This window comes from Micromonospora sp. NPDC002296 (assembly GCF_040296145.1).
In the GTDB taxonomy this organism is placed as follows: Bacteria; Actinomycetota; Actinomycetes; order Mycobacteriales; family Micromonosporaceae; genus Micromonospora.
The window spans coordinates 115343-164476 of record NZ_JBEOWQ010000012.1 but is presented as its reverse complement, the minus strand read 5'-3'; the positions used below and the strand labels follow the sequence as shown (position 1 = coordinate 164476).

Annotated in this window: 31 protein-coding genes and 2 riboswitches; of the genes, 12 read left to right on the top strand and 19 right to left on the bottom strand. The window is 73.1% G+C overall.

Annotation, left to right across the window (positions count from 1 at the left end):
- The 10 genes from ABT023_RS13090 to ABT023_RS13045 all read right to left on the bottom strand — a co-directional run.
- Window positions 1-5879, bottom strand: a 5879-nt coding sequence (locus ABT023_RS13090; protein WP_350884832.1) for a beta-ketoacyl synthase N-terminal-like domain-containing protein, incomplete at its 3' end; no start/stop codon positions are given.
- Between the two features lie 114 nt (window positions 5880-5993).
- Window positions 5994-7148 (bottom strand): nitric oxide synthase oxygenase, encoded by a 1155-nt coding sequence (locus tag ABT023_RS13085; protein WP_350884830.1) that lies wholly within the window; start codon window positions 7146-7148, stop codon window positions 5994-5996.
- A 77-nt stretch (window positions 7149-7225) separates the two neighbouring features.
- On the bottom strand, window positions 7226-8446 hold the full coding sequence (locus ABT023_RS13080) for a cytochrome P450 family protein (RefSeq protein WP_350884829.1): 1221 nt from the start codon (window positions 8444-8446) through the stop codon (window positions 7226-7228).
- 85 nt (window positions 8447-8531) lie between these two features.
- On the bottom strand, window positions 8532-10076 hold the full coding sequence (locus ABT023_RS13075) for a LuxR C-terminal-related transcriptional regulator (protein WP_350884828.1): 1545 nt from the start codon (window positions 10074-10076) through the stop codon (window positions 8532-8534).
- A 537-nt stretch (window positions 10077-10613) separates the two neighbouring features.
- Window positions 10614-12290, bottom strand: a complete 1677-nt coding sequence (locus ABT023_RS13070) for a bifunctional 3-(3-hydroxy-phenyl)propionate/3-hydroxycinnamic acid hydroxylase (RefSeq protein ID WP_350884826.1) — start codon at window positions 12288-12290, stop codon at window positions 10614-10616.
- Between the two features lie 133 nt (window positions 12291-12423).
- On the bottom strand, window positions 12424-15741 hold the full coding sequence (locus ABT023_RS13065; protein WP_350884824.1) for an ATP-binding protein: 3318 nt from the start codon (window positions 15739-15741) through the stop codon (window positions 12424-12426).
- A 50-nt stretch (window positions 15742-15791) separates the two neighbouring features.
- Window positions 15792-17837 (bottom strand): histidine kinase, encoded by a 2046-nt coding sequence (locus ABT023_RS13060; RefSeq protein ID WP_350884822.1) that lies wholly within the window; start codon window positions 17835-17837, stop codon window positions 15792-15794.
- A gap of 142 nt (window positions 17838-17979) precedes the next feature.
- Complete coding sequence (locus ABT023_RS13055) at window positions 17980-18939, bottom strand: vWA domain-containing protein (RefSeq protein WP_350884820.1); 960 nt, start codon at window positions 18937-18939, stop codon at window positions 17980-17982.
- A complete protein-coding gene (locus ABT023_RS13050) occupies window positions 18866-22441 on the bottom strand; it encodes a hypothetical protein (protein ID WP_350884818.1) in 3576 nt (1191 codons plus the stop codon). The genes ABT023_RS13055 and ABT023_RS13050 overlap by 74 nt, the downstream gene beginning before the upstream one ends.
- 5 nt (window positions 22442-22446) lie before the next feature.
- Window positions 22447-23304 (bottom strand): DUF4132 domain-containing protein, encoded by an 858-nt coding sequence (locus tag ABT023_RS13045; protein ID WP_350884816.1) that lies wholly within the window; start codon window positions 23302-23304, stop codon window positions 22447-22449.
- Between the two features lie 436 nt (window positions 23305-23740).
- On the opposite strand from ABT023_RS13045, the gene ABT023_RS13040 reads away from it, so the two are divergent.
- From ABT023_RS13040 to ABT023_RS13030, 3 genes are read left to right on the top strand one after another with little or no spacing between them, the layout of a single operon-like run.
- On the top strand, window positions 23741-24364 hold the full coding sequence (locus tag ABT023_RS13040; protein WP_350884814.1) for a F0F1 ATP synthase subunit B family protein: 624 nt from the start codon (window positions 23741-23743) through the stop codon (window positions 24362-24364).
- The gene (locus ABT023_RS13035; RefSeq protein WP_350884812.1) at window positions 24361-24768 is read left to right on the top strand and encodes a phage holin family protein; all 408 of its coding nucleotides are present in this window, start codon (window positions 24361-24363) and stop codon (window positions 24766-24768) included. Before ABT023_RS13040 ends, ABT023_RS13035 begins: the two co-directional genes overlap by 4 nt.
- A 23-nt stretch (window positions 24769-24791) precedes the next feature.
- Window positions 24792-25403 (top strand): DUF3618 domain-containing protein, encoded by a 612-nt coding sequence (locus tag ABT023_RS13030; protein ID WP_350884810.1) that lies wholly within the window; start codon window positions 24792-24794, stop codon window positions 25401-25403.
- A 21-nt stretch (window positions 25404-25424) separates the two neighbouring features.
- On the opposite strand, the gene ABT023_RS13025 is transcribed toward ABT023_RS13030, so the two are convergent.
- Window positions 25425-27296 (bottom strand): protein kinase domain-containing protein, encoded by a 1872-nt coding sequence (locus tag ABT023_RS13025; RefSeq protein WP_350884808.1) that lies wholly within the window; start codon window positions 27294-27296, stop codon window positions 25425-25427.
- A gap of 396 nt (window positions 27297-27692) precedes the next feature.
- Between ABT023_RS13025 and ABT023_RS13020 the strand changes: the two genes are divergently transcribed.
- Entirely contained in the window at window positions 27693-28415 is a 723-nt protein-coding gene (locus tag ABT023_RS13020; protein ID WP_350884805.1) for a hypothetical protein, read from the top strand.
- Here the strand turns inward: ABT023_RS13020 and ABT023_RS13015 are convergent.
- Window positions 28402-31989, bottom strand: coding sequence for a protein kinase domain-containing protein (locus ABT023_RS13015; RefSeq protein ID WP_350884803.1), 3588 nt, complete (start codon window positions 31987-31989; stop codon window positions 28402-28404). The genes ABT023_RS13020 and ABT023_RS13015 overlap by 14 nt on opposite strands.
- A 110-nt stretch (window positions 31990-32099) precedes the next feature.
- On the opposite strand from ABT023_RS13015, the gene ABT023_RS13010 reads away from it, so the two are divergent.
- From ABT023_RS13010 to ABT023_RS12995, 4 genes are all read left to right on the top strand, one after another.
- On the top strand, window positions 32100-32780 hold the full coding sequence (locus ABT023_RS13010) for a DUF7019 family protein (protein ID WP_350884800.1): 681 nt from the start codon (window positions 32100-32102) through the stop codon (window positions 32778-32780).
- 105 nt (window positions 32781-32885) lie between these two features.
- Window positions 32886-34142, top strand: a complete 1257-nt coding sequence (locus ABT023_RS13005; protein WP_350884798.1) for a protein kinase domain-containing protein — start codon at window positions 32886-32888, stop codon at window positions 34140-34142.
- A gap of 38 nt (window positions 34143-34180) precedes the next feature.
- Window positions 34181-35029, top strand: a complete 849-nt coding sequence (locus ABT023_RS13000) for a hypothetical protein (RefSeq protein ID WP_350884796.1) — start codon at window positions 34181-34183, stop codon at window positions 35027-35029.
- Window positions 35030-35274: 245 nt separating this feature from the next.
- The gene (locus ABT023_RS12995; RefSeq protein WP_350884856.1) at window positions 35275-35646 is read left to right on the top strand and encodes an ArsR/SmtB family transcription factor; all 372 of its coding nucleotides are present in this window, start codon (window positions 35275-35277) and stop codon (window positions 35644-35646) included.
- Between the two features lie 8 nt (window positions 35647-35654).
- On the opposite strand, the gene ABT023_RS12990 is transcribed toward ABT023_RS12995, so the two are convergent.
- On the bottom strand, window positions 35655-36581 hold the full coding sequence (locus ABT023_RS12990) for a LysR family transcriptional regulator (protein ID WP_350884794.1): 927 nt from the start codon (window positions 36579-36581) through the stop codon (window positions 35655-35657).
- Between the two features lie 70 nt (window positions 36582-36651).
- Between ABT023_RS12990 and ABT023_RS12985 the strand changes: the two genes are divergently transcribed.
- Window positions 36652-37692 carry a YeiH family protein gene (locus ABT023_RS12985; RefSeq protein ID WP_350884792.1) on the top strand — a complete coding sequence of 347 codons (1041 nt, stop codon included), beginning with the start codon at window positions 36652-36654 and terminating at the stop codon, window positions 37690-37692.
- A 189-nt stretch (window positions 37693-37881) separates the two neighbouring features.
- Here the strand turns inward: ABT023_RS12985 and ABT023_RS12980 are convergent, their stop codons facing one another.
- From ABT023_RS12980 to ABT023_RS12965, 4 genes are all read right to left on the bottom strand, one after another.
- Window positions 37882-38412 (bottom strand): pyridoxamine 5'-phosphate oxidase family protein, encoded by a 531-nt coding sequence (locus tag ABT023_RS12980; protein ID WP_350884790.1) that lies wholly within the window; start codon window positions 38410-38412, stop codon window positions 37882-37884.
- A gap of 101 nt (window positions 38413-38513) precedes the next feature.
- A complete protein-coding gene (cobF, locus tag ABT023_RS12975; protein WP_350884788.1) occupies window positions 38514-39281 on the bottom strand; it encodes a precorrin-6A synthase (deacetylating) in 768 nt (255 codons plus the stop codon).
- Complete coding sequence (cobN, locus tag ABT023_RS12970) at window positions 39278-42877, bottom strand: cobaltochelatase subunit CobN (RefSeq protein WP_350884786.1); 3600 nt, start codon at window positions 42875-42877, stop codon at window positions 39278-39280. Before cobN ends, cobF begins: the two co-directional genes overlap by 4 nt.
- Window positions 42874-43527, bottom strand: coding sequence for a (2Fe-2S) ferredoxin domain-containing protein (locus ABT023_RS12965; RefSeq protein WP_350884784.1), 654 nt, complete (start codon window positions 43525-43527; stop codon window positions 42874-42876). Before ABT023_RS12965 ends, cobN begins: the two co-directional genes overlap by 4 nt.
- Window positions 43528-43662: 135 nt before the next feature.
- A riboswitch (cobalamin riboswitch) is annotated at window positions 43663-43843 on the bottom strand.
- Window positions 43844-43888: 45 nt separating this feature from the next.
- On the opposite strand from ABT023_RS12965, the gene ABT023_RS12960 reads away from it, so the two are divergent.
- Genes ABT023_RS12960 through ABT023_RS12950 form a run of 3 tightly spaced genes read left to right on the top strand, consistent with a single transcriptional unit; the run spans window position 43889 to window position 46925 of the window.
- On the top strand, window positions 43889-44764 hold the full coding sequence (locus ABT023_RS12960; RefSeq protein WP_350884782.1) for a ferredoxin-like domain-containing protein: 876 nt from the start codon (window positions 43889-43891) through the stop codon (window positions 44762-44764).
- On the top strand, window positions 44761-45426 hold the full coding sequence (locus ABT023_RS12955) for a precorrin-8X methylmutase (protein WP_350884780.1): 666 nt from the start codon (window positions 44761-44763) through the stop codon (window positions 45424-45426). The genes ABT023_RS12960 and ABT023_RS12955 overlap by 4 nt, the downstream gene beginning before the upstream one ends.
- On the top strand, window positions 45423-46925 hold the full coding sequence (locus ABT023_RS12950) for a precorrin-2 C(20)-methyltransferase (RefSeq protein WP_350884778.1): 1503 nt from the start codon (window positions 45423-45425) through the stop codon (window positions 46923-46925). The genes ABT023_RS12955 and ABT023_RS12950 overlap by 4 nt, the downstream gene beginning before the upstream one ends.
- On the opposite strand, the gene cobM is transcribed toward ABT023_RS12950, so the two are convergent.
- Both cobM and cbiE read right to left on the bottom strand, forming a co-directional pair.
- Window positions 46926-47681: a precorrin-4 C(11)-methyltransferase gene (gene cobM / locus ABT023_RS12945; RefSeq protein ID WP_350884776.1), complete on the bottom strand. Its 756-nt coding sequence runs from the start codon at window positions 47679-47681 to the stop codon at window positions 46926-46928.
- The gene (gene cbiE, locus ABT023_RS12940; RefSeq protein ID WP_350884774.1) at window positions 47678-48886 is read right to left on the bottom strand and encodes a precorrin-6y C5,15-methyltransferase (decarboxylating) subunit CbiE; all 1209 of its coding nucleotides are present in this window, start codon (window positions 48884-48886) and stop codon (window positions 47678-47680) included. Before cbiE ends, cobM begins: the two co-directional genes overlap by 4 nt.
- A 66-nt stretch (window positions 48887-48952) precedes the next feature.
- A riboswitch (cobalamin riboswitch) is annotated at window positions 48953-49097 on the top strand.
- Window positions 49098-49134 lie beyond the last annotated feature (37 nt).

Below are 49134 nucleotides of genomic sequence, written 5' to 3'. Positions count from 1 at the left end.
ACCGGCGTGGCGAACCGGCCGTCCCGATCCCGCAGCTGCGCCTCCCCGAGGGCCACCGCCTCCGTCACCCGGGCGGTACCGGCGCAGGCGGCGTCGAGGAGCTGGAACCGCCCGGGGTGCTCGGTCTGCGCCGACCGCAGCAGCCCCCACACGGCCGCGTGCCCGGGGTCGGACAGCTCGCCGTCACCGCCGGTGGTCAGCACGACCAGACGGGACCCGGCGAACCGCTCCTCGCTCAGCCAGGCGCGGACGACCCCCAGCACGCGGGTGGCCGCGACGGTCGGATCCTCCCCTGCCGGGCAGGTCAGCACGGCCACCGCGGGCGCCTCGGAGGGCAGCTCCGCGCCGAGCCCGACCGGCTCACCGACGGGCCGGTCGCCGGTCGGCGCGGGGACCTCGGTCCAGGTCAGGGAGAACAGTCCGACGGAGCCGGTGACCAGCTCCGGCGCCACCGGGCGCAGGGCGAGGTGGTCCACCGTGATCACCGGCCTCCCGTCCCCGTCCCAGGCGGACAGGCTCACCGCGCCGTCCTCGTCGGCGGGGGTGAGCCGCACCCGCAGGGTGGTCGCGGCGTTGCCGGACAGCCGCACGCCCGACCAGGAGAAGGGCAGCCGGCAGACCCCGTCGTCGTCGGGACGCAACCAGATCCCGTGCAGTGCGGCGTCCAGCAACGCCGGGTGCACGCCGAACGCACCGGGCTCGCCGGTGGGCAGGACGACGTCGAGCCACAGTTCCTCGCCCACCGCCCAGGCGGCCCGCAGCCCTCGGAAGACGGGCCCGTAGTCCAGACCGATCGAGCGCAGCCGCTCGTAGTGCCCGGTCACCGGCACGGCGGCGGTGTCCGGTGGCGGCCACTCGACGAGCGGGTCGGGACCCTCTGCGGTGTCCGGTTCGACGAGGGCGCCGGCGTGCCGCGTCCACCCGGCGCCGTCCTCGTCGGGCCGGGCGTGGACGGTGATCGCGCGGCGGCCCCGGGCGTCCGGCTCGTCCACGAGCACCTGGATGCGCAGCGCCCCCTCGGCGGGCAGCACGACCGGAGCGTCGAGGACCAGCTCGGTCACCGCGGGGCAGCCGAGCAGGCGGCCGGCCCACAGCACCAGGTCCAGGCACGCGGTCCCCGGCAGGACCACGGTGTCGAGCACGGCGTGGTCGGCCAGCCAGGGCGCACTCGCGACGGACAGGCTTCCGGTCAGCAGCACCCCGCCCGTGTCGGCGTTCTCCACCTCGGCACCGAGGAACGGGTGCGCGGCGGCCCGCAGGCCCACCGCCGCGAGGTCACCCGCGCCCGCCGGGGCGGTCAGCCAGTGCGACTCCCGTTGGAACGGGTAGGTCGGCAACGACACCACCCGGCCGCGGACGGCCGTGGACCAGTCGACCGGCAGGCCGTGCGCGTCGGCCTTGGCCAGCGAGCGCAGGAAACGCTCCGCCCCGCCGTCCTCACGGGTCAGCGACTCCACGAGGACCACCGGCTCAGCCAGTTCGTCGGCGCGCTCCGCGATCCCGGGCAGCAGCACCGGGTGTGGGCTGACCTCGATGAACGTGCGGTGGCCCGCCTCGATGAGCGCGGTGACCGCCTCGTCGAAGCGCACCACCTCGCGCAGGTTGCGATACCAGTAGGCCGCGTCGAGATCGGCGCCCCGGACCTCCGCGACCTCGGTGGTGGACATCAGTGGGACGGCGGGGGCGCCGGGGCGGACCTCGGCGAGGTCGGCGAGCAGCCGCCCCCGCAACTCGGCGACCTGGGCGGAGTGCGACGCGTAGTCGACTGCGATGACCTTCGCCCGCGCGCCGTCGGCGACGCACCGGTCCACGAGTTCGGCCACCGCCAGGGGCTCACCGGAGACGGTGGTGGCGTTCGGCCCGTTGTGCGCGGCGATCGACACCCGGCCGTCCCAGGCGGCCAGCAGGGGACGCACCCGGTCGGCGGGCAGGGCGATCGAGGCCATCGCGCCCCGGCCGGCCAGCGCCACCAGAGCCCGGGACCGGCGGGCGACCACCAGCGCGGCGTCGTCCAGGGTCAGGGCCCCGGCGACGCAGGCGGCGGCGATCTCGCCTTGGCTGTGCCCGACCGCGGCGGCGGGCTCCACCCCGTGCGCCCGCCACAGCTCCGCCAGCGCGACCATGGTCGCGAACAGCACCGGCTGCACCACGTCGACCCGGTCCAGGCCCGGCTGGTCCGCGGCGCCGCGCAGCACCCCGGTCAGGCTCCAGTCCACGTGCGGAGCCAACGCCCGCTCACACCTGGCCATCGACTCGGCAAAGCTGGGCGAGGAGTCGAGCAACTCGCAGGCCATGCCGGCCCACTGCGACCCCTGGCCGCCGAACACGAAGACCGGACGGTGCGTACCGGAGGCGTCGCCCAGCACCACGGCGGGGTCGGCGCTGCCGTCCGCGACGGCGGTCAGGCCGCGCAGCAGGTCGGCTCGGGTCGCGCCGGTGACGGCGGCCCGGCGGGGGAACCGGGTGCGGATGGTGAGCAGCGAGTACGCGACGTCGGCCGGGCTCCAGTCGGTCCGGGACAGCTGCTCGCGCAGCCGACCGGCCTGGGCGCACCGCGCCCGCTCGGAGCGGCCGGACAGGGCGAGCACCACCGGCCCGTGGCTCGGCGTCGGCTCAGGCTCGTCGGCCGGCGGCGCCTGCTCCAGGACGACGTGGGCGTTCGTGCCGCTGATGCCGAAGGACGAAACGCCGGCCCGGCGCGGCCGGGCGGTCTCCGGCCACGGCACGGCCTCGGTCAGCAGCGCCACCGCACCGGACGACCAGTCGACGTGCGGCGAGGGCTCCTCGGCGTGCAGGGTCGCGGGCAACTCGCCGTGCTGGAGGGCGAGCACCATCTTGATCAACCCGGCCAGCCCCGCGGCGGCCTGGGTGTGTCCGATGTTGGACTTCACCGAGCCCAGCAGCAACGGCCGGGACGCGGGCCGGTCGGCCCCGTAGGCGGCCAGCAGCGCGGTCGCCTCGATCGGGTCACCGAGCGCGGTGCCGGTGCCGTGTGCCTCAACGGCGTCGACCTCGTCCGGGCGCAGTCCGGCGTCGGCGAGCGCGTCGGCGATCACGCGGCGCTGGGCCAGGCCGCTCGGCGCGGTGAGGCCGTTGCTGGCGCCGTCGGAGTTCAGCGCCGAGCCGCGCACCACGGCCAGCACCCGGTGGCCGTTGCGGCGGGCGTCGGACAGCCGTTCCAGCACCACGACGCCCGCGCCCTCGGCCCACCCGGTGCCGTCCGCGGCCGCGGAGAACGCCCGGCAGCGGCCGTCGGCGGACAGCCCGCCCTGCCGGGCGAACTCGGCGAACATCCCGGGCAGCGGCATCACGGTGACCCCGCCGGCGATGGCCAGCGTGCTCTCGCCCGCTCGCAGTGACCGGCAGGCCAGGTGCAGGGCGGCCAGCGAGGACGAGCAGGCGGTGTCCACGGTGATCGCGGGCCCGCCCAGGCCGAGCACGTAGGCGACCCGGCCGGACAGCACACTCGGAGTGCCGCCGGTGAGCAGGAAGCCCCCTGCGGCTTCGGACTGTTCGTGCAGCCGGGCCGCGTAGTCCTGGGCGGTCGCGCCCGCGAACACGGCGGTCCGGGTACCGCGCAACGATCCGGGCACGATGCCGGCCCGCTCCACGGCCTCCCACACCACTTCGAGGAACAGCCGCTGCTGCGGGTCCATGGCGGCGGCCTCCCGGGGGGAGATGCCGAAGAACTCCGCGTCGAACCGGTCGATGCCGTCGAGGAACCCGCCGGGACGCAGGCCGGTCACGTCCATCCGTTGCCAGCCCCGCTGCGCGGGCGGGTCGGTGATGGCGTCGACCCGGTCGGCCACCAGCCGCCACAGGTCGTCCGGCGTCTCGACCCCGCCGGGGTACCGGCACCCCATGCCGATGATCACCACCGGGTCGGTGTCCGGGTGCTCCCCGGTCGAGGCGGTGGTCCGCGGGAGGTCAGCCCGCGCCCGCCCCGTCAGGTGCTCGGCGAGGGCGGCGGGCGTGGGGTGGTCGTAGAGCAGGGACACCGACAGGTCTGCGCCGGTGTGCTCCTCGACCAGGTCCCGCAGCTCCAGGCCCATCACCGAGTCGAAGCCCTGATCGCGGAACGGGACGCCGGGCACCACCGTCGCGCCCAGGACCCGGGTGGCCAGGTCGAGCACCGCGCCCAGCGGCGCGCTGCCACCGGCGGGTGCCCCGCTCTGCCCGGCCACCGGCGCGGGCACCGTCTCGACCTCGGACGGCCAGTACCGCCTGCGCCGGAACGGGTAGGTGGGAAGCGGTACCCGCCTGGCGTCCTGGTCGGCGAACACCTCCGTCCAGTCCACCGACTCACCGGCCAGGAACCGATCGACCCGCTCCCGGAACCGTGCGGGATCGGCGGCCCCGGGCAGCTCGTCGAGACGGGTGAGCAACTCGGCCCGGTCACCGGCGACCACCACCGCCCGACAGGGGTGCGCGGTGCGGGCGGTGGCGAGCGTGAACGCGACGTCCACCCCGCGTACCTGCGGCCGGGCCGCCAGGTGGGCGCGCAGGTCGCGGGCCACCTGGGCGAGCGCGGCGGGGGTCCGGGCGGACAGCACGTACGGCAGGGGCTCGGTGACCTGGGGGTCGTGCGGGGGCTCGACCCGGTCGTGGGCGGCGAGCACGACGTGGCAGTTGGTGCCGCCCATGCCGAACGAGCTGACCCCGGCCACCAGCGGCGCGTCCGGACGCGGCCACGCCGAGGGTCCGGTCTGGACCCGCAGCCCCCACTCGGCGAGCGGCACGTCGTCGGCGGACGCGGTGAAGTGCAGGCTGGGCGGCAGCTCGCGGTGCCGCAGCGCCAGCGCGGTCTTGATCAGCCCGGCCACCCCGGCGGCGCCCTCCAGGTGGCCGATGTTCGTCTTCACCGAGCCCACGGCCACGGGCCCGGTCGGGCGGCCGGCGAACACCTCGCCGAGCGCGTGGGCCTCGGTCGCGTCACCCCCCGGGGTCCCGGTGCCGTGCAGCTCCACGTACTGCACGTCCGCGGGGGTCACCCCGGCCGCCCGGTGGGCGGACCGGACCAGCTCGACCTGGGCCCGCCGGTCGGGGGCGACCATCTTCTCGCCCGCGCCGTCGTGATTGACCGCGCTGGCCCGGATCACGCAGTACACCCGGTCACCGTCGGCCAGCGCCGCGGTGAGCGGCTTGAGCACGACCAGCCCGCCGCCCTCACCCCGGACGAACCCGTCGGCCTCCCGGTCGAGAACCCGGCAACGGCCCCGCGCCGACAGCACACCCATCCGCGCCGCGGCGAGCTGCGTGTCCGGCACCAGGGCCAGGTTCGTTCCGCCCGCCAGGGCCAGCGTGCACTCCCCCGCCCGCAGGCTCGCGCACGCCAGGTGGACCGACACCAGCGAGGACGACTGTCCGGTGTCGACGAGCAGGCTCGGTCCGCGTACACCGAGATGGTGTGACACCCGATTGGCGATCACGCCGCGCTGCAGCCCGGTCATCGCGTGATAGGAGAGGGACTGGGACTCGTGCCGGGAGACCAGCAGCGCGTAGTCGTCGGAGAGAGACCCCACGAACACGCCGACCGGTTGGGAGCGCAGCTCGCCGGGCACGATCCCGGCGTCCTCCACCGCCTCCCAGGCCAGCTCCAGCGCCAGGCGCTGCTGCGGGTCCATGGCCACCGCCTCGCGCGCGGAAATGCCGAAGAAGTCCGCGTCGAACTCGGCGACCGAGTCGAGAAAACCACCCTCCCCGGGCAGCCCCGGCCCGGTCGGCACAGGGGCGGTACGCCTGCGCGCCGACGGCGCGGCGACGCTGTCCACCCCGGCGGTCAGGTTCTCCCACAACCGCCCGGGACCGTCGGCTCCGGGCACGCGACAGGCCATACCGATGACCGCGATCGGGTCGGCGTCCACGGTCTCCCGGGTCATCCGACGCCACCTCCTGTCCGTTGTCTGCCCTGCACTGCGGGCTGGTACGGGCGCGCCCCATCGGCGCGGCGGTGGGCTCGCGGCCCGTCCCCGCGCTGCGCGATACCTGGCTACTCAGGTTCGGTCCGGGCCCCCCTCGACCGGGCATTCCCGGCGCAGGTAGTTCGGGCGCAGGTCCGCGTCGTCGTAGTAACGGTGGAAGACAAGGGTGGCCGACCCGGACACCGGCGGCACGATCCACGACCAGTCCGTCGGGCAGGTCCGGCCCGCCTCTTCCTCACGCTCAAGGTGGGTGATGAACCGGTTCGACTCGGTGTGATGGTCGGTGATCTTCACGCCCGCGCGGTCGAAGGAGTGCAGCACGGCCACGTTCAGCTCGACGAGGGCGCGGTCCCGCCAGAGCGTGGCGTTCGAGCTGGTGTCCAGCGCCATCTTGGCCGCGACCACCGGCAGCAGGTCGTAGCGGTCGGTGTCGCCGAGGTTCCGCGCGCCGATCTCGGTACCCATGTACCAGCCGTTGAACGGTGCGGCCGGATAGCGGATGCCACCGATCTCCAGGTTCATGGCCGAGATCACGGGCACCGCGTGCCAGCGCAGCCCCAGCCCGGCGAACCACGGGTAGCGGGGGTGGGACAGCTCTACCTCCAGCACCGCCTCCGGCGGCAGCTCGAACAGCTCGATCCCGTCCCGCGCGGTCTCGATGACCAGCGGGAGAACGTCGAACCGGGTCCCGGCGCCTCGCCAGCCGCGGCGCAGCGCCAGCTCGGTGACGCCGACGTTCCGGGGGTCGCCGAGTACCGTGCCGTCCGGCTGGGGGTACCCCGCGTACCGGATGAGCTGCTCGTTGTGAATGTGGGGGCCGGGGGCGTCGGGCCGGTCCGGGGCGAACACCGTGATCGTGGGCCGGATCCGCCCGCCGCCGCCCGCCTCCACCAGGTGCTTGACCGACTCGGTGCCGATGCCGGCCGCGTCCGAGATGTCCCGCCGGTCGCGCACCCACAGGCTCCGCCAGTACAGCCTGCCGATGCACCGGTTGCTGTTGCGCCAGGCCACCCGCGCACCGAAGGCCAACTCGTCGACGGTGTGCGTGTAGGTCCCGGTACCCGCGACCTCCGCGCGGATCTCCGCCATCCGGGCGGCGGGGCCGCCCTGCCCGTTGCCCTCGCCGTAGAACAGCTCGATGAACTGCTCCGCCTCGCGGAGCATCCACGCGCTGTCCGGGCCGGCCGGCGTCGCCGGCCCGGACGTGGGCGAAGCTGCGACGTCCATCGAACGGTCGGCTGCACGGCGAAGAAGACTTGCGCTGAGCAAAATTCTCCCTTGTCCCAGGTCCGATCGCCGTGTGGTCAGTACAACCGGATCGGCAGCGCCGTCAGGCCGCGCACCAGCAGGCTGTTGCGCCAGCGCAGGGTGCTCGGCTGCCCGGCCAGGCTCAGGTCCGGGAAGCGGGCCAGCAGCCTGCTCAGCGCCACCTCGATCTCGACCCGGGACAGCGGCGCGCCAAGGCAGTAGTGGATGCCGTGGCCGAAGGCGAGGCTGCCGCCCAGTGGCCGGGTGAAGTCCAGGCGGGTCGGCTCGGGGAACTTCTCGCCGTCCCGGTTCGCCGAGATGAGCGAGACCAACACGAACTGGCCCTTGGGGATCATGGTCTCCCCGACTCGCACCTCCGTGGCGGTGGAGCGCAGCGTCGCCACGTTGACCGGGCCGTCGAACCGCAGCAACTCGTCGACCGCGTTGGGCATCAGCGACGGGTCGGCCTTGAGCTCGGCCAGCTTGTCCGGATTCTCCAGCAGCGCCAGGACTGCGTTGCCGACCATGCTGGCGGTGGTCTCGTAGCCCGCCACGAACATCAGCGCGCAGGTCGACACCAGCTCGCGGTCGCTGAGCCGGTCACCGTGCTCACGCGCGTTGATCAGCGCGGTGATCAGGTCGTCCGCCGGGTCGGCACGCTTGGCCTCGACGACACCGATCAGGTACTGGTCGACCGCCCGCACCGCCTCGTTCATCCGGGCCGGGTCGTTGGTGGTGAAGATGGTCTCGGTCCACTGGCGGAACGCGTCCTCGTCGGCGGGCGGAATGCCCAGGAGCCTGCAGGTCACCGCCATCGACATCGGGAAGGACAGCGTGCGCAGCAGGTCGACCTCACGCTGTGCGGCGATCTTGTCGAGCAGGCCGTCGACGATCTGCGCGATCTCCGGGCGCAGCGCCTCGACCCGCCTGCGGGTGAACGCCTTCGCGGACAGCTCGCGCAGCCGCGTGTGGTCCGGCGGGTCGGCGAAGAGCATGTGCTTGGTCAGGATGTCGGTGTAGCCCTCGTGCGCCGAGATCCCGGTGCTCTGCTGCGCGAAGATCTCCGGAACGCCGGCGAAGTCCTTGGTGAACCGCGCGTCCGACAGGGCCTCCTTGGCCTCCTCGTACCGGGTGATCACCCAGACGTCGATGCCGTCCGGGGTCCGCATCGGGTGGACCGGACCGGCCTCGCGGAGACGGCCGTAGACCGCGTAGGGATCCTGGAAGAACGACATGTCGAGCACGTCGCGGCGTTGACCGGCAACGGTCATACCCATGAAACTCTCCTGCCCTGGGGCTCTCCTGCCGCCGATGATGTTTTGCGAGCCTAAAAGCCCCGCTATTCGCCTGCCATAGCGGAAACTAGTTATTCCCGCGCCTGACCTGCCCCGATACCAACTCCGTCGCCTCAGCGAGCGTGACCAATCTGGCCACGGCGGCGCGCGACGGCACGCGCAGTTTGCGAAGTATCTGCCCGACGTGCACCTGAACGGTGTTGGTCTTGATGTTCAACGCGCCAGCAATCTGCTGATTCGAACTACCCTGGGCGATCAGCCGCGCCACCTGCATCTCGCGCGGTGACAGGCACTCGATCGCGGCCTGGTCGTGCTCGGTCGCCCGGTCGGCGGCTGAGCGCGTGGTCATTCGCAGCAACCGGATCTCGTCCGCGGCGATGGTCGCCGCGCAGCCCCGGTACAGCTCCTCCGAGCGGGCCAGCGCCGCGGTCGACTCCGCCAGCCGGTTGAGCCGGCCCTGCGCCATCCCCACCATCCGGTACGCGGCAGCCAACCCGAGGTGAGCATCCACCCGCTCGAACGCCGTCCGCGCCAGGTCCGCCGCGCGCTGCGCCCCGCCCGGGTCGGGTTTGAGCAGCGCCTCCGCGTGCGCGAGCTGGGCGTAGCCCATGGCTCGATCCAGGTCACAGGCCCAGGTGGTGCGCATCGCCAACTCGCTCCACCGCACGGCCTCGGCGTGGTGCCCGAGCGCCGCATCGGCGGAGGCCAGCCCCGCGTACACCCGGGTCCGCGCGCCCACCGGCACCAGCGGCAACAGCTTGCCACCCGCGGCCTCCAGCACCAGATCGCGCCCGTCCTGCGGCTCCCCGGTCCGAATCATCGTCAACCCGATCAGCATCAGCGCCGCACGGGCGAACCGGGTGAGAGAGCCGGCCGCGGCCCGCGCCCGGACGGCCATCTCGTGGGTACGCCGGGTGTCCCCCGCCTCCAGCGCGATCTCACCGAGCGCGATCAGCGCCAGCTCGCGCTGGATCCCGTTGTCCCGCAGCTCGGCGATCTCCCGGGCGCGCTCGGTGTGCCGCTCGGCGTCGGCCAGCCTCCCGAGCTCACGCAGCGTGGCACCGAGAAGAACCTGGAGCAGGACCCAGTGCTCCTCGGAGCCGAGCGCCTCGGCGACGCGCAGCCCGCGACGCTGGTGCGCCTCCGCCTCGGGCAGCCGCTGAAGCTGCGTCTCCACCCAGCTCAGGTCGACCAGGACGGGCAGCAGGGGGCCGAGGTCGGCGGCGTCGAGACCGTCCAGGTAGGCCGCCACCCGGTCGGCGTGGATCCGCGCCAGGCGCAGGTCGCCTGTCCAGCAGCAGGCGACCCCCAGCGCCATGCCCGCCGCGGCCGTGCCGATCGGATCACCCCACGCCGCGGCGCATTCGTAGGCCTGGACGGCGTAGCGCTTCTGCGTCACATAATCGTGTTTGTCCAGGTAGCATCTGCCCGCCTCGAGCAGCAGGGGAAGCGCGGAAGGGTCGTCGGTGCCGATCCTGGCCAGTTCACCGTTGAGCTCGGCGAGCCGGTGGTCGGGCCCACCGAGCTGCGCACGCAGCACCGTCTCGAAGTCGGGGTGTTGGATGTCTTCCCGGTTCAGCAATCGCGCCGTGGAGAGAAACACCTGAAACACGAACGCACCTCTTCAGTCGGCTATTTGATTGTGGGATGCCAGTTGCGGTGGCAGTCCAGGCAGGGATCGCCGCATGACGAGGCGACCTCGGTGGCGGTCATGCCGCCGGGGTGCGTACCCACATTTCCGCGTCGAGCGGTGAGTGAGGCCGTCGCCCGGATTGCGCCAGCCGGGTGGCTCGATCAGTTCGGCACCGCACCGCTCTGCCGGGGCGGCGGGCGGCGGTGAGAGGTCCGCCTGTGCCGCTGCCCCGCAGCTCATCCGATACCCGTGACGCCCCGCCCAGCTGCTCAGAATCGACGCAAAGCTCCACCCCGGACCGACCTCCCCCAGAAATCCATATAAGTCTATAGGATTGTTGGGGCGGATGAAGCGGGCCGGGGATTAACGGTTGATGCTGTCGGCGCTGCCGAAAGCGGACAGTCCGGGTACGTCGATCTTAACCGAGTCGGGTTGGTGATGGGCGGTGGCGAGGGCCGATTGTGGCCGTGGTGGCCGACGATTGACGAGAAAACTGCACCTGGGCCGGCCGGTCCGTCAGCCTCCGGTGAGTCCGGCCCCTCTCGCCGAGACGGACGGCCGGGTCGACGTCCGCGGCGTGCCGAGCGCCGCCGCCAGCGCGCGGCCCGCCCGGCCGGTCTCACCGGCCGCTACGACGCCGTACACGAACCGGTCCGGCCGCAGCACCACCGCCTCGACGCGATGCCGGCGCAGCCAGGCACTGATCGTCCCGTCCACATCGACCAGGTCGACACGCTCCGCCCCGCCGTACCCGCGAACCGGCGGCAGACCCTCCGGCGCGGTGCCCGCCTGGTGCACGACGGCGAAGCGCACCGCCGGCTCCCGCCACTCCCCCCGCGACGGCTCGGCGGCTCCGCCGAACCCGAGCACGGCGAAGCCGACGCCGAGCGCCTCGTCGAGGAGGTGCGGCGCGGGCACGGCCGCCGTCGCGACCCGAGGCTGGGGGAACATCGTCCCGACACCGCCCGCGCACCGACCGCCCGCCATCAGCCCGGTCGGACAGACCGGCAACGGCCTGAACTCCAGGTGCCGAACGAAGCGACGTATCCGGGGAACGGTCTGAAGGACCCCCAGCGCGTTGTCGCGCAACCACGCCGCCGACCGGCTCCGCACCTGGAGGACCCGGCCCAGCCGTGCGCTCGTCCGCGCCATCGCCGCGGTGTGGGTACGCCGCTCGATCTCGTACGTCTCCAACAGCGTCGGGTCGGCGTCACCGGCGAGGACCAGGGCGAGCTTCCAGCTGAGGTTCGCCGCGTCCCGCAGCCCGCCGCAGAGTCCTTGGCCCATGAACGGGGGAGTCCGGTGGGCGGCGTCCCCGAGCAGGAAGACCCGGCCGACGCGCCACTGCCGTGCGACGAAGTGGTGGTAGGTGTTGACCACCGCGCCGGTGACGGCGAAGCGCAGCGGGTCGACGTACGGCTCCACGAGCGCGCCGATGGTCTCCGGCCGCCGCATCTCGTCGGCGGTCTCCCCGGGGCGCAGCATGAACTCCATCCGATAGCTCCCCTCCGCCCCGGGTGACGCGAAGGCTGGACGCCGCCAGTCGCAGACGAACGTCGTCCGGTCGACGCGGATTCCGTCGGGCGCCACCTCCCCCGAGATTTCGAGCCAGGGCTCCGCGTAGCGGGAGCCCACCACGCCGATGCCGGTCGCGGCGCGGGTGGTGCTGCGGGCACCGTCGCAGCCGAGCACGTAGCGGGCCCGCACCGTCCGGCTATCGAGGGTGATCATGTCGCGCAGGACCAGGGTCACCCCGTCGGTGTCCTGCCGCAACGCCACGAGTTCGACGCCGAGACGGAGGACGACGTGGTCGAAGCGGCCCAGGCCGGCGCGGAGGGCCCGCTCCAGCGGCCGTTGGTCGACGACGCTGAGCGGAGGGTGGCCGAGTCCGAAGTCCACCTCCGCCAGCACGACGGTTGCGAAGGCCCGTCCCTCGCCGTTGACGTACTCGGCGACCGGGACCGTATGCAGGTCGCGACTCACCTGCTCGATGAGGCCGGCCTGCTGGTAGATGCGCAGGGCCTCGTCGTCGCAGCAGAGCGCGCGCGGTCGGTCTTGCGGCGACGGGTTCCGCTCGACGACCAGGGTGCGGACCCCGCGGGCACCGAGCAGGTTGGCGGTCAGCGCGCCGACGGGTCCGCAACCGATCACCGCGACGTCGACGTCGTAGACCTTCTCCTCAGCCGGGGGCATGGGGCGTCTCCTTCCGACAGGAACCCCGCAACGGCCGCCGTCGCTCCTGCCCGTCCACGACACCAGGCGGGCGTAGACGTCCTGTGGAGACCGTGTGGAGGTCGCCCGCCGCCCCGGGCCTTCCCGGTCCGGGTCAGCCGGCCCGGTGGCGATCCGTGCCGTCCGGCCCGCCCGGTGTCGTCCGGCGCGAGGGTGCCGGTGGCGCCGCCTCGGGGAAGCTTGTCAGCAGCAGCCCGGCGCCCTGCTCGACGGCAAGCCGGACGCCGGCACGCAGTTCCACCGGGTCGTGGCGGGCGGCGCCGCGGATCCGGTGCAGTTGGGCGACGCAGACCCGCTCCCCCAACTGCTCCGCCACGGTCAACGCCTGCTCGGCCAGGGCCGCCGCGATGCTCCGCTCCCCCGCCACCAGGTACGCCTCAGCGACCGCGCACAGCGTGATGGTGCGGGTCGCGCGCAGCCCAGGACGGTAGATCGCCTCGCCTGCGGCCCTCATCGCCGGCAGCCGACCACGGTCCCCGTCGTAGGCGGCGGCCCACTCGGCGAGGAACTCGCCGGTCGTCACGAAGTGCGGCAGCCCGGTCGCCGCGCCGGTCGACCGGCACTGCTCCGCCGCGGCGCGTACCCCGGGAACGTCGCGTTCCTGCAACGCCCTCCAGCCATCGAAGAGCGCCGCGTTGGCACGGCCGTGCGGATCGTCGAGCTGGTCGGCGAGGATCTCGGCGGCCCGGATGTCCTCCCGCGCCGCCGCGCTCCGCCCCCGCAGGGAGCGGACCAACGCCCGGAAGTTGTGGGCGGCCAGCGCCGGCCGCCGGCCGACCTGCTGGCCGAGCAGCCGCAGGTCCACCTCGCGCAGCCGGTCGACCGCAGCCGTGAGATGCCGCTCCGCCTCCGGCAGCCGGCCGGCGAAGTAGCCGACCACGCCCAGGAGGTACTCACCCGCCGCGCTGATCAGGCCGGTGCCGTCGTCCTCGGCGGCGCCGAGCCGCCGGGCGAGGTCGACGCAGACCGCGAAGTCGGCCCGGTTGGCGGCCAGCTCCCCCAACGCCCACAGCGCCGGCCGCAGATCCACCTCCGGCCCTACCATCGCCAACAGTTTCCGGGCCCGGGAACAGACCTCGTCGACCGGGTCGCTGCCGATCCCCGCGGTCATCTGGAGCAGGGCCGCCCGGTGCAGCTGGACCGTCAGTTCGGTCCGCGCCGTCTCCGGCGAGACCGCCGAGTTCGGGGCGAGCCGCCGCGCGGCGCGGCCGAGGTGACCGAGGGCGTCCTCGTACGCCATCCGCCCGGTCGCGTCGTCGGCGGCGACCAGTGACCAGCGGAGATGGTCGTCGCCGTGGCCGAGTCCGACCGCCTGGCCGTAGTGGTGGGCCAGTTCGGCGGGGGCGAGACCGCTGCCGGCCCGCTCGCCGGCGGTGGCGAGCCGGGCGTGCAGCGCGGCCCGGCGCGGAGGCGCCAGCTCGGCGTAGGCCACCTCGGCGAGGAGCGGATGGCGGAAGCGCACCTTGCCCGGCTCCGCCTCGGCGACGAGCGCACCGGCGTACGCGGGCACGAGCCGCTCGCCCGCCTCCTCCACCGGCGTGCCGAGGACCGCCGCCAGCACGTGCAGATCGAGTTCGTGTCCGGCGACGCTGAGCAGGTCGAGGCAGTCCCGGGCCGCCTCCGGCAGATCGGCGAGCCGCAGCCGCACGGCGTCCCGCACGGTCGCCGGCAACTCCACGTCCGCCGGGTCGGCCCCCGACCGGAGCAGTTCGGTGATGAAGAACGGGTTCCCGCCGGTGCGGGTCACCAACCTCGCCACGACCTCGTCCGGCGGACGCACCCCCGTGCCGACCGCCAGCAGGATCGCCACCGAGGACGCGTCCAGGCCCGTCAGCGCCAGCCGGGTGAAGTTCCGTTCCCGGGCCAGTTCGGCAACGGTCGCCAGGAGCCCGGCACTGCGGTGGTACGGCCGCGACGTGACCAGGACGAGGGCACGGGTGCCCGCCAGGAGCGGGGAGAGGAACCGCAGCAGCAGCAGCGAGTCCGGGTCGGCGGCGTGCAGGTCGTCCAGCACGACGAGCAGCCCCCGCTGCCGGGCCACGGCCCGGATCAGGTCGGCCACCGCCTCGTACGCCCGGAACCGCGCGGCCGGGTCGAGTTCGGCGCCCGACGCGGTGAGCGGCTCGGCGGCGAACCCACCCAGTGACCGCGCCTTCCCTGTCTCGCCGGCCTGCGGCATCGCCCGCAGGCTCCGCACCACCTGATTCCACAGCCAGAACGGCGGCGCCTGCCCGACATTCGGACACCTCCCCCACACCACGGGAGTCCCGGCCGTCGCGGCCCTGGCGCTGACCGCGGCAGCGAGGCTGGTCTTGCCGATCCCCGCCTCACCCACGACGACGACCGACCGACCGTCGCCGTGCACCGCCGCGACCAGCGCCTCGCCCAGCCGCGCCAGCTCCGCGTCACGCCCCGCGAGCGCGCCCGGCACCTCGCCCGTTGCCACCCCGCCGCCCGGTGCCGTGTCACCCGGTGCCGTGCCGCCCGGTGCCGTGCCGCCCGGTGCCGTGACCGGGCCTGATCCCACGCCGGCTACGGCCGGCTCGCCCGGCACCTCGCCGGCCGCCACAGCGGCGTGCCGGTCGCCGCCCGCCGCCGGCGGCCCGGCCGCAGGGCGGGCAGTCTCCGGCACGAGCCCCGCCTGGGCGGGCGCGACCGCCGTCGCCGCGGGCACGGCCTGATCCAGGACCAGCCGGTGTGCCTCGCGTAGCTGCTCGCCCGGATCGAGCCCGTACTCGCGGGCCAACAGCCGTCGGCCCTCGTCGTATACGGCGAGGGCGTCGGTCTGCCTCCCGCACCGGTACAGCGCCAGCATCAGCTGTGCCCGGGCCACCTCCCGCAGCGGCTGCGCGGCCACGAACCTGCGCAGCTCCGGCAGGAGCGTCTCGTGCGGGCCGGCAGAGAGGCCCGCCGTGAGGCGTCCCTCCTCGGCGCCGAGGCGCAACTCGGCCAGCCGGGCCGCCTCGGGACGTACCGCGTCCAGATCAGCCGCAGCGGCCAGCGGCTCGCCCCGCCACAGTGCCGACGCGGCGCGGTAGCAGCGCTCGGCCGCGGCGGCATCGCCCGACGCGAGCAGTTCCGCCGCCCGGCCGACCAGACGCTCGAACCGGACCGCGTCGACGGTGTCCGGCGCGATCCGCAGCTCGTACCCCTTCGGGTGGCCGACGAGGATTCCGCCCGGCCCGCGAGGGGCGCGCTGCGGCTCCAGGGCCCGGCGCAGCCCGGCGACGTACGTGCGCAGGGTCGTCTGCCCGCTGACCGGCGGCCGGCCGTTCCACAACGCGTCGACGAGCCAGTCGGCGGCGACGAACCGGTTCATTCGCAACAGCAGCAGGATCAGCAACGCCTGCTGCTTGGGGCCGCCGGCCGCCACCGGTTCGCCGTCTCGGAGAACCTCAAGGGGACCCAGCACGTGGAACCGCACACCAGCGCCACAACGCCCGCCCGCGTCCCGGTGCTGTCTCACCATGTGCCGCCCGGCAGGACCAGACGGACCCGGGTCCCCGGACGGACCGATCGGGTACTCGCGGGACCGATGGTGAGCTCGGCGCCGATGCCCTCCGCCCGTTCCCGCATGGAGTGGGTGCCCACGCCCGCGCTCGCGCCGGCCCCGGTGCCGACCCCCTCGTCCGCCACACACACCTCCAGGCCGTCCGGTCCGCTCCCCACCTCGATCGTGCACCGGTCCACGTCGGCGTGCCGGTGCACGTTGCGGACCGCCTCGGACACGATGCCGTAGACGGCGGTTGCCACGGCGTCGGGCAGGCTCAACTGCGGCGCCCGCACCAGCACCGTCAGCCCGGCGGCGGCGTAGCGCTCGCGAAGCCGGTGCAGCGCCGGCAGCAGCCCGCCGTCGTCGAGCAGCGGTGGCCGCAGGTCCCGGGCGATGTCCCGGACACCCACCGCCTGCCGGTCCACCTCGGTCACCAACCGTTCGAGGAGGTCGGCGGCGGCGGCGATCTCGGGGAAGCGGCGGTGCTGGTGCAGCATGTTGCGTCCGGCGGCGAGGGCCAGGGCGATCCCGCTGAGCGCCGGTCCCAGTTCGTCGTGCAGGTCTCGGCGTAGTTTCCGGCGCTCCTCGTCGCGGGCGCGGGCCAACCGCAGGCGGGACCGTTCCAGGTCCCCCTGGGCGACCGCCAGCTCCGCCAGTGCGGTCACCACGGGGGCGAGATCGGCCAGCACCGTGTTGGCGCGGCGGGCCAGGCGTTCACCGGCTCGTGGCCAGGCCCGCAGTACGCCCACCTCCTTGTCCGGGCCGGCGAGCAGGATGGTCAGCGGCGGCCCGGCGGCGGCCGGTGGGCCGTGGGGCCGGCGTGGCCGTGGTACGGCCGGAGGGGGCGGCTCGCCGGTGAGCGTTATCGTCACCTCCGCCAGCCACAGCGAGTCGGCGATCCCGTCGGCGACGGCGTCCAGCATCTGCCGTCCTCGGTCGGTGGTGCTCAGCCGGTCGGCGACCTGGCGGATCAGCGGCCGGTCCGCGTCGCCGTGCACGAGGCGGTCGACCCGGTGCCGCACCCACCGGCGCAGGGGTTGGCAGGCCGTGACCAACAGCGCGACCATCAGCATCCCGGGCACGGCCGACGGGGCGGGTGTCACCGTGCTGAGCAGCAGCACGCCGCCGGTGTAGGCGCCGATCGCCATTCCGGTCGTCAACGCCCGGACCAGGGTCCGGCGGACGGCGGGTTCCAGGTCCCCCAGTCGGTGCCCCAGCAGCACCACCAGAACCGATGCCGGGAGGAACGCCTGGGCGCAGAGCAGCACCAACGGGACGATCGGCACCGGGACGGAGAGCGGCAGCACGGGGTCGAGTGCGAGCGGCAGGAACGCCAGCGAGAGCAGCAGGGTGCCGACCGCGAGCCAGCCGAGGCCGTGCCGTTGTCCGGCGGGCGCGGCGTGCCGGCGGGCCAGGACCCCGCCGGCTGCGGCCAGTCCGAGCAGGACAAGCACGGGTTCCCGCCACGGATCGATCGCCGCCCGCACAGCGAGCAGGGTCGGGTCGGCGATCGGGATCGCATTCCCTCCACTGGGGAGGGTCAGCACGCAGGCCTGGGCCAACGCGACGAAGGCGGTTCCGATGCCGACGGCGGTCCGGGTGGCCCGGTTGAGAGCCCGCACCGGCAGCAGCCAGGGCAGGACGACGATCAGCGCGTAGATCCCGGGTACCCGGGTCCAGTGGGCGGCACCGAGCAGTTGCGCGGGTCCCCACAGGTCGGGCCAGCGGTGCACGATCATGGCCCAGCAGGTGGCGGCCACGGAGAGCGAGCCGCCGACACCGGCGGCGGCCATGATCCAGGCGGCCGGGTGGGCGCGGCGCAGGAGGGTGAGCCACGCGACCACGCCGTAGCCGGCCCCCACCACCAGGTCGACCAGGGAGTAGAGCAGCCACGGGTGCCACGGCGGTGCCGCGACCCACCAGGCGACCACCGACCCGGCGGTGAGTCCACCGGTGACGATCAGCACCGTCCACGCCGCGACGGGGCTGCGCCGGTCGCCGCCGGGACTCGTCATGCCGAACCTCCGCAACTGCCCCGGCCCCGGTCCGGCGCGGCCGACCCGGCGCCGCGTGGCACGTATCTTGCCGGGTCGCAGTGTTCGGTGCCACCGCGCATCCGCCGCTGTCTCGGCAGGGTCAGGCGCCGCCACCGCCGCGTCAGAAGCTGCTGATCAGCTTGACGAACGCGTCGTCGATCTTCGCCGTGTCGCGGGCGTCGAACGCCTTGCCCGCGGACGCCTTGGCGATCCGGTCCAGGGTCGCGAAGTCGGACTGCTCGTCGAACGCGATGCAGAAAATCTTGACCGGACGTTGCGGATCCAGCGCGACGTCCTGGAGCAGCCGGGCGAGCTTGGTGTCCTTGCTGTACTCGTTCTTGCCGTCCGTCAACACGACCACCGCGTTGATCCGGGACTCGTCGTAGTGGTCGAGCATGTAACGGCGTGCCGCCCGGACGGTGGCGTACAGCGCGGTGCCACCCTCGACATGGAGACTGCTGATCTTGTCGGTGAGAACCTTCTGGTCGAACGCCGACAGTCGGACCTCCTCGCTGTAGGGCGACTTCGGCCGTTGTCCTGTTTCCGACGAGAACGACCAGAGCGCCACCTGGTCCTCGGAGTTCAACAGACCGAAGCCCTTGGCGGCGGCGGCGGTCGCCACCTGGAATCTGCTCTGGTCACCGATCTTGGCGTTCATCGAACCGGACGTGTCGACGGCGACGAGGATGTTCGCCTTCTTGCGCAGCGTGTCCCAGCCGGTGAGGATCGCCTTGACCACGGTGGGATTCGGCGGGTCGAAGTAGGTGAGATCGGCTGTCCCGCGCCCGCGGACGGAGGCGACCAGCGGGTCGGACGCGTTCCGCTCGTGGTCGCGGAACCCGAGCCGGCTGAAGCTCCGCTGTTGCGCCGGCTGCTGGAGGTACTTCAGAAAGTCGGCGGCGGCGTCACGCTGCTCCGGGCTGGCCGAGGGAAGGACCACGTACGGGTGGTCGAGGTTGAACGTGCCCTCCTTCGGGTAGAGCGCGACCAGCGGGACCTTGGGCTTCTTACCCCGGGTCGGACTCAGCTCCCCCTCGTTGTACTGGTAGACCAACTCCTCCTGCGTCACGATCGCGCTCACGTCGGTCGAGGCCGACGCGCCGGCGCCGGACAGGTCCGCCTCGGCGAGGCCCTTCAGCAGACGGCAGGATGCCCGGCCTGGGGTACCGGCGCGTGCCGTCGGGGTTGTTCAGGTCGTCGTCGAGCAGGTGCAGGGTGAACCGGCGCCACCGGGTCGGTTCGGCCGCCGCGCTCAGGTCGAGCCCGTCCAGCTCGGTGAGCAGGGCGCGCAGCGTCTCCCGGTGTTCGTCCGGGGTGACCGCCGCGACGGCCCGGTAGGCGACGGCCGCGACACCGCCGAGCACGGGCCACCAGTCCAGAGCGTCCGGCAGCGACGGTCCGTCGAGGTGCAGCCGTACGGCGGGTTCACCCCCAGTGATGGCGGACCGCTGGGCGGCGAACGCCCGGAACTGGGTGAAGGCGTGGGTCGAACCGCTCGCCCGGTGGGCCGAGCCGCGCAGACCGTCCAGCGCCAGGTTGAGCTGCTTGTCGGTGGGTCCGGTCACGGTGGCCACCGGCGCCACCGCCTTCGGGGCGGACAACGACCGGGCGAGTCGCTCGGTCACCGCGTCCAGGTCGGTGCGCACCCGGGCGGCCCGCCGCAGCACCCCGGCCACCCCGGCCAGCACCGCGTCGTGGCTGATTGCCGGCAACGTCGAGCGGACCAGCTCGACCAGCGCGTCCTTGTCGTCCCCGCCGGAGGTGGATGGTCCGGAACCGGGAGTGCCGGCGGGTGCGCCGACCATGGACGCCGGGACGGTGACGGGAAGGCCGGTGATGGCCTGCGTGGCCGCTGTCAACCGGGACCGGGTCGCCGCCTGGGCGGCGGCCTGCGCGGCCTCTTCGGCCAGGGCGGCGCGGCGTTCGTCGAGGGCGGCCTTGAGCAGCCCGGCGGCGGTGTCCCGGTCCATCCGGCGCAGCGCGGTGGAGCCGGCCGGGTCCCGGGGCAGCATGTTGCCGAGGAAACTCAGCCCCGGCAGCGGGACCGCGTCGGGGGTGTAGTCCCGGCTGGACGGCGGCCCGGCGGCGGCCGACACCGCCCCGTCCGGGTCGACCAGGACGAGACCCTTGAGGACGGCCCGCGGCCGGTCGTCGCCGGGCAGCACCAGCGCCGCGATCGGCTCCTGTCCCGGGGCCACGGTGACGGCACGACCGGCCAGGTCCTCGCCGCGTACCGAGCCGTCCGGCAGGGTGACCACCCGCCAGCCGAGCAGGCCGTCCACCGGCACGGCTGCCGGGGTGGCCCGGTCGGACAGGGCCGGCCGCAGCCAGCTGGCCGACTCCTTGAGGTTGCCTCCGCCGATCGGGAGGTCGGCCAGGAACCGGGGCAGGCTACGCCGGCCGTGGGTGTTGCCGGCCGGGTCGTACTCGTGCCAGCCGTAGTTGCCGTCGTCCTCGGTGGAGCGGTAAACCCAGTGGGAGGTGCCGTCGGTGATGACCGGCAGCTGCGCCGGGACAGCGGTGTCGCCGACGTGCAGCACGCCGTCGCCGGTGGTCCGCCCGCCGCCGGCCAGCGGCAGGGTGATCTGGTTCCCGTGCTGCTGGCGACCGCCGATGGGCTGCGGCTCGCCGGGCAACGAGTGCCAGTAGCCGCGCAGGTCGTAGCCGAGCTCCCGGGAACGCCAGAAGACCAGCAGGTGGCCGTCGACGTAGTGGTAGCCGGGCCGGTCCCACATGTCGCCGGCCGGGATGCGCAGGTCGTGGCGGAGCACGATGCCCTCGGCGCCGAGCACGCGCACCGTGGTCGGCCCGCCCAGGATCACGTACGGCCAGGCTTCCTGCCGGGTCAGCTCGACCCGGTGGTCGCCGCCGGTCACCTCCTGCCAGGCCAGCTCCCAGTCCGGCCAGCCCAGCTCGTCGATGAGCCCGCCGCGCAGGCTGCGGGCGACGCGCTCGGCGAGGTCGACGCCGAGGGCGTGGCCCAGGTCGCCGCCCTGACCGGGGTCGCCGGCCCGGCCGAGGTCGGCGGACACCAGGCGCAGCGCCTCGACCGGGAGCCTGCCCAGCCAGTCCACCGACTCCGACAGATACGGCAGGCCGGTGGCGAACCGGTCACGGATCCGGGCCCGCAGCCAGTCGGTCAGCAACGGTCGGATGCCCGGCGTCCCGGCCATCCGGCGCAGGGCGTGCTGCTGGTCGTCGAGCTGGTCGAGGCCCCGGCGCAGGGCCCCGGTGAACCGGTCGTCACCGGCCACGGCGAGGAGATCCCGCGTTCCCTCGACCGTGGCCCACTGCGCCAGGTCCAGGGAGCCGCCCTTCTCGGGCGGGGCCACCGGCAGGTCGAGGGCGAGCAACAGGTCGAGCAGGTCCAGGTCGCCGGCGGTGGCGAGGGTCTCGCCGCTGTCGGCCAGTTCGGCGCGCAGCCGGTCGGCCATCCGCTCGACGAGCGGGTACAGCTCCGACAGCCGGCCGCGGCGGTGGCCGGAGTTGGCCCGCCTCACGAACCGGCCGAGCCAGCCGACGGAGCCGTCCTGCGGGCGGGCCGTGTCCGGCGCGTCCGGGTCGAACAGTCCGGCGAGCGCGCCGGTGTCGGTCAACAGGGCCATCCACGTGACCAGGTTGTCCCGGTCGGTGGGCATCAGGTCGAGCAGGCTGCCGCGGATCGCCGGGTCGCGACCGGCCAGCGCCGTCACCGCGGGCAGGTGCGTCTTCCACCAGCCGGCCGGTGCCTCAACGGCCACCGGCAGCCGGAGCAGCTCGGTCAGGTAGGCCGCCTCACGGTCGGCGACGGCGGCGGCACCGGCCTTGCCAGCGGCCTTGGTGGCGGTCCGGACCAACCGACTCACCGCGTTGGCCGACTGCGTGGACGGCACCACGCCGGCCGCCGCGGACCGCAGCGCCAGCCGGCAGAACCGCTCCAGCGCCTCGTCGGCCGGCAACTGAGCGGACAGCTCCTTCGCGTAGCCGGCCAACGCGGTCGCGGACACCACCTTGGCCGACGCGAACTCCACGTAGACCTCGTCGAGCCGGTTCAGGTCGACCGGCAGGCCGTGCTGCGCCTCCGCCTTGCGCGCCTTGTTGAACAGCTGCGTCGCGTAGGTGTCCTGCCCGGCGGCCAGGAACACCCGCGCCGCCTGCTCGAAGAAGGTCGGCAGGAGGTGCGGCATCGTGCGGACGAACCGGTCGGCGACGGCCTGGTGCCCGTCCAGGGCGGCCTTCGGCCGCGACCGTACCTGCTTGGCCAGCTTCTGCAACTCCGGCACCACCGCCAACGCGTGCCGGCCGTCCGCCGGGTGGTGCACCAGCACCCACTCCGGGAAGGCCAACGGGCGGCGCGGGCCCAGCCCGACGACGGCCGGCTCGGCACCCGGCGCCAGGCCGAGGAACCCGACGGCGATGTCCTCGCCCTCGCCCAGGGCGGCGTCGACGAGGCGGACCACCACACGGTCGGCGAGGGCCGGGTGCCGGTAGGTGCGGGCGGTGAGGGGCACCGCCCGGTCGCCGGCCCCGGCGGTGCCGGTCGGCAGTACCGCGCCGGCGGCCAGCAGGCTCTCGGCCGAATCCTCGCCCGACATGGTCGTCATCCCGGTCACTCCTTCTTCCCCGTTCCGGTCACGGCGCCGGACAGGGCCGTCGCCATCCGTATTCCTTCCGACCAGGCCACCGGCCCGACCTCGGTCAACCGAAGCGTTGCTCCGTCCACGACCGACCAGGAGAGGGCGCCCAGGGTCGCCTCGGAGTCCCAGTAGTCCTCGTCGAACCACATGGCGGCCTCGACGGTGCGGCCTGCCTCCCAGACGCGGCACCTGACCTGCGATCCGGAGACCCGGAAGCCGAGGGTGGCAGCCCGGGCGGCCAGTCGGTTGGGGACCGTGGCGCCGTGGAAGTGGGTGATCGTGGTGTCACGGTCCTTCAGGTCGGCGGGCTTGCCCCAGGTGCCCCGGCGCAGTTGCTCGACCCGCTGGGCAACGCCCAGTTCGTCGGCGAAATCGGCCAGGTCGGCCAGGTCGGGCAGGCGCACCGGGTGGGGCAACGTGGCGCTGGCCGGGGAGAACCGGACGGTTTCCCCGTCGAGGTTGACCACGCGCAGGTCGCCGGTGTCGGTGACGTCGCGCAGGAAACCCGGCTCGGCCGGGTCGTCCCCGATCACCACGAGGTCGCGCAGCGCGTCCCGCCAGGCCGGGTCCGGCCAGACCCGGGCCAGCAGCCCGGCCGGCACCGGCAGCGAGGACGTCACCCAGGCGTCGACCCGGGCCAGGCATTCGGCGGCGTGCCGGTCCAGCCACTGGGCGAGCTGGCGCAGCCGGTCCACCTCGGGGTTGTCGCGCAGCGCCTTCGGCAGAGTCTTCAGTGGACGGCCGGCTGCCCGCGGGCCGGTGGACCGGGCCGCCACCTTTCCGTCCACGAGAGAGATCTCGTACGAGTCTCCCGCCGGTAGCCAGCTCATCAGGAACACCCTCCGCAGCGACAAATTAGCCAGATTTCATAAGGAATCGGCCGGGATCGACGACGCAGGGCACGCTAACAGTAGTGACCGACACGACAGGGTCCGTCGGCCGGGCGGCGGTGGGCGTACCGGGGCCGGGACGGCGGGACGACAAGGACCGGACCTGCGGAAGCCGCAGGTCCGGCCGGTTCGGGTGCGCTCCGCAGGGTCGGACGACGGTCCGTTGTGAGGCAAGGCGGTGACCTAGGTCACCCCAGGTCAACGTCGGTCCGGCCGGACGTAGATGCGGCTGACCGCACCAGAACGACGTCGACGTCGGTCACCGGCTGGTCAGGCACCCGGCACCGGGACGAGACGGGCGAGGCATGAAGCCGGGGGGCGTGGGTAACCGCGCGTACCGACTTCACGGGCCTGACCGACGAGGGAGACCAACCGGATGACGAGCGGATCGCAGGATCAACGGGACGGGCCGGGTGGCAGGACCGGACAGGCCCGGGATGCCGCTGTCGGCGTCGGCCGCGATGCGACGCAGGCCGCCGGCCAGGTGTCGCACCAGGCCGCGGAACAGGGCAGGGAGGTGGCCGCCGAGACCCGCCGACAGGCGCGCAACCTCGTCGAGGAGGCCTCCGCCCAGGCCCGGCTGCAGGCAGAGCAGCAACAGCGGCGGGCCGCCGACGGGCTGCGTACCCTCGGCACCCAGTTGCGGTCGATGGCCGACGACGGTCACCAGGAGGGCGTCGCCGCCGATCTGGTCCGCCGGGGCGCCGACGCCGCCCAGCAGGCGGCGGGCTGGCTGGACAACCGCGAGCCCGGCGATCTGCTCGACGAGATCCGCGACTACGGCCGCCGCCACCCGGGCACCTTTCTCGCCGCTGCCGGTATCGCCGGACTGCTCGCCGGCCGCCTGGGCCGCGCCCTCTCCGGCGGTCAGGGCGGCTCGACCGACCAATCGGCCGGCCGGCCCGAAAAGCACCCCGACGGCGCGCTGCACGTCCCGCCTGCCGCCGGCGCGCGGGCTCCGGTGCGGCACGGGCCGACGGGCAGTGAGGTGGGGCCGTGACCACGCCGTCGCCCCGGGGCGACGGCAACGACAAGGCACAGCAGTCCATCGGCCAGCTCTTCGCCGACGCCAGCCGTGACCTGTCGACCCTGCTACGGCAAGAGGTCCAGCTGGCCAAGGCCGAGCTTCGGCAGGAAGCCCGTACCGCCGGCACCGTCGCCGCGATGGTCGTCGCCGCCGTGATCGCGGCGCTGCTGACCCTCCTGTTCCTGTCCAACGCGCTGTGGTGGGGGCTCTCCAACGTCATGGACCAAGGCTGGGCGGCACTGATCGTCGCCGTGCTGTGGGCCGTCGTCGGCGGCGTACTGGCTGTCCGGGCACGCAGGCAACTCAGCGCGATCCGCGCCCTACCGCGTACGAAGCAGACCGCGCAGGAGATACCCGACGCCCTGCGGGGCCGCTAGGAACTGGAACGAGGTGAACCGGCATGACCAGCGATCCCGACCAGATCCGTGCCGAGATCGAGGCCACCAGGACCGACCTGAGCGCCAACGTCGACGCCCTCACCCACAAGGCCAACCCGAAACGGGCGATGGCGGCACCGATCAACCAGGCCCGCGGGCGACTCACCCGTGCCGTCGACAAGGTCATGGGCAGCACGCAGCACGCCCGCGAAGCGGGAGGTCAGCACGCCGCAGCAGCGGCCCACCAGACCGCCGATGCCCTGTCCTCCGCCGGGCAACACGCCCGAGGCCTACCGGAGGCGTCCAGGCAGCAGGCCCAGGGCAACCCTCTCGCCGCCGGCCTGATCGCCTTCGGAGTAGGGCTGCTCGCCTCGTCCCTGATCCCGCCCAGCAACCCCGAACAGAAGGTCGCCGGGCGCCTCAAGCAGCAAGCTCAGGCACACTCCGGCCCGGTCAAGCAACAGGCTGCGGACATCGCCCACCAGGCACAGGACAACCTGCGCGAACCCGCGCACCGGGCCACCGAAGCCATCAAGAGCACCGCAGCGCGGGGCGCGGCCGAGGTCCGTGACCAGGGTACCCAGGCCGCCCGACACGTGGGCGGGGAAGCCCGCAACAGCAAGGACCACCTGTGAGCGCATGGCGGGGTGCAGCGATCACGAGACTATTCGCCAACGCTGGTTCTGGCTGCCGTCGCACATGCCGTAGGTGACCTGCCGGCCGGGGCCGTGGGAGGTCAGGCACCCGCTCGAGTTCCCGTTGTGGAGCTGACGATTCGCCGAGTCGTAGACCCACCCGAAGACATTTCCGCTGCTGGCCGGCGACAGCACGCCGAGCCCGTCGTAGCCGATGGTGTGCTGCTTGGACGGAGAGGATCTCACGACCATGATCTTGCCGGCGAGTTTCCACCGCTGGCCGGGAACGTTCCGCCAGGCGGCGGTCACCACCTTCGAGCCGTCGGTCGTGCCGGTGGTGCTGAGCACGGTGCCGTCGGAGCTCACGATCACCATGTTGTCGGTGCTGAACGGGCCCGAGGGCAACCCCGGGGTGCCCGGGCCGGCCTTGCTCGGCACCCCGGCGCCCGGATGGGCCTTGGTCGGTGCCGGAACGCCCGGATCGGCCTTGGCCGGCGTCGGACCGACCGGAAGGCTGGTAGCCGCGGCGGGGCCGCCATCGGATGCGCCGGTCGTACCGGTGGCGCGGGGAACACTGGAAGGGCGGGAGGCCCCGGTGGCCGGCGGGGCGGGGGCGGCCACGGCGGCAGCATCGGTCGGGGAGCTACCGGCCGAGGGCTCACGGGGTGTCGCGCTGCCATCGGCGAGATAGGCCCCGGCCAGTATCACCACGAGCACGCCGATCACCCCGGCGATGACCGGTCGACGCCATCTCCGGCGCCGGGTGTCGGTCGGCGACATGGCATAGGTCGTCAGATCCGGGAGCCTGGTCAACTTCGCGCCGGCGTCCTCGGGAGCGGAATCCCGTGCATCAGCGACCTCGGGAACGGTATCTCGTGCATCAGCGACGGTAGGCCGGTCCGGAACGGTCGACGCGGTGGCGGTCAGCACGGCGGTCGAGGCCAGTGTGACGCCGGGCGCTCCAACCGGGATGGTCGAGGCGATCCCTGCCTGGGTGAGGGTTTCCTCAAGGCCTTCGGGCAGCCAGTCCTGCCCGGCGGCTGCCGCGCTGCGTTCGACGTAGGCGGCGATGACGTCCTGCGGCGTGGGGCGCAGATGCGGCTCCTTGGCCAGGCACCGGATGATCAGCTCCCGCAGCCCCGGATCCGTGATGCCGTCGAGAGTGGGCTCGCCCTGCGTGACACGGTAGACGAGCTCCGCGTCGCTGCCGGCGCGGAAAGGAGCCCTCCCGGTGGCGGCGAAGGCGACGACAGAGCCGAGGGCGAAGACATCCGTGGCGGGGGTGGATCGCTCCCCGCGCAGCTGCTCCGGTGACATGTAGGACGGGGTGCCCATCCGGACGCCGGTCTGGGTGAGGTCGAGCTCGCCGTCGGCCCGGGAGATGCCGAAGTCGATGACGCGGGGTCCGTCGGCGGCGAGCAGCACGTTTCCGGGCTTGAGATCGCGGTGGGTGATGCCGGCGGCGTGGATGGCTTTGAGGGCCTCGGCCACCCCGGCGGCGAGTCGCCACACGCCGTGCGGTGGCAGTGTTCCGTGGCGCGCGACGGCGACGGCGAGGTTGGGGCCCGGCACGAAGGCGGTCGCCAGCCACGGGCGGACGGCCTCGGAGTCGTGGCTGAGCACGGGGGCGGTGAAGACGCCGCCGACCCGTTTGGCGATCGCGGCCTCGCGGGCGAAGCGGGCGCGGAAGGAGGGGTCGGCCGAGTAGGGGTCCTTGACGACCTTCACCGCCATGGCCCGGCCGGCCTGGGTCACTCCGAGGTAGACACGCCCCATGCCGCCTTCGCCTATCCGGCCGAGCAGCCGGATGTCGCCCACCGTATCGGGGTCGCCCGGTTCGAGGGGGAGGAACTCCAGCCCCAGATCGGGCAGGGTCGGGATGATGTCGTTCACTCGGCGCCCCTTCTTCGTCGCAGCGATGCTACAGAGGTTGGAAGGCCGACGTCCGTCCGTCTGACCGTGGTGGTTCGGGGTCGAGAGCCATGCCGGTCCGGGCGGGAAAGCCGGCTCGTAGGTCGGGTTCTACCGTGGACGGCGCGCAGGCGTTGTCCGATCACAATGGCCAGGCGATCGACGCCCTTCGGCGCGACGTCGGTCATGTCGCGGCCCGTGCGGACCGGACAGGCCACCGTCCCTGTCGACTGTGGAGGACCGGAGCCGTCACCGGACGTCGACCGGACCACGCCGAGGGTAGTCTCGCTGTGGATGGGGCGAGTCGACCGCCACGACCTGTGCCGTGGCGTTGCCGGTAGCCGGTGACCTCGCCGGGGCAGGCTGGACGGGGATGGGATGACGACCACCGCTCGGGAACCCTCGGCGCTGATCGACGCGGCCGTCGGTGTCATGCAGGATCTGGCGATACATCCGCTCGCTCTCGAGATCGACGATGACGGGGTGCGTATCCTCGCCGCGATGCGGGGCCACGCGCTGCGGACGCGCAGCCGGGGCCCGTACAGCCAGGACAATCTTCCACCCGAGGCGCTGGACATGGCCGCCTGGATCGACCTGCGGTTCTCCGTGAGAGCTGAGCCGGTCGAGCTCACCATCGAGGGCGGCGGCCCGTGGCCCCGGCTGCTGATGCAGCTGCCGGCCCGGCGCGTGGTCGTGCGCTACGTCGTGCCCGAGGACGCGCCTCCCGGGTATCAGCCGGAGCCGAACGAGGTGACGCTGGTCGGCGACCTCAGGCTGGCCCTCGGCTACCTTGCTTCCTCGTTGCGCCGGGTCGGCGCGCGGCTGGGCGGCGAACCGGCGGTCACGCTGACACTGAGCTACCCGGACGACCCGAACTACGAGCGCAACGTAACGGGCATTCCGGAGGAATTCCGCCGGCTCATCCCCCCGGTCGTCTCCAACGTCAGGGTTGACCGGAGCCGGTTCTCCCGGAAGCAGCGCGCAGCGCACGACGAGGCGCTACGCGAGTCGGCGTACAGTGATCAGCCGCTGGAGCCGTGGGAGCGCCACGGGTTCACCACGCGGATCGGCTCAGCGCGGGTGCAGGTCAGCGGCTCGTGAAGTCGTAGTCCCAGTCCAACTCCCACAGACGGATCGCCGGTCGGTGGTCCGTCGACAGCACGTTGCGGCCGTCGGCGGTGAAGGCCACCGTCGCGACCGTCTCGGGATGGCCTTCGAGCAGGTGTACGCACCGGCCCGTCCGCACGTCCCACATCCGTAGCGCCCGGTCCCGGTCGGCCGTCACCACGTGCCGCCCGTCCGGGCTCACGTCGAACACGTCGGCGTCGGAAGCGAGCTCGCACAGCACGCGGCCCGTCGCCGTCTCCCACACCGACGTTGCTCGCCCGATGACCTCGCTGAAGATCGGGGTGAGACCGACACGACCGTCCTTGCTCATCGCCATGGCTCCGCCGAAACTGTCGTTCGCGTACAGCCGTTGGCCGCCGGGCACGTCCCACACGGTCAACCGGCTGCTGGTACCGACGAGCAGCCGTCGGCTGTCCGGGGTGAACCGCAGGGACACCTGACCGAAGTCGATCGGGATTGTGAGCAGCGGACTTCCCGTACCCGTACGCCACAGGCGGCACGTCCGGTCCTCCACACCGGCCGAGGCGGCATAGCGACCGTCGTCGCTCAGCCGCACCGATCCCACCGGCCCCTCGTGCGCCACCATGGTGCGGATCAGGTGGGCCGACTGCAGGCCCCACAGGCAGAGCGCCCCGTCGGCGTCACCGACAACCGCGTACCGGCCCGCCCGATCCATGGAGACCGCTCTGACCGCGCCGTGATCCCCGTACAGCTCTGCCCGCCTGGTTCCCGCTTCCAGATCCCACAGGTGCGCGGGCCCGCCCCAGTCGGCCGTGACGGCGAGGTGGGCATCCTCGGAGAGCTCGATGGTGTGCGGCTTGCCCGCCCGCTCCGGGAAGATGTGCAGCTGGTGCCCGGTCTGCAGGTCCCACACCCGCACCCGGCCGTCGACTCCGCCGGTCACCGCCAGCCCTCCGTCGACGCTCAGGGCCGGGCTCACCCCTGGGGCGAAGGTGAAGGTGCCACCGCGCAGTTCGTATCGTTGCCAGATGCCCAGCAGGTCGGTCCGCTCCCCTGCGGTCCGGCCCAGTCGCTCCCACAACTCACGCAGTTCCGGGTGACGCTCGAAGCCGACGAACGCGCGGGCCGCGCGGAGTTCCTCCGCGGCCCTCGCCGTCATGCCCTGCTCGGCGAGCTCCGTCGCGCGCGCGAACCGCTCCCGGACCTGCTCCTCGCTGGTCAGCAGGGCCCGCGCGGCCACTGGCCGCTCATAGCTCCAGGGGGCCCGGAAGCCCGGCCGATGCACCCGGTACAGGTGCAGGCCGCCGTACTCGTCGCCGGCGACAGCGAAGCGGCCGTCGCCGCTGAGCGCCACACAAGTGAGCCTGAGAAGGCCGGACAATTCCGGGGGCCGCCCGCCGGAGCGGGGCACGAGGGTACGCAGGCACCGGCCGGAACTCGTCTCCCAGACACGTACCAGCGGTCGGGTGCCTCCGGACGCGGCCGAGACGGCCACGTCGGCGTCGCCACTGAGTGCGATCAGGCAGTAACGGCCCAGGTTGTTGGGCGCGGGTTCCCGTAGCCGGTTGGGGCTGGTCTCCCACACGTGTGTCACGCCGGTGAGATCGCCGACCAGCAGGGCGTACGTGCCGGACGGGCTCAACGCCACCTGGTCGACACCGGTCATCCGCATGTCCGCGGACTTGACCAGCCAGTGCAGCCGCCGGGCCGCGTCGACGTCCCAGACCACCACGCTGCCGTCCTCGGGGGCGGCCGACACCGCGACCGTGCCGTCCTCGCTCAAGCCCAGTACCGGGACGGGTGCGGGGCGCTGGTGGATCGTCGGCAGCAACCGCCCCGTGCTCGGATCGCCTTCCTGGTAGGTGTGCGGCGGGTGGTCGAACTCGCGCCGCAGGCGCCCCCCGCCGACCAGGTCCCGCACCTGGATCCGCCCGTTCTCGTACCCGATCGCGACGGTGCCCGAGCTGGTCAACGCGAGCGCGGTGACCCTCGCCGGGTGATTGGTCAGGACGCGCACGAGGGCGCCGTTCGTCAGGTCCCACAGCTCGACCCGGCCGTCGTCGCGCCCGGCGAGACCGCTACGGCCGTCGGGGGCGATGGTGAGGACCGTGATCGCCGCCGGCGAGGCGTCCGGCGTCGCCGGCAGCTCGCGCACGTGGTGACGGTCGCGCTGCGACCACACCCGGATGCGTCCGTCCGCACCACCGGTGATCGCCACCTGGCCGCTGTGGTCGATGGCGACGGTGCTCACCGCGCCCCGATGGCCGGGGCGCTGCCCGGGTTCCGGCAACGCGTCGCGATCTGCCAGAACGATGTTCGCCGCGTCCACCTCGGGACTCCCGGCTGCGGCGGAGAGCAGCTCTCGGGCGGCCTCGTCGTCGCCGCGTTCGAGGTGGACGAACCCGAGCAGGTGGTCCGCCTGCCAGCGCTCCCCGGCGATGGCGCGCGCCGTGCGCAGCTCCGACAGGACCTGCTCGTCGGAGATCGCCCCGCGTCGCCATCGGTACAGCGCCCAGTTGTAGACGGCGGACGGGTGGTGCGGGTCGATGTCGATGGCCGTGCGCCACAGCTGTTCCGATTCGTCTCCCCGCCCGAGGTCGAGGAGCGAGAGCGCCTGGTTGGACAGGCTGCCCGCGAGCAGATTCGCGACCTGCGGTGGCGTTCGCGAATAGGGTGCGCCGACGGTGTCCGCGTAGATCCCGACGACTGCGGCGGCCAGTTCCGCCAGGCTGTGCGGCCGCGTCGCCGGGTTGACGTCGAAGCACCGCCGCAGCAGGTCGGCGAGCGGCGGCGGCATCGGGTGGGCTCCCGGCCGCGTCTGCCCCGATGCCAGGAATTCGGCGAAGACCTCCGGCGCTGCCTGGCCGTAACGGCAGGGTCGGCGGCCGACGAACATTTCCAGTACGCAGAGCGCCCACGACCACACGTCGGTGGCGCGGGTGAGCGTGATCCGCGCGCCCGCCGCCGCCTCAGCCTGCTCCGGTGAGCAGTAGGCGGGTGTCATGCCGCCGAAACTGGCCCCCAGACTGGTCTGCGCCGGCGGCCCGGCACCGTTCCCGGCCGGTGCCCGGGCACCGGCGAGCCCGAAGTCGGTGACCTTCGCCGTCCAGCCCTCGTCGAGGTCTACCAGGATGTTCGCCGGTTTGACGTCCTGGTGGACGAGTCCCTGCTGGTGGGCGTGGTCGATGCCCCAGGCGGACTGCACCGCCAGGTCCAAGGCGCGGGCGAGGAAGCCGGCGCCGGGGCCGTCCGGATCCTCGGCCAGCCGTCCGGCTCGGACGACGTGTCCGAGTGACCCACCCGCGATCCATTCGGCGAACACGCAGGGCAGCCCGTCGACCCGGCGTACGTAGGCGCAACTCACGACGTGGGGATGGAGTCCGAGTCCGACCCAGGTGCCTGCCTCGGTCTCGAACCGGCGGCGCCTCGCCTCGGTGGTCAGTTGTTCGGGACGCGGCACCTTGACGGCGAGATCGGTGCCCCAGCTGTGGTGCCGGACCCGGTACACCAGCCCCATGCCACCTTCCAGGGGGCGGTCGAGCACCTCGTACAGGTCGAGAATCAGCTCCCCCGGGCGCCACGACATAAAGAAGGCTGACATCCCTGGCGGGCGCGGGACAACCCCCTGTCACTGCCCTGTCCGATTGTTTCCCTGGCGGTACCATCGGGTCCGGCCACGCGGTGAGGGAGTCGAGATTGGCATTCCGTTACTACCTCTACATCAGCGACACCAAGATTGACATGTTGTTGTCGCAGATCGACCCGGGTCACCACCGCAGACGTGCCGCCGAGTTCAGCGTGAACCTCCCGTTCGTCGGCGCGAAGCGCACTGTCGAAGCCCCCGCTGCGGATCTGGTGAACCGGCTGGAGCGGGTGACGCGCTATCTGGACGATCACGGCGACGTCGGATCGGTGGACGCGCCCGGGCAGTTCTTCCGCGGGCTGCTGCCCATGCAGTGGGGGGTCGTCCCGACCACGGACGGTTCGCCGCTGGTGCACTTCGGCGGCCGCAGCGAGCACACGATCGTCGGCCTCGGCGGGTCGGCCGTTCACGTCATCGGCGCATCGCCGCCTGCCGAGCCGGCCCCGCACGCGCTCGCGCCGTCCATGATGCCCGCGCTGCTCGCCGGGCTCGTCGACGGGGACGGCGCCGATCCGCGGGCGGCGACCGACGCCGATGCCGGCCTGGACGCGGCCGACGTGGCGGGGTTGGCTTCGGTGCACCGGGCCGGGACGCGCCTGCGTGGGCCGGCACAGAACGTGGAGTTCCTCGCCAAACGGCTGCTGAGCGGGCCCAGCCCGTACCCGGAGCTCGACGGTCGGCCCGGCATGACGGTGCTGCTGGGGAGCCCGCTGTACGTGGCGCTGGTCGACTGACCACCGGATTGGGTGACCGTGGCACGCGCCCATGAACCGCAGCTCCGACGGCCGGGTGAAACGAGCCACGGCCGGATCGAGGCACCGGGCCCGGCACCGGTCATCGTGACCGTCACGGTCGGAGCGTCGACCGAGACCCATGCGTTCGACAGCCGGGCCACCGCTCTGGTCGGACGCGCGCCGGCCTGTCGGATCCGCGTCGACGACGAGCAACGGCGGATCTCCCGCTACCACTGCCTGCTCGACGTCAACCCGCCGTCGGCACGGGTGCGGGACCTCGGCAGCCGAAACGGCACGTACGTCAACGGGGAACTGATCGACGGCGAGCAGGACCTGCGGCACGGCGACGAGATTCGCGTCGGGCGGGCGAGGCTGCGCATCACCGTGGCCGACGACCGGCCGGCCACGGTCGCCGCGCCGGCCGGGGCCGATCCGGGCGACGCCCTGCCGGCGCTGCTGGCCGCCGCGGCGGCCAGCGCCCCCGACCTCAGCGACTTCCGCGACCACCGGGTGCTCCACGAGCTCGGGCGCGGCGGTCAGAGCGTGGTCTACCTGGCCCGCCACGAGCCGTCCGGTCGGCTCGTCGCGCTGAAGACCCTGCTTGCCGACCGGGCCGTGGATCCGGCGGCCCGCGACGGCTTCCTGCGCGAGTTCGCCTGCGTCAGAGCGCTGCGCCACTCGAAGGTCGTGGCGTTCCACAGCAGTGGCTCGGCCGGGACCGCGTTCTTCTTCACCTGCGAGTACTGCGCGGGCGGCAGCGTCGCGGACCTGGTCGCCCGACGCGGCGGCCGGCTCACGGTCGACGAGGCCGTACCGATCGTGCTCGACGCGTTGGCCGGACTGGCCTACGCCCACCGGGTCGCGCTACCGGTCACGCTTGCCGACGGCCGGGCAACGGTCTCCCGTGGGCTGGTGCACCGGGACATCAAGCCATCCAATCTCCTCCTCGCCGCCGGGGCCGACGGTGGAACGGTCACCAAGGTCGCCGACTTCGGACTCGCCAAGGCGTTCGACCAGGCCGGCCTGTCCGGGCACACCAGGACCGGCGCCATCGGCGGGAGCATCGCCTTCCAGGCCCGCGCGCAGCTGATCGATTACAAGTACGCCCGCCCGGAGGTCGACCTCTGGGCGCTCACCGCCTGCCTCTACTGGATGCTGACCGGCGCCACGCCACGGGACTTCCCACCCGCGACCGACCCGATCGCCGTGGTCCTGCGGACGCGGCCGGTGCCCGTGCGGCAGCGCCTCGCGTCCGTCCCACCGCGGCTGGCCCGAGTGATCGACGAGATGCTCGTGGACCACCCTCGGGTCGCAGCGGCCACCGCCGGCGACCTGGCCGACGCGTTTCGACAGGCGCTCTGACACCACGGGCGACGCCGTGCTGGGGTAGTGTCCGGCCCATGTCCGCCGAGGCGTTCGACATCTGGACCACCGACAACGTCGCCGACGAGGCCGGAGACCGGCCCAGGATACCGGCGGGGTGGGCCGACCCCGCCGGGCCCGGCATCGATGTTCGGACCTGGCCCCGCTCCCCCCGTACCGGTCAACCGATGCTGCACTGCTTCACGCTGCGGCTGCCCGAGTCGTACCGGCGGCGCGGGCCCGACCTGGTGGCCGTCGCGGTGTTCCAATGGGAGGACACGCTCTACTTCAAGGACCCGCTGCCGGAGGTCGCGGCGGTCATCGCCGGGCAGTCCGCCGATGTCACGCAGCCTGAGCACCCGTTCTGGGCCGAACTCGCCCAGGCCCGGGCTCACCCTCGGCTCCAGATCGCTGACGACGGGGTGGCGTCGCTGCTGGCCATGGTGTGGCTTACCGAGGCGGAGTTGAACGGACCACGGGCAACTCGCCCCGCTGCGGCTCCTTCGCTCGCCGACGGCGAGGCGGACATGACCTCGTGGAGGGAGCGGCACGGCCAGTACGGTCCCCTGTGGCTGGTTCCCCGTGACGACCCCAACGCGGGCGTGCCACCGGTGAGCTTCCCGTCCGACGACGACGCCTACGTCGACGTACCGGACATGTACGACGTCTTCCACGTCGAGCACCTGGGCGGCACCGGCATGTCCCCCGACGGGATACGAGATGGACTGTCGCCCTGGTACATCGAGGTCAGCAGACTGGGTGGCATCAGCTTCGGCGGCGACCAGGACATCGCCCTGGACCTCGAAGCCAGCGCGTTCCTCGGCGACTGGAGCACCGCCGTGCTGATCCCGGGCACCGGTGCCCCGGAACCGACGCCGCAGGGTTGACCTTCGCGCCCCTGGATCATTCTGTTCCTGGAGCGCGACCAGCACCGCGGCCAGGACGAGCAGGCAGCAGACGGTCCGGCATTCCCACGTTTCCGGATCATGGTCTTGACGTACACCTTCCCGCCTACCTGCGCACCGCGTACGGCCTCAGCGCCCGGGACGGCGCCTTGCGCACCGCACGACGGACCAAACTGATGGTGGCCCGGTTCCGATTCCGCCGGACTATCGATGGCGTTGGTGGAACGATAGAAGACGTGGGAACTGCGAAAACTGTTACACCTGCCATCTCGCCGCTTGCTGGCGAGCCGATCAAGCGTGCCGATGCCCAGCGGCTCGCGGGAGTGCTGAAGGCACTCGCCGACCCCGCCCGGCTGCGACTGCTCAGTCTGATCCAGTCCGCTCCGGAGGGCGAGGCATCCGTGAGTGACCTCACCGCGCCGCTCGGTCTCTCCCAGCCGACCGTGAGTCACCACCTTCGGATCCTCACCGAGGCCGGCCTGATCGAGCGCGAGAAGCGCGGCGTCTGGGCGTACTACCGCCTGGTGCCGTCCGCGATCGCGGCGATCGCCGACCTGTTGACGCCGCCCCGCAAGCGGGCGACGAAGAAGGCCCGCTGAGCGGAGGATCACACATGCGTCGACGAGATCCGACCGGTTGCAGGCGACGCGTCGATCGCCTGTAACAGGGCCGTCGCGGATCCGGTGAGGCGCCTGCCAGCCGGCCAGACCGCCCGCAACGTCCGACTCAGCGGCAGGCCATCCACCGGTACGGTCACCAACTGGCCGGAGGTCAACTCCGTCTCGACGGCGTACCTGCTGAGCACTGCGGGCGCGGTGCCGGTCATGGCGGCCCCTTTGACGGCGGCGTTGGATCCGAGGGCGAGGTGGGGCGGCAGCGGGTCCAGGTCGCGCAGGGCCAACTCCAGTGTTTCGCGGGTGCCGGAACCCGCCTCCCGGACCACCAGCCGCGTGTGGGCAAGCTCAGTTGGCCGCAGTGGGCGGTTGAGCCGAGCCCATAGATGCTGCGGCGCCACCACGACGACAAGGTGGTCATGCCCGACGATGCGGTGGTCCAGTCCGTCGGGCACCGTCGGGCCTTCGACGAACCCGATGTCGACGCTCTCATCGGACACCAGCATCCGGGCGACCTCGGCGGAGTTGACGACGGTCAGACCGACCCGCACGTCGGGCTCCCGCTGACCGAGGCTGTGCAGCCAACGGGGAAGCAACGCCTCGGCGACAGTCATGCTGGCAGCGATGCGAAGCTGGGCCGCCCGCGCCTGCCGCATCGCGGTGAGGCTGCTCTGGAACTCGTCGGCGGCCGCCAGCAGCCGCAGCGACCAGGTCACCACGACCTTGCCGTCGTCGGTCAGCACCGACCCGCGCGGCGTCCGGGTGAGCAACGGAAGCCGGGCCTGGCGCTCCAGTGCGGCGAGCCGCTTGGTGGCCGACGGCTGGGCCATGCCGATCGCGCGGGCGGCCTGGCCGACGCTGCCCAACTCTGCCACCCGGGCCAGGAGGCGGAGCGACAGCAGATCAGGGAGTTGACTCATAGCCACAGGCTATGACGTGCACCGCACCCGAGGACTACTGATCACGATGCGCCGGCTTCAGGCTGTCCTCATGGCGATCAGGAATCCGACCAGAGCGGGCGACGACCGTACCCGGGCCCGGCGAAGCTCTGACCGGTTCGCCGCCGTGCTGCCGGGCCTGCTCGTCGCCGGCGCGGCCGCCGCCATCGGGTACGCCGTGAACCACCAGGTCGAAGCGGCCAGCCCGCTGCTGGTGGCGATCACGCTCGGCCTGTTGCTGAGTGCGTTGGGCGGACACCGTCCGCGACTCCGGGACGGCCTGCGGCTCGCCTCGTCGACGCTGCTGCGTACCGGAATCGTGCTGCTCGGCCTGCAACTGGTCGTCTCCGACATCTACCGGCTCGGGGTCGGGCCAATCGTTGTGGTGCTCGTGAGCGTCGCCACCACGTTCGTCGTCACCCGTTGGGTCGGGCTGCGGCTCGGCCTGGCCCCGGCCCGCTCACTGCTCGTTGCGACGGGGGTGGCCATCTGCGGGGCGGCGGCGGTGGCCGCGATGAACCAGGTTGCCGACGGGGAGGATGACGACGCCGTCACAGCGGTGGCCGTGGTTACCGTGCTCGGCACGCTGTCGCTGGCGCTCCTCCCCGTGTTGGGTCTACTGCTCGGGCTCGACGAGGCCATGTTCGGCATGTGGATCGGGGCGAGCGTGCACGAGGTCGGTCAGGTGGTGGCCATAGGAGGAGCGGTTGGCGCGACCGCGTTGTCCACCGCGGTGGTGGTGAAGCTGTTCCGGGTAGCACTCCTCGCGCCGCTCGTCGCGGCGGTCGCGATCGGTCGCCGTTCGGCGGCGCGGCAGGACGACGGCGCTGAGCTTCCGCCGGTCCTTCCGTGGTTCGTGGCCGGATTTCTCGCGATGGTGGCGCTGCGTACCACCGGTCGGCTGCCCGGCGGAGTGCTCACCGCCGCATCCACCACGAGCACACTTCTGCTGGCCACAGCCATGTTCGCGCTCGGTGCCGCGGTCGACCTCCGGGCCATCGCCCGCGGTGGCCGCTCTGCGGTGAGTGCCGGTGCCATCGGTACCGCCGTCCTGGCGGCCACGTCACTGGCCGGCCTGGCCCTGGTGGGCTGACCGCGGAATCCTCGTCGTCCGGCGAACCCCCCGGGTCGGCGTGGCGCACCGGCCGACCTGGCGCACCGGCCGGGTGAAGGGCATACGCCGGACAGGGCGAACGTTGTCACGGCTCACGACCAGGATCGGGTGAGTCCGAAGCGGCGGGCCCGGCGCAAGGGCCGGGCCCGCCGCGATCCGTGCTGCGGTTCAGGACTGGGACGCCGCGGTGAGCTTCGCGATGTCGGGGGCGTAGACGGTCATCCAGTGCGGATGCAGCCGGTAGTAGACGATGTCGTTGTCCCAGTCGAAGGAGTCCTCGCCGTAGAAGTCCTTGAAGTAGGCGAGCAGGTCCGGCCAGTCCTCGGCCGGCTCGCCGTCCTGGGGATTGAGGATCTCCACCGTGCCGTGCGTGAACACGCCCAGGTCCTCACCGCGCAGGTGCGCGGCGCTGACGGCGGGCCGGACGGCGAGGTGGCGCGCCTTGGCGGCGACGCGCGCCGTGCCGAAGTGCCACTTCCCGTGCAGGAAGTGCCCGTCCACGCCGCTGACCCGCGGTTCGCTCCTCGCCGTCACGGTGGCCAGGGCGAGGGTGCACATGCCGGTGAGAACCTGGGTGAGCTGCTCGGCGGTAAGGCTGCGCTCGCTGTTGATGATCGAGCGGAGGTGCGAGGTGGAGCGGGAGAGGGAGGCGTCAAGGAGGGCCTGAAGCTCGTTGAGCTCTTCTGGCGTTTCGCGCATGGCGTTCCTTATCTATCCGTGGTGCCCGGTCGACGACCACCATCGACGCGGACCGGTGACACCATGCTCGACCCAAAACCTGACACCTTGTGTCGGATTTCTTAACCCGCTCGGCGTCGACGCAACAAGTAGGTGTCCATCACCCAGCCCCGGCCCTGCTTTGCCTCCGCTCGTCGTGACCAGATCTCGTCGACGACCTCGTCCAAACGGCCGGCGACCAGCTGCTCGTCGGACGAGCCGAGGTTCGCGCCCCACCAGATCTGCCAGGTCGAGGGCTCGGGCAGCCGGCGGCAGGTCAGCGCCCCGTCGAGCATGACGACGAGGTTGTCGCCGTCTGCCGCGTCCTCGAGCAGGCGCCGGCCGGTCGTGATCGTGACAGGGCCACCGATCGCGTTGAGCACGAGTCGGTGGCGGGCCGCGAGCAGCTGGACACTGCTGAGACCAGGCACCACCTCCACCGCGACCTCGACGCGTCCGCGCTCGACGATGCGCTCCGCCAGCCGGATCGCCGAGTCGTACAGGGCCGGGTCGCCCCACACGAGCACCGCCGCATCTCCCGGGTTGTCCAGCAGTGCCTGCTCGTAGACCTGCGCCCGCGCCTCGTGCCACTCGCGCACCGCGGTGGCGTAGTCGGCAGGGTCGGCGCGGTCCCGCTCGGGGTCGGGGACGTGCACGATCCGCCACTCCCCCGTGACGTGCCGCTCGCAGATCGCCTCGCGCATCGCGATGAGGTCGGCCGTGCCCGGGTGCTGCTCGGTCTTGTCGGCGACGAGGAAGTAGGCGACCTCGTTGAGCACCCGGGCGGCCTGGGCCGTCACCAGCTCGGGATCGCCCGGGCCCAGCCCGACGAGCGCGAGGCGTCGGGTCACGCGTCGTCCTCCAGGTCGCCCTCGACCTCCAGGTACACCCGCGCCATCTCCGCCATGATCTCGGTGTCCGGCTCGGACCACAGCCCGCGGTCAGCAGCCTCGTTCAGCCGTTCCACGATGCCACGCAGCGCCCAGGGGTTCGCGCGGCGCATGAACTCCTGGTTAGTCCCGTCGAGGACGTACTCGCGGGCCAGGGACTCGTACATCCAGTCGTGGACGACGCCGGCGGTCGCGTCGAAGCCGAACAGGTAGTCCACGGTCGCGGCGAGCTCGAACGCGCCCTTGTACCCGTGGCGCTGCATCGCCGCGATCCAGCGCGGGTTGACGACCCGTGAGCGGAAGACGCGGTTGGTCTCCTCCTGCAGCGTGCGGGTGCGCACGGCGTCCGGCATGGTGGAGTCCCCGACGTACGCCTTCGGCTCGGCGCCGGTCAGCGCGCGGACCGTGGCGATCATGCCGCCGTGGTACTGGAAGTAGTCGTCGGAGTCGGCGATGTCGTGCTCGCGCGAGTCGATGTTCTTCGCCGCGACGGCGATGCGCTTGTAGCTGGTGCGCATGTCGTCGGTGGCCGCGACACCGTCGAGCCCGCGGCCGTACGCGAAGCCGCCCCACGCGGTGTAGACCGCGGCCAGGTCGGCGTCGTCGCGCCACGTGCCGGACTCGACGACCTGGAGGATGCCGGCACCGTACGAGCCCGGCTTCGAGCCGAAGATCCGGGTGGTGGCCCGCCGCAGGTCGCGGTGCTCGGCGAGGTCCTCGCGGGTGTGCGCGCGGACGAAGTTGAGCTCGTCGGGCTCGTCCAGCCCGGCGACGATCTGCACGGCGTCGTCGATGATCTCGATGACGTGCGGGAAGGCGTCGCGGAAGAAGCCCGAGATGCGCACGGTCACGTCGATGCGCGGACGGCCCAGCTCGTCGAGGTCGATCGCCTCCAGGCCGTTGACGCGTCGCGAGGCCGGATCCCAGGTCGGGCGCACGCCCAGCAGCGCGAGCACCTCGGCGACGTCGTCACCGGACGTGCGCATGGCGGACGTCCCCCACACGGACAGGCCGACCGAGCGCGGGTACTCGCCGGTCTCGGCGAGGTGCCGGGCGACGAGCGACTCGGCCATCGCCTGTCCCGTCTCCCACGCGAGGCGCGACGGGACGGCACGCGGGTCGACGGTGTAGAAGTTGCGACCGGTCGGCAGGACGTTGACCAGTCCGCGCAGCGGGGAGCCGGACGGCCCGGCCTCGACGAAGCCGCCGGCGAGCGCGTGCAGGACGTTGGTCAGTTCGTCGGTGGTGGCGGCCAGGCGCGGGACGACCTGCTCGGCGGCGAACCGCAGGACGTCGCGCACGACCGGGTCGTCGTGCAGCGCGTCGATCGCGTCGACGGCCCAGCCGACCTTCTCCATCGCCTCGACCAGGGCACGGGCCTGCCCCTCCACGGCGTCGACCGTGGGGAGAGGGGCGTCCTCCGCGAGCCCCAGGGCGGCGCGCAGGCCGGGCAGAGCGCGGTTCTGGCCGCCCCACACCTGCGTGGCGCGGAGCACGGCGAGTACGAGGTTGACCCGCGCCTGTCCCGTCGGCGCCTGGCCCAGCACGTGCAGCCCGTCGCGGATCTGGACGTCCTTGATCTCGCACAGCCAGCCGTCGACGTGCAGCAGGAAGTCGTCGAACTCCTCGTCGTCGGGTCGCTCCTCCAGCCCGAGGTCGCGGTGCATCTGCGCGGACTGCATGAGCGTCCAGATCTGCTGGCGGATCGCGGGCAGCTTCGCCGGATCCATGGCCGCGACGTTGGCGTGCTCGTCGAGCAGCTGCTCGAGCTGGGCGATGTCGCCGTAGCTCTCGGCGCGCGCCATCGGCGGCACGAGGTGGTCGACGATCGTGGCGTGCGCGCGGCGCTTGGCCTGGGCGCCCTCGCCGGGGTCGTTGACGAGGAACGGGTAGATCAGCGGCATGCTGCCGATGGCCGCGTCCGTGGCGCACCCGGCCGAGAGCGCGGCGTTCTTGCCCGGCAGCCACTCCATCGAGCCGTGCTTGCCCAGATGCACGACCGCGTCGGCGCCGAAGCCGTGCTCGAGCCAGCGGTACGCCGCCAGGTAGTGGTGCGACGGTGGCAGGTCGGGGTCGTGGTAGATCGCGACCGGCTTCTCGCCGAAGCCGCGTGGCGGCTGGATGAGGATGACGACGTTGCCCGCGCGCAGCGTGGCCAGCACGATGTCGCCGGCGTCGTCGACGAACAGTGAGCCGGGGGCCTCGCCCCAGGTCTCGACCATGGCGTCACGAAGCTCGCCCGGCAGGTGGGCGGTCCAGCGCAGGTAGTCGTCGCGGCCGATGCGCACGTGCGACTCGCTGAGCTGGGCCTGCGTGAGCCACTCCTCGTCCTGGCCACCGGCCTCGATCAGCGCGTGGATGAGCGCGTTGCCGGCCGTCGTGTCGGGGTCCTCCCCCTCGACCGGCGGGAGCGGGTCGAGCCCGGGGATCTCGCCGGGCGCGCCGAGGTCGTAGCCGGCGTCGCGCATCGCGCGCAGCAGCCGGATCGCCGACACGGGCGTGTCGAGGCCGACGGCGTTGCCGATGCGGCTGTGCTTGGTCGGATAGGCCGACAGGACGAGGGCCACCTTGCGCTCGGCCGGCGGGACGTGTCGGAGCCGCGCGTGGTTCGCTGCGATGCCCGCGACGCGCTCGCACCGCTCGGCGTCGGTCGCGTAGCGCGGCAGACCGTCGGCGTCGACCTCCTTGAACGAGAACGGGACGGTGATGAGCCGGCCGTCGAACTCGGGGATGGCGATCTGGGTCGCGGAGTCGAGCGGGGTGACGCCGTCGTCGGAGGCCTCCCACTCGGCCTTGCTGGACGTGAGCGCCAGCGCCTGCAGCACGGGGACGTCCAAGGCGCGCAGCCGCTCGACGTTCCAGGACTCGTCGTCGCCGCCGGCGCCGGCGGTGGCGGGCTTGGAGCCGCCGGCGGCGAGCACGGTGACGATGATCGCGCCGAGCGTGGCGAGCTCGGTGAACAGCTCGTCGGGTGCCGCCCGCAGCGAGGAGACGAAGATCGGCACGCCGACGGCCTTGCCGGTCGCGTCGATCGCGTCGGCGAGCTCGTGCGCGAACGCGTTGTTGCCGCTCACCTCGTGTGCCCTGTAGTACAGGACGCCGATCCGTGGCACCCCGCTCCCGGCTGCCTGCCGGCCGACGCCCCACTCGGGCAGGACGGCCGGCGGCTCGAAGCCCTCGCCGGTCAGCAGCACCGTGTCGGAGAGGAAGGCGTGCAGCTGACCCAGGTTCTCCGCGCCTCCCTCGGCGAGGTAACGGTGCGCCTCGGCGCACACGCCGATCGGCACGGTTGACAGCTCCATGAGTGCGGCGTTCGGCGTCCGCTCCCCGCCGAGGACGACCAGGGGACGTCCGGCGTCGCGCACCAGGGCGGCGACGTCCCGCACGTCCTCGGGCGAACCGAGCACCCGCAGCACGACCAGGTCCGCCTCGGCGGTCAGGGCGTCGCGGCGCTCGTCGGTCACCCGGGCGGGGTTGGCCCAGGTGTAGTCCGAGCCGCTGGCACGCGCCGACAACAGGTCGGTGTCGGACGTGGACATGAGAGCGATGCGGGTCATACTTCTCCTTCGGTGGAGATGGTCCGGGGGCCGAGGCGCAGGTCGTCGACCGAGCGACCGGCGCAAAGGTGCTCGCGGACCAGCCGTGCCGCGTCGCCGGGTCGCACCGGCCCGTACCAGGCGCCGTCGGGGTGGACGACGGCCACGGGGCCGTGATTGCACGGGAACAGACACCCGGTCTGCGCCATGAGGACGTCGGAGTCGGTGAGCCGGTGCTCGACGAGCGCGCCGACGAGCGCGCGGTAGGTCTCGTCCGCGCCTCGGGCGCTGCAGCGCGGGCCGCGGCACAGCAGCAGATGGTGCCGGTACGGCGGGGGCGCGTCCCAGGCCGGTGACGACAACGGCGCCTCGCGGCCGGTGATGGTCCGCTCGCCGAACCGGATGACCGGCGGGTCGATCTGCTGGCGGTGCCAGTGGCCGGCGACGCGTCCCACCCACGAGCGGGCGTAGGTCAGGTCGTCGGTGCTCACCGGCTCGAGGCGAACCTCTCGGACGCCGTCGGCGTGCACCAGGTCGAGCACGTGGGTGAGGGTCGGCTCGCCGCCCTGCAGGAATGCCAGACGGGCACCGGCGGCCTCGGCCTCCCGGCGCAGCACCGCTGACCGGGCGGCGTCCGGCAGCGCGGTCGCGACGTGGACGAGGACGCTCACGACGTCAGGAGCAGACGAGCCAGGTGGGCGGAACGTGGTGGGAGGAACCGCTCTGGTGCGAGCGAGGATAACGGGACACGAGGGTCTTCCTTCGTCCGGAGGCCTGTGCGCGAGGCCTGGATGGGCAGGTGTCGCAGACGGGGTCTGCGGCCAGCAGGTCTTCGGACTCGGGATCAACCGGACGGAGCGCCTTCCCAGACCGTTGGTCCAGTGGCGTCGTGCTCCGCCCGTCACCCTCACCGCTGCGCGTCAGTCCCGGACTCTCACCGGGTTCCCTGGCTCATGGCTGAGTTTGGCTGGCAGGACGAACGTAGCACCGCCGACCGACGGTGCCCGAGACGGGCTCTGGCACGATGGCGCCGTGACCGAGAGGACCCGCCGCGACCTGTGTCCCGGTCTGCTGCGCCCCTGGATCGCCGACGACGGCGCGCTCGTCCGGGTGCGCGTCCCCGGTGGCGCCGTGACGGTCGGGGCGCTCGGCGCACTCGTCCGGGTGGCGGGTGGGCACGGCGACGGCGCGGTCCACCTGACCAGCCGCGCCAACCTCCAGGTGCGCGGCATCGAGCACGACGACGGGTGCCTGCCGGACGCGGTCGTGGAAGCGATCATGGCAACCGGGCTCGTGCCGTCGACGTCGCACGAGCGGGTGCGCAACATCTTGGCCTCACCGCTCACCGGACGCAGCGGTGGCCGCGCCGACCTGCGTCCGGTGATCGCTGACCTCGACGCCCGGCTGTGCGCGGAGCCCCTGCTCGCCACGCTGGCCGGCCGGTTCCTGTTCGTGCTCGACGACGGCCGTGGCGACCTGGTCGAGCGCGACCTTGACCTCGGTCTCGTGGCGCTCGACGCGAGCACCGCGCAGCTGCGCGCCGGGACGGCCTGGGGACCGGTCGTCCCGCTGGGCGAGGCCGCTGCGGCACTGACGACACTCGCCGTACGGTTCGCCGGGCTCGCCGGTAGCGAACCGAGCTCCCCCTGGCACGTCGACGAGCTGCCCGGCTCCGGCGCGGCAGTGCTGGGCACCGTGCTCGATCGTGCCGCGGGGACCCGGGTGAACACGCCGCCGCTCCCGCTTGGCAGGATCGCGCAGGACGACGGCCGGGTCGCGCTGCACCTCGCGGTGCCCGACGGCCGGGTGGATGCTCGCCTCATGGACGAGGTCCGCGCCCTCGGTGCCGGCGACCTCGTCGTCACGCCACGGCGCACCCTGCTCGTCCCCGATCTGGAGAATGCATGACTCTCGCCCCACCGACGCGCCGCTACGACTACGTCACCGACGGCGCGGCGATCTACGCCGACTCGTTCGCCACCATCCGCGCCGAGGCCGACCTGACGCGCGTCCCGACCGACGCCGAGAGGGTCGCGGTGCGGATGATCCACGCGTGCGGGCAGACCGACCTGACGCGGGACCTGGTGATCCATCCCGGTCTCGTGACGGCGGCCCGGGCGGCGCTCGACGCGGGGGCGCCGATCCTGACGGACGCGCACATGGTCGCCGCCGGCGTCACCCGCGCCCGGCTGCCCCGCGACAACGAGGTCCGCTGCCTCCTGCGCGAGCCCGAGGTCCCGGCGCTCGCCCGCGCGTGGGGCACGACCCGGTCCGCCGCGGCGGTGTCCCTGTGGGCCGAGCACATCGAGGGTGCCGTCGTCGCGTTCGGCAACGCCCCCACCGCCCTGTTCCACCTGCTGGAGATGCTGCGTGACGGCGCACCGCGGCCGGCCGCGATCATCGGCACGCCGGTGGGTTTCATCGGTGCGGCCGAGTCCAAGCAGGCGCTCATCGACCTCGCCGCCGACGCACCCGGGCTCGACGTGCCGTATCTCGTGGTGACCGGGCGTCGCGGCGGCTCGGCGCTGGCCGCCTCGGCGCTCAACGCCCTGGCCCAGGAGGCGGAGTGAGCGGCCGGCTGTTCGGCGTCGGGGTCGGCCCGGGGGATCCCGAGCTGGTCACGCTGAAGGCCGCCCGGCTGATCGGCGCGGCGGACGTCGTCGCCTACCACCAGGGGGTCGGCAAGCAGTCCAACGCGCGCCGCATCGCCGCCGGCCTGCTCCCGGACGACGTGATCGAGGAGGCGCTGGTCTACCCGGTGACGACGCAGACCACCGACCACCCGGGCGGGTACGCCGGCGCGATGGCGGACTTCTACGCCGAGTGCGGCGAGCGGCTCCGCGCGCACCTGAGGGCGGGCCGCGACGTCGTCGTGCTGGCCGAGGGCGACCCGATGCTCTACGGCTCGTTCATGTACCTGCACGACCGGCTCGCGGACGAGTTCGAGACACAGGTCGTCGCAGGCGTGCCCGCCTTCGCGGCCGCCACGGCCACGACCGCCCTGCCCCTGGTCCGGCAGACCGACGTGCTGACCGTGCTGCCCGGCACGCTTCCCGAGCCGGAGCTGGCCCGGCGCCTCGCCGACACCGACGGCGCCGTGATCATGAAGCTCGGCCGCACGTTCGCCAAGGTCCGCTCGGCGCTCGAACAGGCCGGACGCGTCGAGGGTTCCTGGTACGTCGAGCGGGCGTCGATGGACGCCCAGCGGGTGCTCCCGGTCGCCGACGTGGACCCCGAGACGGTGCCGTACTTCTCGATCGTCCTGGTCCCCGGCGACACCCGTCCCGGTGTGGCGCGCTACGACCGCCCGGCGAGTGAGGTCACCGAGCCCGCCGCCGACGCCGAGGTCGTCGTCGTGGGCCTCGGTCCCGGTCCCGACCGGTGGCTCTCCCCCGAGGCGTCGCAGGTGCTCGCGGAGGTCGGCCACGTCATCGGCTACGGACCGTATGTCCAGCGCGTTCCGCAGCGCCCGGGCCTGGTGCGGCACGCGTCCGGCAACACGGTCGAGGTGGACCGGGCCCGCGACGCGCTCGAACTGGCGCTCGCCGGTGAGCGCGTCGCGGTCGTCTCCGGCGGCGACGCGGGCATCTTCGGCATGGCGTCGGCGGTGTTCGAGGCCGCGGAGGACCCGCGCTACGCGGACGTCGCCGTGCGTGTCGTGCCCGGAATCTCTGCCGTCCAGGCGGTCGCGGCACGCGCCGGCGCCCCCATCGGCGCCGACTTCGCCGTGATGAGCCTGTCGGACCGGCTCAAGCCCTGGGACGTCGTGGTGAAGCGGCTGCGCGCCGTCGCCGAGGCGGACCTCGTGCTCGCCCTCTACAACCCGCGCTCGCGCTCGCGCACCGAGCAGGTCGCGCAGGCCCGAGCGGTGCTGCTGGAGCACAAGTCGCCCGAGACCGTCGTAGTCGTGGGTCGCGACGTCGGCCGCGCCGGGGAGAGCCTCACCGTGACGACGCTGGGCGAGCTCGACCCCGAGACCATCGACATGAAGTGCCTGCTGCTCGTGGGCGCCTCGTCGACGCGCGTCACCGCGGCCGGCCGCGTCTGGAGCCCGCGCTCTGTCGCCTAGTCAGCCGCGGGTGCGACGTTCGCGGCCGGCGGCGTACAGGAACGACTCACCGCCGCGGACGTCGGGAGCCAGCGCGGGGCCGACCAGGATGACCGCGGCCTGGCGCAGGCCCGCGGCCTCGACCTGGTCGCCGATGTCGGCCAGTGTGCCGCGCAGGACGAGCTGATCCGGCTGCGTCGCCTTGGACACGACGACGACCGGGCACCCGTCGCCGTAGTGCTGGGCCAGCTCGGCGGCCAGCTCACGGCTGCGAGTGATGGCCAGGTGCAGGGCCAGGGTCGCGCCGGTCGCGGCGAACGCGGCGAGCTGCTCCCCCGGCGGCATGACCGTGGAACGGGCCTGAGCGCGGGTGAGCACGACCGACTGGGCGAGCTCGGGGACGGTCAGCTCGGCGCCGACGATCGCCGCGGCAGCCGCGTAGGCGGGCACACCGGGCGTGACGTCCCACGGGACCTGCGCCGCGTCGAGCCGGCGCGCCTGCTCATGTACCGCGGAGTACAGCGACGGGTCGCCCGAGCACAGCCGCACGACCTCCAGCCCGTCGGCGTGCGCCTGCACCAGGTGGGCGGTGATCTCGTCCAGGTCGAGGTGCTGGGTGTCGACCAGCCGGGTGTCGTCGCGGCAGTGGCCGAGCACGTCGGCGTCGAGGTAGGTGCCCGCGTACAGGCACACGTCCGCAGCCTCGAGCAGGCGCACCGCGCGCAGCGTGAGCAGGTCGGCGGCACCGGGTCCGGCCCCGACGAAATGGACGGTCATGACTCTCCCTTGGTGACGGTCCACTGGCTGACGGCACGCGCGGGCGTCCAGCCGGTGAAGCTGCCGAGCGGCTCGGCGCGCTCGACGTGCAGGCGGACGAGCTCGCCGCCACGGCGACGGTACCGCTCGATCAGCACCGCCTCGGTCTCGGCCGTGACACCGTGGACGACGAGCCGGCCACCGGTGCCGAGCGCGTCCCAGCACGCTTCGAGCACGCCGGGGACGGTCGCTCCACCGCCGACGAACACCGCGTCAGGGCGCTCGAGACCGGCCAGGGCGTCGGGTGCCGAGCCCTCGACGAGACGCAGGCCGGGAACGCCGAGCGTGGCGGCGTTGCGACGCACGAGCGCGGCGCGGTCGGCGCGGGACTCGATCGCGATCGTCCGCGCCGTCGGCCACGCACGCATCCACTCCACGCCGATCGAGCCGCTGCCGGCGCCGACGTCCCACAGCAGTTGACCGGGAGCGGGCGCGAGCCGGGCCAGGGCGCTGGCGCGCAGGTCGCGCTTGGTGATCTGCCCGGCGTGCTCGAACGCGTCGTCGGGGAGCACCCCGCCCGCGGCCCAGCCCGGTCCGGTGCCCCGGATTTCGGCGGCCAGGACGTTCAGCCGGGGCACGTCCACGACGTTCCACGAAGCCGCGGTCGACTCGGCACGCGACTCACCCGCGGCGCCGAGGTCGCCGAGCACGGCCAGCCTGGACTCTCCCCAGCCAAGTCCGGTGAGCAGCGCGGCGACGGCGGCCGGCGTCGTCTCGTCGCTGGAGAGCACGAGCAGCCGCCGCCCGGGGGCGAGCGCGGGGACGACGAGGCGCACGTCGCGGCCGACCAGGCTCACCGTCGTGACGGACTCCGCCGGCCACCCGAGACGTGCCCGAGCGAGCGCCACGGAGGAGACCGCGGGCACGATCGTCACCCGTTCCGGGCCCAGGATGTCCAGCAGCGTCGTGCCGACGCCCGACACGAGCGGATCGCCCGACGCCAACACCACGACGGGCCTGCGCGCGGCACCCAGCAGGCCCGGCAGACTCTCACGCAGCGGCGACGGCCACGCGACGCGCTCCTGGCCATCGACCGGCGGCACCGCATCGAGGTGCCGGGCCCCGCCGAGCAGCGTCGCAGCCCCGTGCACCAGCGTCCGGGACGGCTCCGGCAGGCCCGCCCAGCCGTCGGCCCCGAGCCCGACAACGGTCACCTGCGCCTCCATGGTTGCACCCTAGCCCGGTCCGCCCGGCCGCCGGACCGCTGCCTGGGCCGTCAGGACGGCGTCTAGGGTGATGCGAAGGTTCGAGGTGCCCCACGGCCGATGGCCACGGGGAGAATCTGGGAAGCCGGTGAGAATCCGGCACAGGGCCCGCTGCGGTGACTCAGGCACAGACCTGGGAAGTCCGAAGACCGGCCTCGATCCGAGCCGCGACGCGTCCGCGTCGTGGACGGTCATGGCAGATCGAGCGG

What these genes read in the sequence shown, in the direction of transcription:
- ABT023_RS13085 (WP_350884830.1), bottom strand. Translation starts at nt 7,148, where the DNA reads ATGGACGTCGCAGCTTCGCCCACGTCCGGGCCGGCGACGCCGGCCGGC.
- ABT023_RS13080 (WP_350884829.1), bottom strand. Translation starts at nt 8,446, where the DNA reads ATGGGTATGACCGTTGCCGGTCAACGCCGCGACGTGCTCGACATGTCG.
- ABT023_RS13070 (WP_350884826.1), bottom strand. Translation starts at nt 12,290, where the DNA reads ATGCCCCCGGCTGAGGAGAAGGTCTACGACGTCGACGTCGCGGTGATC.
- ABT023_RS13060 (WP_350884822.1), bottom strand. Translation starts at nt 17,837, where the DNA reads ATGACGAGTCCCGGCGGCGACCGGCGCAGCCCCGTCGCGGCGTGGACG.
- ABT023_RS13050 (WP_350884818.1), bottom strand. Translation starts at nt 22,441, where the DNA reads ATGACGACCATGTCGGGCGAGGATTCGGCCGAGAGCCTGCTGGCCGCC.
- ABT023_RS13045 (WP_350884816.1), bottom strand. Translation starts at nt 23,304, where the DNA reads ATGAGCTGGCTACCGGCGGGAGACTCGTACGAGATCTCTCTCGTGGAC.
- ABT023_RS13040 (WP_350884814.1), top strand. Translation starts at nt 23,741, where the DNA reads ATGACGAGCGGATCGCAGGATCAACGGGACGGGCCGGGTGGCAGGACC.
- ABT023_RS13030 (WP_350884810.1), top strand. Translation starts at nt 24,792, where the DNA reads ATGACCAGCGATCCCGACCAGATCCGTGCCGAGATCGAGGCCACCAGG.
- ABT023_RS13020 (WP_350884805.1), top strand. Translation starts at nt 27,693, where the DNA reads ATGACGACCACCGCTCGGGAACCCTCGGCGCTGATCGACGCGGCCGTC.
- ABT023_RS13015 (WP_350884803.1), bottom strand. Translation starts at nt 31,989, where the DNA reads ATGTCGTGGCGCCCGGGGGAGCTGATTCTCGACCTGTACGAGGTGCTC.
- ABT023_RS13000 (WP_350884796.1), top strand. Translation starts at nt 34,181, where the DNA reads ATGTCCGCCGAGGCGTTCGACATCTGGACCACCGACAACGTCGCCGAC.
- ABT023_RS12990 (WP_350884794.1), bottom strand. Translation starts at nt 36,581, where the DNA reads ATGAGTCAACTCCCTGATCTGCTGTCGCTCCGCCTCCTGGCCCGGGTG.
- ABT023_RS12985 (WP_350884792.1), top strand. Translation starts at nt 36,652, where the DNA reads ATGGCGATCAGGAATCCGACCAGAGCGGGCGACGACCGTACCCGGGCC.
- ABT023_RS12980 (WP_350884790.1), bottom strand. Translation starts at nt 38,412, where the DNA reads ATGCGCGAAACGCCAGAAGAGCTCAACGAGCTTCAGGCCCTCCTTGAC.
- cobN (WP_350884786.1), bottom strand. Translation starts at nt 42,877, where the DNA reads ATGACCCGCATCGCTCTCATGTCCACGTCCGACACCGACCTGTTGTCG.
- ABT023_RS12955 (WP_350884780.1), top strand. Translation starts at nt 44,761, where the DNA reads ATGACTCTCGCCCCACCGACGCGCCGCTACGACTACGTCACCGACGGC.
- cobM (WP_350884776.1), bottom strand. Translation starts at nt 47,681, where the DNA reads ATGACCGTCCATTTCGTCGGGGCCGGACCCGGTGCCGCCGACCTGCTC.
- cbiE (WP_350884774.1), bottom strand. Translation starts at nt 48,886, where the DNA reads ATGGAGGCGCAGGTGACCGTTGTCGGGCTCGGGGCCGACGGCTGGGCG.